The 46021-nt window shown below is 65.2% G+C and carries 30 protein-coding genes; 16 read left to right on the plus strand and 14 right to left on the minus strand.

Going from position 1 to position 46021, the window contains the following annotated elements; all coding sequences use genetic code 11:
* Nucleotides 1-359: 359 nt before the first annotated feature.
* Nucleotides 360-1868, plus strand: a complete 1509-nt coding sequence (locus VN461_04050; protein HXB53931.1) for a M20/M25/M40 family metallo-hydrolase — start codon at nucleotides 360-362, stop codon at nucleotides 1866-1868.
* Between the two features lie 103 nt (nucleotides 1869-1971).
* Here VN461_04050 and VN461_04055 read toward each other — a convergent pair whose 3' ends face one another.
* The 3 genes from VN461_04055 to VN461_04065 form a co-directional block, all read right to left on the minus strand.
* Nucleotides 1972-2154, minus strand: a complete 183-nt coding sequence (locus VN461_04055; protein HXB53932.1) for a hypothetical protein — start codon at nucleotides 2152-2154, stop codon at nucleotides 1972-1974.
* A gap of 240 nt (nucleotides 2155-2394) precedes the next feature.
* Nucleotides 2395-3060, minus strand: a complete 666-nt coding sequence (locus tag VN461_04060) for a helix-turn-helix domain-containing protein (protein HXB53933.1) — start codon at nucleotides 3058-3060, stop codon at nucleotides 2395-2397.
* A 183-nt stretch (nucleotides 3061-3243) separates the two neighbouring features.
* Nucleotides 3244-3912, minus strand: coding sequence for a hypothetical protein (locus VN461_04065; protein HXB53934.1), 669 nt, complete (start codon nucleotides 3910-3912; stop codon nucleotides 3244-3246).
* 128 nt (nucleotides 3913-4040) lie between these two features.
* Between VN461_04065 and VN461_04070 the strand changes: the two genes are divergently transcribed.
* The 3 genes from VN461_04070 to VN461_04080 all read left to right on the plus strand — a co-directional run bounded on the left by VN461_04070 (nucleotide 4041) and on the right by VN461_04080 (nucleotide 6663).
* Entirely contained in the window at nucleotides 4041-5045 is a 1005-nt protein-coding gene (locus tag VN461_04070) for a GlxA family transcriptional regulator (protein HXB53935.1), read from the plus strand.
* Nucleotides 5036-6175, plus strand: coding sequence for a DJ-1/PfpI family protein (locus tag VN461_04075; GenBank protein ID HXB53936.1), 1140 nt, complete (start codon nucleotides 5036-5038; stop codon nucleotides 6173-6175). Before VN461_04070 ends, VN461_04075 begins: the two co-directional genes overlap by 10 nt.
* A gap of 149 nt (nucleotides 6176-6324) precedes the next feature.
* Entirely contained in the window at nucleotides 6325-6663 is a 339-nt protein-coding gene (locus VN461_04080; protein ID HXB53937.1) for an antibiotic biosynthesis monooxygenase, read from the plus strand.
* Between the two features lie 81 nt (nucleotides 6664-6744).
* Here VN461_04080 and VN461_04085 read toward each other — a convergent pair whose 3' ends face one another.
* Together VN461_04085 and VN461_04090 are read right to left on the minus strand one after the other, a co-directional pair.
* Nucleotides 6745-7506, minus strand: coding sequence for a helix-turn-helix domain-containing protein (locus tag VN461_04085; protein ID HXB53938.1), 762 nt, complete (start codon nucleotides 7504-7506; stop codon nucleotides 6745-6747).
* 181 nt (nucleotides 7507-7687) lie between these two features.
* On the minus strand, nucleotides 7688-9808 hold the full coding sequence (locus VN461_04090) for a winged helix-turn-helix domain-containing protein (protein ID HXB53939.1): 2121 nt from the start codon (nucleotides 9806-9808) through the stop codon (nucleotides 7688-7690).
* Nucleotides 9809-10092: 284 nt separating this feature from the next.
* Between VN461_04090 and VN461_04095 the strand changes: the two genes are divergently transcribed.
* Nucleotides 10093-12843, plus strand: coding sequence for a cyclic nucleotide-binding domain-containing protein (locus tag VN461_04095; GenBank protein ID HXB53940.1), 2751 nt, complete (start codon nucleotides 10093-10095; stop codon nucleotides 12841-12843).
* 223 nt (nucleotides 12844-13066) lie between these two features.
* Here VN461_04095 and VN461_04100 read toward each other — a convergent pair whose 3' ends face one another.
* Nucleotides 13067-14326 carry an MgtC/SapB family protein gene (locus tag VN461_04100; GenBank protein HXB53941.1) on the minus strand — a complete coding sequence of 420 codons (1260 nt, stop codon included), beginning with the start codon at nucleotides 14324-14326 and terminating at the stop codon, nucleotides 13067-13069.
* A 379-nt stretch (nucleotides 14327-14705) separates the two neighbouring features.
* On the minus strand, nucleotides 14706-16166 hold the full coding sequence (locus VN461_04105; protein ID HXB53942.1) for a M24 family metallopeptidase: 1461 nt from the start codon (nucleotides 16164-16166) through the stop codon (nucleotides 14706-14708).
* Between the two features lie 462 nt (nucleotides 16167-16628).
* Between VN461_04105 and VN461_04110 the strand changes: the two genes are divergently transcribed.
* Entirely contained in the window at nucleotides 16629-19571 is a 2943-nt protein-coding gene (locus tag VN461_04110; GenBank protein HXB53943.1) for a TonB-dependent receptor, read from the plus strand.
* Between the two features lie 270 nt (nucleotides 19572-19841).
* Entirely contained in the window at nucleotides 19842-22052 is a 2211-nt protein-coding gene (locus VN461_04115) for a sulfatase-like hydrolase/transferase (GenBank protein ID HXB53944.1), read from the plus strand.
* Nucleotides 22053-22088: 36 nt separating this feature from the next.
* Here the strand turns inward: VN461_04115 and VN461_04120 are convergent, their stop codons facing one another.
* The 3 genes from VN461_04120 to VN461_04130 all read right to left on the minus strand — a co-directional run bounded on the left by VN461_04120 (nucleotide 22089) and on the right by VN461_04130 (nucleotide 27712).
* The gene (locus VN461_04120) at nucleotides 22089-24263 is read right to left on the minus strand and encodes a sulfatase-like hydrolase/transferase (protein HXB53945.1); all 2175 of its coding nucleotides are present in this window, start codon (nucleotides 24261-24263) and stop codon (nucleotides 22089-22091) included.
* A 163-nt stretch (nucleotides 24264-24426) separates the two neighbouring features.
* Nucleotides 24427-26457 carry an ATP-binding protein gene (locus VN461_04125; GenBank protein HXB53946.1) on the minus strand — a complete coding sequence of 677 codons (2031 nt, stop codon included), beginning with the start codon at nucleotides 26455-26457 and terminating at the stop codon, nucleotides 24427-24429.
* A 1-nt stretch (nucleotide 26458) separates the two neighbouring features.
* Nucleotides 26459-27712, minus strand: coding sequence for an ABC transporter substrate-binding protein (locus VN461_04130; protein HXB53947.1), 1254 nt, complete (start codon nucleotides 27710-27712; stop codon nucleotides 26459-26461).
* A 401-nt stretch (nucleotides 27713-28113) separates the two neighbouring features.
* On the opposite strand from VN461_04130, the gene VN461_04135 reads away from it, so the two are divergent.
* Nucleotides 28114-28770 carry a hypothetical protein gene (locus tag VN461_04135; protein ID HXB53948.1) on the plus strand — a complete coding sequence of 219 codons (657 nt, stop codon included), beginning with the start codon at nucleotides 28114-28116 and terminating at the stop codon, nucleotides 28768-28770.
* A 71-nt stretch (nucleotides 28771-28841) separates the two neighbouring features.
* Here VN461_04135 and VN461_04140 read toward each other — a convergent pair whose 3' ends face one another.
* Nucleotides 28842-29912, minus strand: a complete 1071-nt coding sequence (locus VN461_04140; protein HXB53949.1) for a hypothetical protein — start codon at nucleotides 29910-29912, stop codon at nucleotides 28842-28844.
* 342 nt (nucleotides 29913-30254) lie between these two features.
* Here VN461_04140 and VN461_04145 point away from each other — a divergent pair, with 342 nt between their 5' ends.
* From VN461_04145 to VN461_04165, 5 genes are all read left to right on the plus strand, one after another.
* Entirely contained in the window at nucleotides 30255-31430 is a 1176-nt protein-coding gene (locus tag VN461_04145; protein ID HXB53950.1) for a cellulase family glycosylhydrolase, read from the plus strand.
* A 78-nt stretch (nucleotides 31431-31508) separates the two neighbouring features.
* Nucleotides 31509-32873 (plus strand): amidohydrolase family protein, encoded by a 1365-nt coding sequence (locus VN461_04150; GenBank protein HXB53951.1) that lies wholly within the window; start codon nucleotides 31509-31511, stop codon nucleotides 32871-32873.
* 149 nt (nucleotides 32874-33022) lie between these two features.
* A complete protein-coding gene (locus tag VN461_04155) occupies nucleotides 33023-33331 on the plus strand; it encodes a hypothetical protein (protein HXB53952.1) in 309 nt (102 codons plus the stop codon).
* A 192-nt stretch (nucleotides 33332-33523) separates the two neighbouring features.
* Nucleotides 33524-34636 (plus strand): cobalamin-independent methionine synthase II family protein, encoded by a 1113-nt coding sequence (locus tag VN461_04160; protein HXB53953.1) that lies wholly within the window; start codon nucleotides 33524-33526, stop codon nucleotides 34634-34636.
* Between the two features lie 384 nt (nucleotides 34637-35020).
* The gene (locus tag VN461_04165) at nucleotides 35021-36952 is read left to right on the plus strand and encodes a prolyl oligopeptidase family serine peptidase (protein ID HXB53954.1); all 1932 of its coding nucleotides are present in this window, start codon (nucleotides 35021-35023) and stop codon (nucleotides 36950-36952) included.
* A gap of 196 nt (nucleotides 36953-37148) precedes the next feature.
* Here the strand turns inward: VN461_04165 and VN461_04170 are convergent, their stop codons facing one another.
* Nucleotides 37149-38366: a glycoside hydrolase family 99-like domain-containing protein gene (locus VN461_04170; GenBank protein ID HXB53955.1), complete on the minus strand. Its 1218-nt coding sequence runs from the start codon at nucleotides 38364-38366 to the stop codon at nucleotides 37149-37151.
* Between the two features lie 441 nt (nucleotides 38367-38807).
* Here VN461_04170 and VN461_04175 point away from each other — a divergent pair, with 441 nt between their 5' ends.
* On the plus strand, nucleotides 38808-41072 hold the full coding sequence (locus tag VN461_04175; protein ID HXB53956.1) for a S8 family serine peptidase: 2265 nt from the start codon (nucleotides 38808-38810) through the stop codon (nucleotides 41070-41072).
* A 514-nt stretch (nucleotides 41073-41586) separates the two neighbouring features.
* A complete protein-coding gene (locus VN461_04180; protein HXB53957.1) occupies nucleotides 41587-43281 on the plus strand; it encodes a CehA/McbA family metallohydrolase in 1695 nt (564 codons plus the stop codon).
* A gap of 148 nt (nucleotides 43282-43429) precedes the next feature.
* Here the strand turns inward: VN461_04180 and VN461_04185 are convergent, their stop codons facing one another.
* Nucleotides 43430-43942 carry a hypothetical protein gene (locus VN461_04185; GenBank protein HXB53958.1) on the minus strand — a complete coding sequence of 171 codons (513 nt, stop codon included), beginning with the start codon at nucleotides 43940-43942 and terminating at the stop codon, nucleotides 43430-43432.
* A 210-nt stretch (nucleotides 43943-44152) separates the two neighbouring features.
* Between VN461_04185 and VN461_04190 the strand changes: the two genes are divergently transcribed.
* Nucleotides 44153-45088, plus strand: coding sequence for a GntR family transcriptional regulator (locus VN461_04190; protein ID HXB53959.1), 936 nt, complete (start codon nucleotides 44153-44155; stop codon nucleotides 45086-45088).
* Between the two features lie 153 nt (nucleotides 45089-45241).
* Here VN461_04190 and VN461_04195 read toward each other — a convergent pair.
* Nucleotides 45242-46021, minus strand: a 780-nt coding sequence (locus VN461_04195; protein ID HXB53960.1) for a UbiA family prenyltransferase, incomplete at its 5' end; no start/stop codon positions are given.

The raw sequence follows: 46021 nt of genomic DNA on the forward strand, positions 1-46021 counted from the left end.
AGATCCACAAACTTCGCCTTGTTCTCTCTCGCCTTCTTGATGGCGTCCTTCGGTCCCATACACGCTCCTTTCGCCGCGACCCCCTTCCGGGTCCGCCGCCGCCCTCACTCTATATCAACTTCCCGGCTCCGGCTGTCGGCCGTGGTCCGCACATGCTCGACAGAGGAGTGGGCGGAGACGGCGGGGGCGGGCCCGGAGGCGCCCTCCCTCCCGACCGACGGCCCCTGGGGCCGATCGCTGACAAACCGTTTCGCGGTCAAGGAAAGGACCCGCGGAGGAAGGCGGAGTCTCGCCCTCGGCCCATGTGGGGAGCGGGCGGGAGGGTTGCGCGTGCCGGGATCTACGCTAGACTGAGCCCCATGCCTCCCCTTTCACGACGTGAGTTTCTGGGTTCGACCGCCGCATCGGTGGCTGCACTCTCCCTTCCAGGTTTCGCGCTCTCTGACGACCGTCTCGGAGGGATCGAGGCGGAGATTCAGAAGCGCCACGAGGAGGGCGTGCAGCGCCTCCAGGAATGGGTGAGGCAGCCGTCGATCGCCGCTGAGAGCAGGGGGATGGCGGAGGGCTGCGAGCTCATGATGCGGCTGGCGCGGGAGGCCGGCTTCCAGGCCGTCACCCGCATGTCTACGGATGGGCAGCCCGGGGTCTTCGCCACCCTGGACGCCGGCGCGGCGCGGACGGTCGGGCTCTACTTCATGTACGACGTCAAGCAGGTCGACCCCTCCGAGTGGTCTTCGCCGCCGTGGGCGGCTGCCCTCGTCGACAAGCCCGGATTCGGCAAGGTCCTCATGGGTCGGGGCGCCGTGAACCAGAAGGGGCCGCAGGCCGCCTTCTTGGCCGCCCTGCACGCGATCCGCGGTGCGGGCAAGAAGCTGCCCGTCAACCTCGTTCTCGTGGCGGAGGGTGAGGAGGAGATCGGCTCGCCGCATTTCTCCCAGGTTGTGAGGCGGCCGGAAGTGAGCGCCGCCCTCGCCCGGTGCGCGGGTGTCTTCATGCCCTCCGCCGCCCAGGACCCCGACGGCACGGTGACGGTCTCGCTCGGTGCCAAGGGGGTCGTCGAACTCGAGCTCGTCGCGAGCGGCGAGAAATGGGGCCGGGGCCCCAAGAAGGACGTTCACTCCAGCAACCGGGCGCGCCTCGACAGCCCCTCGTTCCACCTGGTGCAGGCGCTAGCCACCTTGGTCACTCCCGATGGCGACCCCGCAATTGATGGTTTCGCCGACGCCGCCCGACCCGCCTCGGCCGCCGAGCGCGACATGCTCGACGCGGCGGCGGCGCGCATGCAAGAGTCCACGGCCAAGCACCTGCTCTCGGCCGACCGGTGGGCCCATGATCTGCCCTGGCGCGCTTCCCTGGAGAGGTTCCTGTTCGCGCCGACCGTGAACATCGAAGGGCTGGTGGGCGGGTATACGGGGCCGGGGGGCAAGACCGTCCTCCCGCACCGCGCCGTGGCCAAGCTCGATCTTCGCCTGGTGCCGGACATGACGTACGAAGGCGCGCTGTCCGCCCTCAAGGGCCACCTCCGGAAGCGTGGCTTCGGGGACATCGAGGTGAACGCAAGCGGCGGTTACGACCCCACCGGCACGCGCGCGGACGCAATGCTAATTCGGGCGGAGCTCTCGGTCTACCGGCGGGCGGGGCTGGACCCGATCCTATGGCCGCGCAACGCGGGTTCCTTTCCCGGGTATGTCTTCACGGGGGAGCCGCTCAAGCTGCCCGCGGCCCATTTCGGTCTCGGCCACGGTAGCGGTGCCCACGCCCCCGACGAGTACTTCGTGATCGAGTCATCAAACCCGAAGGTCACGGGATGGGATGGCGCGGTGCGCTCCTTCGTCGACTACCTCCAGGAGCTGGCCGTCACCAACTGAGACGCTCCGCCGAACCCCCGGCCCCGTTTGCGACTCCCTCAGGGTTTCTGCGTACGATGCGGCCACCCGCTCGAAGCGTGCCTTAGGAGTCGGCGAGGGGACCCTAGCGATAGAGGCGGTGCAGGATGGGGGCCAGCAGGATGCCCCCGAGCGCAGAAAGCCCGGCCACCGGGCGCAGTGCCGGTATCGCGATCAGCACTACGGCGACCATGCCCAGGGCGAAGATGAGACCCCCTCCCCCCTGGGCGGGGATGCTGTCGATCCGAATGCCGGGATGGCTCTGCATGACTGATCTTCCAATTAGTTGGACGGCCACCGGGCCCTCCTGATACAAGTGAGACGCTCGCCCGGACCGAAAGGTTCACTTCTTTATCAACGGGGGGGCGTCGGATGGCGGCGGTTCGCGCTGATGGGTTTGCCGGCACTGGCCGAGAGAGCGGCCTTAGGGTGGGGGTCAACAAAGGAGGGTCGATCTCATCCCACCCCGCTGAGGGCGTGGACAGATGTCCGCTTCTTCTCGGCCGCGCTAACGGGTTGGGTTCGGCTCCGGATCCTCGGCCCGGCACGACGGCGCGCTCCCGCGCTCCTGAGCCTTGGCCGAGCGCCGGCGCACACCCCCGCGTAGTCCGAGACGCTTCATCTTTTCGCTGAGGGTGGTCGGCAGGACGCCCAACAGCCTGGCCGCCAAGAGCTGATTCATGCCGCAAGCCTTGAGGGCAGAGAAGACCAGCTCCCTTTCGTATTCCTCCAGTTTCGTTTTGAGATCCTTGGCGGGGTGCTCGTCCCCGGAGACACCGAGTTCTCGCTGGTAGGCTTCGACTCGCTGTCTCAAGTCCTCGACCAAGTCCTTGACCAGGTCCTTGACTTCATCGGCGATGACCTCCAAACGGATGATTTGCCGGTTCAGCCTATGGGGCAGGCCATTGACGCTGGCACTGGGCGGGCGGGAGCGGGAGGCACGACTGGCATCGAGGGCCGACCTCACCAGCTCACGCTCGTAGTTTCCGAGGTGAGCCTTCAAGTCCCGCGCCAACTCCTGGGCCTCGGTGGTGACGAGCTTGAGCCTTTGGAGCTTGCCGTGGACCGTCCGGGGCAGGACGGAGGAGCTGCTCGGCACGGCGCCGGGTGAGACCGGAGGGAGCGGAGCGGCCGCGGCGCTCAAGTCACCCGGGGGTGTCTCAAGCGCCGGCATTCGATCCTGCAGGGGAACCGTAGCGGCTGCGCTGACCACCCGGGCTGGGCGACGCTGAACGCGTGGGTGTCCGCCGGTATTTGTTCAATGCTCGAACCGTCACCAGCATAAGACGCCAGACCACGGGAAGAACAGGCGCCTTCGGGACAAAGTGCGGACAGTTCCGGCCGAACTTTGAGCAGGTTACGGCCTTGGGCCCCTTCTTTCGAAGCCGAGGGCAAGCATTCTCTTATCGTCCGCAACGAGTCTTTCTGCGAAGTAGCTCGGGGCAAAGCCCTGCCGCTGGAATTCAGCTTCGACCTCCGACCGCGGGATGAGCACAGGGCCGCATTCTCGAAACACGTTCATGGTCCCGACGAGCGGTCGATTGAGCGTGATGGCGGTGGCTAGGGTGGGGGGATTCTCCTGAATCACGATGAACGCACGCTCCTCCGCGAGCCGACACATGGTGGACACGGCCCGACGCCAGGCCACGTGCTCGAGCACGAGCACCCCCAGCACGACCTTGAATCCGCCCGTCAGGCGACTCTCCTCGATATCGTCCAGTAGTTCCGTGTGGCGCAGTCCCTCCACCGGCTCAAGTCGTGCGGCGAGACGCTGAAGGTACTCGCGATTGATGTCAGCGAAGGTGGTGGCAAAGGGCAGGAGAAAGGTGGGCGGAGCGAAGTCAAACATCTGCCCGGTCCCGGCGCCGACGAACAAGAGACTTGCGCCTCGCTCCGTTGGTTGGAGACGAAGGTACTCCACGACCAGGATGGCGTTGGCCTGGGCCTGCCCCGCCTCCGCCATGTGAGCTTCGTAGTCCTCGGCCTTGACCAGCGACATCCAGGCCTCCCGCAGCCGAGTGCTCATGACCTCCCCTCGAGGCCCTGAACCCTGTAGGGCCCCGCGGGCGCTTGGCCAGAAATGTCCACAGATAGTCTCAAAAAGGCCTTTTTTAAAGGGTCCCAATCGTCTAGTCTAGTGGCCGGATCTGACATATGACTCCTTCCGCCCTCTCCCCGATCGCTGAAGTCCGCCCCGTGCGCGTACTCGTGTTGCTCCTACCCAGTGTCCACATCCTCGATCTGGGGGGGCCCATTCAAGCCTTTTACGAAGCGAACGGCTTCGGGGCCCAGTATGACCTCGTCTATTGCGGAACCGAACCGAGGGTGCGAACGGCCCAGGGACTGGTCCTCGCGGACGTGGCCCCGCTGCCGGACCCGGTCCCTTCCGACCTTGTTCTCGTGCCGGGCATAGACTCCTCCACCCTGGAGCGCCTGGAGCGCGTGCCGACGGCTTGGCTCCGTAGGGCCCACGCCCAAGGGTCTCGTGTCGCGTCCGTCTGCAGCGGAGCCTTCGCCCTTGCGTTCGCCGGACTCCTCGATGGGCGCGCTTGCACGACGCACTGGAAAGTGGTCGACCGACTACAGGAGTCATACCCGGCGGCTCGGGTCGCCAAGAACCGCCTCTATGTGCGAGACAACAACGTGGTCACGAGCGCCGGCATTGCCTCCGGTATCGACATGGCGCTCGCCCTGATCGAGGAGGACTGCGGGCCGCATGTTGTGGCCAAGGTCGCGCGGGAGATGGTCGTGTACTTGCGTCGGGAGGGGGACCGCGAGCAGAACAGCGTCTATCTTGACTACCGGACGCATCTCCACGCTGGCGTGCACCGAGTGCAAGACTGGTTGATCGCGCACCCAGATCAAAAACCCACGCTGGCCGTGCTCGCGGATCTCGCGGGAATGAGCGAGCGGAACCTCAGCCGGGCCTTTCGCCGGGCGACGGGCATCACACCGAAAGTCTTCGCCAGCAGGGTCAAGGTGCAGGTCGCCCGGGAGCTGCTGCAGACTCCCGGGCTGACCGTCGAGGCCATCGCCGCGAACTGCGGCTTCGAAGACGCCCGCCAGCTGCGGCGGCTCTGGAAGCAAAGCTTCGGCGTGAACCTTTCTCAGTGGAGACGCGAGGTGGAAACGGATAACGCAGGTCTGTCATGTCGATGACAGGGGGCGACGGGAGACTCGTCTGCACGTTGCTGCTGGTGGCCACCCTCGTGGGCAGCCGCCACAACGCCTTTGCCGGGGATGCGGAGCACCCCCGCAAGGGCTACACCCGCCGAGTGGCCATTGTGCTCTACGACGGCGCCGAGGTGCTCGACTTTGCGGGCCCGACCGAGGTCTTCGAGGCGGCCGGCAACCTTGGCAGTTTCCGTGGTCAGGGCGCCTTCGCCCCCTACACGGTGGCCGCCTCCACGAGCCCCGTAACGAGCCAGCGGGTTCTCAAGATCGTGCCCGAGTATACCTTTGCCGATGCACCCCCTCCGGACATCCTGGTCATCCCCGGCGGTGACACGAGCTCCCTCCAGCGGGACCCCACATTCCTCACCTGGTTCCGGGAGGCGTCCAAGAATGCCGAGGTCACGCTCACGGTGTGCACGGGGGCCTTCGTGCCCGGAGGCCTGGGCCTGCTGGACGGTCTCGAGGTCACGACCTGGTACGGGGCCATCCCCGCCCTGAGGGCCACCGCGCCTAAAGCCATGGTCCAGGACGGCCGCCGCTTTGTGGACAATGGCTCGATTGTGACCACGGCGGGGGTGTCCGCGGGAATCGATGGGGCTCTTCACACCGTGGCCCGGCTCGTCGGGCGGGGGGTGGCGGACAGGACGGCCCGCTACATGGAGTACCACTGGACGCCGGAGTCCTATCTGGCCCAGCGGTATTCCTACCTGAACCCCAGCCTGGACGGGGACGGGCGGCTGCTGCAGCAGGCCGAGCTCGACGCGGACACGAAAGACTACGCGGAGGCCTCCCGGGCCTATCACACCCTGCTCGAGCGGGACCCCGCGGACGCCTTCGTCTGGTACCGCCTCGGTAGACTCCTCCATCTGATGGGCAAGTGGGCCGAAGCCATCGACGCGGCGAGCCACGCCCTGGCCTCTCCCGAATGGCGACCCGAGGCTCTCTACAACATGGCGTGCGCCTATGCCTTGAAAGGCGATGCGGATTCAGCCCTGCACCGTCTCCGAGAGGCCGTGGACGCGGGGTTTAAGAAGAGGTGGGCCCTGGAGGGCGATCCGGACTTGGCCAGCCTCCGCGGAAGCCAGCGCTTCCAGGAACTGTTGAAGAGGCTCTGAACGGCGCGCTGGGCAAGGCGAGAGACCCAAACGACCCATCCCGCGTCAAGGCCCCGAGCCCGCCTCGATCCGATCCGGGGGCGCAAGGGGAGTGTTTTTCCGCCATTGTCGCCCTGGGGTGGGGGACAATCGGGGCGGAGGGAATGGGCATGACCGACGCCGGGATCGCGCACACACCGAAATCACCGTACTACGCGGTCATCTTTACCTCAGTGCGAACGGCCGTGGATGAGGGCTACGCGGAGACGGCGGAGCGGATGCTCCAGCTCGCGGCCCAGCAGCCGGGCTACCTTGGGGTTGAGAGCGCGCGCGAGGGAGGCCTCGGCATTACCGTCTCCTATTGGCAGGACCTCCAGTCGATCAAGTCCTGGAAGGCGGTGGCCGAGCATACCCTGGCCCAGCGGCTGGGCCGCGAGCGCTGGTACCGTGCCTATAAGACGCGCATCTGCAGGGTTGAAGACGACTATGACTTTGCGCGTCCCGCCTGAAGCGATGAAGGAAGACCGAGGGCACTCCGAGGCTTGGGGGCCCCTAGCCGCTACCGGAAGCCGGCACTCCGACCGAGAGCTCTAGCCTCTCCACGCCCGCCCCCGCCCGCGCAGTCCCAGACGCTTCATCTTTTCGCTCAGCGTGGTCGGGAGGACGCCCAGCTCCTTAGCCGCTAAGACCTGATTCATGCCACAGGACTCGAGGGCGGAGATGACGAGCTCCCGCTCGTATTCCTCCAGCCGGGTCTTGAGATCCACGGGGCGCTCGTTCTGCGGCGCGACGGGGTCCCGTCCGTTCACTTCGAGGTGCCGCTTCAGGTTCTCGACCAAGCTTCCCACCAGGCTGTTGACGTTGTCGGCAGTGAACTGAAGACGCTTGATCCTTCGGCTCAACCGGTCCGGCAGCGTGTTGAGAGTCGCCTTCGGTGAGCGGGAACGGTGGCGCCGGGAGGCCTCGAGGGCGGAGATCAGGAGTTCTCGCTCGTATTGTCCGAGGCCCAGCCTCAACTCCTCGGCTAGCTCTTGGGCCTCGCTTGTAATGAGCTTGAGCCCCTGGTGGATCTTCCGGCCCAGGGTCTTGGGAAGCACCTCCTCGAACACGCTTGCCACCGCGTCGTCCGCGGGGGCGAGGATCGGCGGAGTTGGTCCGGCAAGCGGGTCGGGACGGACATCGGCCGGGAAGCCGTCCCGGATCTGAAGCGTCGTCCTGGTCTCGATCATCGCGGTGCCCGGTGGTTCGGAGTCGGCGGGCGCTTCGCTGACATCCGCATCCTCGCCTTCGGCTCCCCCATCGTTGCCTTCCTGACCGGCCGGGAGAAAAGCGGTCCGGGCGCCGGCCTCCATGAGTAAGGTTGGCCCCCGCGGGAGTTCAGGCAATGCGTTGGAGCTACGTTTAAGCTGAGTTGAAGCTGAGCCCCTAACCGGCTGTCGGGGATGGGCTTTCCGACAGGAATGAGCAGGCGGGTTCTTGGTTTCCCGCCCGCGCTAACGAATTGGGAACCCTCGAGAAGGGCCCGGACACTCCCTACCGGACATCCTCGGCCACATGGAGGTCGGAGAGGATCCGTGCGCTGCTGTATGCGTAGGAACGGCCATCACGGGAAACGGTGATGCTGCCAACACCGACAAACCCCGTCCGATCCTTGGGGCCGAGCTCCTTCCAGGTCGTGCTCTTCCCCGTGTTCAGGTCGAGTCGAAGAATTGTCGCCACGCCCTTCTCCTTTGAGCCCTTTCTTACGTAGAGGCGCCCACGGCTGTCCACCCCGACGGGCGACGACCCCCTCTCGGTGTTGGGCAGGGGCTGAGGCTCTCCTCCCTCGAGCGGGTAGAGGCACAGCCCTGCCTTGCAGCCGCCCACGAGGGATCTCCCATCGGACGTGAGGGCGTACTTCCAGAGGGCGACCCCCGGGGGAGTCACGGGTCGGGGCTTCGCCTCCTCCAGACCCCGTAAGTAGGTGCGTCGCTGGCCGCTTCCCTTCTCCCGGCCGGTGAAGAAGAACGACCGCCCATCCGGGTGCCACCCGGCCATCTCGTATTCCGCGATGCCCTCGTCCTTGATGGTGCGTGCTTCCCCGGGTCCCGTGGGCAGGAGGTCGATGTGGCTCGGGTCTTTCAAGGGGATGGTGAGCACCCATTTCGCGTCGGCGCTCAGGCCCATCGGCCGCCCCGGACCGATCCGGACGGGGGGAGAGCCATCCGTCCTCCGAACAAAGACCGTGTAGTCCGGCCCGCCGCCCTCGCCGCTCTCCCCGAACAGAAGCAGCCGGCCGTCGGGGGAGAGATCGCTCACGCTGGTGTAGTCCAGCCAGGAGAGATCCCGTTCGTCCGTGTCATCTTCCGAGCGGAAGCGGCTTTCCATGCGCACGGTCGCCCGCTCGATCAAAGCGCGGCCGTCCCGTGATACGTCGTGCAGGATGAGACGACCCATGGCGGGCGCGAGGGGGCGCTCGTGGCCACCCAGGTCGACGGCGTAGAGGGCGGAGTCGCTCCCTGCCCGCGTCGCGGTGAACCAGACCTCGTTCCCGCGGGGAGACCAGGCCAAGCCTTCGATGCTCCCCCAAGGGCCGGAAAGCCGCGTCGCCTTTCCCGCCCGGTCCACCACCGTCACGTACCCACGGTCGTCCCAGAATATCGGGTGCTCGAGAAAGGCCACGCGCTCGCCGTTCGGGGCTATCCGGATGTGGCTGGGGGAGAGCGCCTCGCAGAGGACGGTCCCTATCGGGAATTCGATGCGGCCGGGGCCGAGGCTATAGCGAACAACCGCGAAGTCCGAACCGTCCGGCAGCCAATCGGCCTGCACGACATTGTCCAAGACTTCCTTGGCCGGGCCCCCGGCGAGCGGGGCCCGGACCAGGGTGCCCTCCTTTATGAAGGCCGCCTCGCCGCTCCGCGATATACCCACGAGTCGACCGCCCGGACCGTCCAGGCGGCGAGAGTTGCGGCTCTCGACCTCGGCCGTGAAAAGAGCCGGGGGCTGGCCCTCCCAGGACGCGCCGTAGACGACGTTCCCATCGGAAGTGAAACGGGCGGACTCGACGAACCCGCGACTGAAGGTCAGACGCCGGAAACGCGGGACCGGACTCGGCCCACGTTGAAGGGTCAAGTACGCGATCACACCAAGACCGGTCACGGCCAGGGCCGTGGCCGTGGCCACGAGCCAACGCCGGTGGCGGTAGGTCGCCGTTTCGGGAGTGGTCACCCGGGACGCAAACAGGCCCGTCCGCTCGCCCGCCCCCCCCACGGTCCCAATCGGAACCAGGGGCGCGGCGCGCTGCCCCCCGGCCATCGACTCCGACGGGCCGATCCAACGATAGCCGCGTCGGGGAAGGGTCTCCAGGTAGCGGGGCGAGAGCGCGGAGTCTCCGAGTGCGCTGCGGATTTGGCGAACGCAGAAATTGAGCGACTGTTCGAAGTCCACGAACGTGCCCGCCGGCCAAAGCTCTTTCTGGATCTCTTCGCGGGTCACCAGTTCTCCCGCCCGCAGAGCCAGAAGCTCGAGCACCTTTGAAGGCTGTGGCTGCAGATGAACGAGTACGCCGGAACGCCGAAGTTCGCCGCTCCGAAGGTCGAGTTCGAAGGGCCCGAAGCGCAGGGCCTGCACCGCCCTCTCGCCATTCAGCGGCCCTAGGCTCTCTTCGGTTCTCATCCTTAATGTTCTGAGTGTACCGGAGCGATCGTCCACGCGCGATCCAACGGATTGGATGCTAGGTGGCGCGCTGAGCGTCACCGAGGAGCTCGCGCGTCACTATGGCCCCGAAGACAACATCGGCATGACCGACCCAGGTAGGGGGGATTTTGGGAGGTCGAGGCCGTCCTGTCCGGCTTCCGCCCGCTTGACCCCATCGCGATGTGCGCCTTACGCTTCCGTCAAGGCCTAAGCCGGACGGGGCCGCGCCCGCCCAACCAGGCTTCCCTCATCGGGGAGAAGCGATGGCAATCGACTGGCGTGGGGGATCGCACGAGGAGTCGATCAACGACCTGATCGTCCGGAAGAAGTATGCGCGGGCCATCGAGCTGCTGAGGCTTCACCTCCAGAGGCGGGGGCGGAGCCCGGTGGTGAGGCTGCAGCTTGCCGACGCCTTGGTGATGGCGGGTAGAGGTGGGGAAGCGGTGCCGATCTTCCTCGGGCTCGCGGATGAGTTCGCCGCCGACGGCTTCATGGCGAAGGCCGTGGCGGCCCTCAAGCGAGTCGAGAAGATCGAGCCCGGTCGGCCCGATGTGGAGGCCCGATTGAAGGGTCTCACCCGTCGACCGACGGCCCCCACCGAGCGAACGAGTCCGGGCTCGCAGACCGTGACCACATCGCGGGATGCAGAGATTGGGATGGAGGAGGTGGGGTCCGCGACTTTGGCCCGGCTCCAGGCGAAAGGCCGGCCGGCCATCGAGAAGGTCCCCGACCCCCCTTCGGGAGTAGAAGCCGGTCCGAAAGCGGTTTCCGAGACCCCCGCCCCGAGGTCGACTCCCGAGGGCGAGGTCCCGGTCTTGGCTTTGGAGGCCCCCCGGGGGGGAACGGAGGACGCACCACCCTTGGGGCCGATCGGCGGGGGAGAAGGCGTTCCTGACCAAACGCCGCTCGTCCAGGCCAGCGGAGGCAAGGCTACGTCGGCGCTCACGACTCGCATTCGGGGCGCCTTCCGCCGCTTCCTTACCTTGCTTCCGGTTCCGGCCGGCGCTGCCACCGGGGTGGAGCCGGAGGCGCCGCCCCTTCCGGAGGGGGCGGCCCCGGTTCCAGACACCCGCACGATCCCGGCTCCGCAGGGGCCCTCCGAACCCCCCAAGATCGAGACGCGAACAGCCGCCGAGGCCTCCGGCGAGCCTGCCTCCGCGGAAGAGGCGAGCGGACCGGAGCCCGCTCCCGGAACGAACCTCGAGCCGCCGCAGGGAGTGACGCCGCTGGGAAAGAGGGAGGTGGAGGCGCCCGAGCTTTTCCTTGAGTTGCCGCCCGCGGAGGCGACCCCGGACGGCGCTTCCGCCGAAGAGGAGCTGCCGGCTCTCGAAATCGAGGTGCCGGAGCCGGAGAGCGGCCTCGTTGGCTTGCCCGGCGATGCCGAGGACGAAGGCCTTCCCCCGTTGGAGATCGATGAGGACGTCGAGGAGGCCCCTCCCCTTCCTGCCCTGGCCGTCGTCGAGGATCCGCCCCCGCTCGCGCCCGTGGAAGCATCTCCAATAGTGGACGTCGTGGCCACCCCCTCCGGACTGAGCGTCGGGGAGAAGGTGGGCGGAACCGCTCAAGACGACTTCTTCACCATGCCGGAGGAGGTCTTCCAGGACCGGGTCACCGATCTGATAGGGGAGCTTCTCAATCCCGCGGAAGCGGGGACCCCGATGGGGGAGGGCGCGGACGAGAGTCGCCGCCCCGCCTCGCCTCTCTCGCTCCTGACCGGACCCTTCCTGGAGGACCTTACGGAAGAGGAGCGACTGTCTGTCCTCCAGGGGTTGAGTCTCCGCGGCGTCGAGGCGGGCGACATCCTCCTCACGGAGGGCGAGGCCGGCCAGAGCCTATTCCTGTTGACCACGGGCGAGGTCAAGGTCTTCGCAAGGGATCCTACCGGGCACAACGTCCGTATCGGCGCCCTCAAAGAGGGCGATGTCTTCGGGGAGATATCGGTGCTCCAAGGCCGTCCGCGCACGGCCACCATCACCGCCGCTGCGCGGGGGGAGCTCCTCGAGCTGGACCAAGAGTCCCTGGCGCGACTGACTCGGGATCATCCTCGGGTCATGGCGAAGATCGACGCCTTCTCGCGGGAGAGGAGTGATGACCGAGAAGCGGCCGCGGTCCGGGCGGGAGCGCGGCCCCTCGATCGCGCGCAGGCTCACCTGGGTCCCGATCTGGACGTCCATTTCGGGGGCAAACGACTCGAGCCACGCTTGCGGCTGCGGCTCGCGGACGCCTTCCTCAAGGGGGGGGAGGACCGGCAGGCGGTCCAGATCCTGATCGCCCTTGCCGATGACTTGGTGCAGAACGACTTCATCGAGAAAGCGGTGGCCCTTCTGAAGAAGGTGGAGGAGATCCAGCGCCGCCGAGCGGCGGCGCCCCCAGGGGAGGGGGCGCACCCCGCCCTCCCCTCCGGCCGCAGGCCGCCCGCCTCGCCTGAGCTCCCCCCCGGGGTTGGCGACTCCGCGGTCAGCGACCGCTTCCAGGATTGGCTGCTCGATCTCGTTCGGGCTACGGTCCAGCGCCGGCCGGGCGGGCCGGCGCCGCCGGTGGCGGCTCGGCTCCTGGACACGGCTGCTCTCCGAGCCTACGGCCGCGGCCTGCTGGCGAGTCGCCTGTTCAAGGGTCTTTCCGAGGAGGAGCTCCTCGCCGTCATCCAGGGACTGCGGCTGCTCACCTTCGAGCCGGGGGACATTGTCCTTACCGAAGGCGAAGCGGGGGGGAGCGTCTACATCCTGGCTACGGGACAGGTGAAGGTCTTCGTCCGGAACCGCTCGGGACAGGACGTGGCCATAGACGAGCTCGGTGAGGGAGCGTTCTTCGGGGAAATGGCGGCCATCTCGAGCCGGTCACGGGCCGCCACCGTCACTGCCGCTTCCGCGTGCACCTTACTTGAGTTGGACGGGCCCGGCCTCCGCTCCATCCTCCAGTCATACCCGGCCGTGCGGGACGTTCTCGAGCGCGTCTTCATAGAGCGGGCGACCGACCCTCACGCCGCCTCCGTGCGAAGCCTGGAAGGGCGCTGAGCAGCCGGGAAAGCGATTCGCCCCCGGAACCTCCGCCGCGGAAACCGTAGGGGTGCGACCCGCGGACGGCTCAGTGATCCGTGACCCTCTGACCAGAGCCACCCAGGCTCCGGAGGCTCACCGACGCGCGCACGACTTCAACCCTCTGTCGCCAACCGTCTGGCTGTCAACGGAGAGCGCTCGCGCTTTGGAGGGCAGGAGGGTCGGGGCGACGACGACGCTGTCACCAGAAGAGAGGTGCGAGGCCAAGCGCGGCAAGGCCGAGCAGCAAGCCCAGACTCTGAATACCGGCCTGTCGGCTGGAGAAAGCGTAGGCGTAGACCCCCTTGACCACGTTGTTGCTGGCGGCCGCTATCAGGATTCCTGTTGACGCCAGCGGGAGGGGAGTGAGCGTGCCCGCGGCTTGGGTCAGGCCCATAATGAATGGGTCTACGTCCGTGACGCCCATGACGGCAGCCAGCGTGTAGACGCCCGTGCTTCCCAAGTACAAGACGGCCAAATGGGTACCGGCCAGCATAACCACGAAGAGCAGGGCAAAGAGAAGGGCGGTGCCCAGGGCCAAGGGGTTCTTGGGCTCGAACTCCCGCTTGGCGACCCCTGGATCCCCGCCACTTCGGGACCACAACCAGCCCCCGCAGATGGCCAGCGCGCTGAGGCTTAGGAAAGACGGTGCCAGCAAAAGCATCAGCGGTCGATTAAAGATGCCAATGAGCACGACTAGCCTCAAGTACATCATTCCCGAGGCGGTGAGTATCGCTCCCGGGACCAAGCGGCCATGGTCTTCGCGAGCCGCCCTCTTGGCCAGGACCACGGTCGTCACCGTGGAGGAATAGGCCCCACCCAGTACCGCGGCGAAGAGCAGGCCGCCCCGCTCCTTGGTGAGCCGTTGAAGGACGTAGCTGCCATAGGAGACGGTGCTCACCGCTACGACGACCAGCCAGGTCTTCGAGGGATTGATCTGGAAAGGACCGATTTCGCGATTGGGCAGTACGGGGAGTGCGACCGCGGTCAGGAGTAGGAACTTAGTGAAGGTGAGGATCTCTTCCTGAGGGAGGCGGCGGGCAAGTCCCTCCAAAGCGACCTTCAGCTCCAGCAGCAGCGCGCTGGCCACGCTCAGCGTCGTCGCTATCCAGAAGTGTTCGTAGGACACGAGCGCCCCCACCAAATAAGTGGTAAGGGCCGACATTTCGGTGGTGATGCCGGCGAGCCCGGAACTGGCGAGTTTGTTCCGATAGGACAGGAGAAGAAACCCAGCCACCACGACCAGTCCTAGGGTGACGGGGAGTACCTGCGGGCCCGAGAGAAGAGCAACCGCGTAGCCCATGAGGCCAATGAGAGGAAACGTGCGGACGCCTCCGAACGCATAGTGCTCGAGCCCTACCTTGTGCTCCTCCCGCTCTAGCCCGATGAGGAAGGAGAGGAAGAGCACCACCACGATCTTGATTCCTTCCGGGGGTAGCCACTGACCGAGCGATTCCACCATGGGTTTCGGGCCTCGTTCCCCCGCGGGTGCCGATGGTCATCGGCCTTCGGGGGGCGGAATCTATTGACTAAGGGCTCCACACCATACCAGAAACGACAGCCGGGCAGACCGTCCGCCGATCGGAGAGCCCCGGCGCCAGGCCCAAGCCAAGGATGCGGGACGGTAGGGGGAGGCCCATCCACGCTCGGGTCGAGAGATGCCGCCGGCCGGCTCTAAGTCCGGCGAAGGGGCTGGACCGGGCTCGCGCGTGATTCCGGCGTCCTACGATTCGCGCCGCGGGCGAACTCTCCCGAGCCGCCCGCCGCGAATCTGGATCTTCCGAGCCTTGGGGGCCGTTCGATCAAAAGCAGGGGGGACGTCGGCGCCGGTGGCGGCTGGTTCAGAGCTTCAGCCAGCACCATTCCTTGGTGTAGGGGACGCGGCTCATTCGGTAGCCGGACTTCAGGCCGACCACGACGGTGTCGCTCCAGTTGAAGCCGCAACCGTGCTCCGTGTCATAGAGCCCGGGTTCCTCGGAGAAGCACATGCTTCGACGAAGCATGGTGTAGTCCCCGAGGGACAGATACGGGGGTTGGTGGCCCTCCACTCCTTCGCCGTGCCCGGGGCGGTGGTAGATGTACTTCTGGACTCCTTGCTCGAGCTGGAATCTCAGAATCTCGTGGGCCACGTGGGAGCAGGTGGAACCTTCCACGGACAGCTCGACCTGCATGTCGCAGCTTCGCTGGCTCACCTCCCACAGCTTGCGCATGTGGGCGTCGAATCCGCCCGCGGGGTCGGCCAGGATGAAGGCCCGGTAGTTCTCCCCCCCGTAGCCCCCGATGGAGGCACCCCCCGAGATCTGAAGGGCCATGTTGCGGCCGATCCGGTTGAAGTAGGGCTGGTTCGGGTGTGGGTAGGCGGTCACCGGCCCCACCCGCACCTCGATCCCGATGGTGGCTCCCACGCCATGGTGGGGTGTCCCCCCCGCCAGATCGAGGTCGGAGTAGAGCTGGTCGTTGATCCAGAGCTCCGTGGCCTTGGCCACCTCCCAATCCGTGACGTCCGTCCCATGGCTGAGGATGTAGTCGCGCGCAAAGCAGTGAGCCCGGTCGAAGTAGACGTAGGCCCGGCGCCAGAGGGCCAGTTCCTCCGCCGTCTTCACCTCGCGCATCTTCATAAGGATGTCTGAGATGTTGACGAAGTCGATGCCGCCCAGGACCTTCTTGGCCTTTTCGAGCTCCGAGGGGTAGAGTTCGCCATCGATTCCGATCTTGCTCCCCTGGATGCCGTGCTCCTTGATGCCCCGGAGCAGGAACTCGAAGAGGTCGACGGTATCTCCCTGGTCGATCGTCCCTTTGTAGGGGTACGCGCCTTCGGCGTGGAGGAAGTCGAAGTACGTCCACCCCCCCCCGAACCACCAGCCTGTGACGAGGTCCCGGTCCAGGCCCGGATAGAGATACCAGGGAGCGGCGTCGTCCTTATTCATGAAGGCCGCCTGGGGCCGCTCCGTCTCGATGTGCCAGTACCCGGTGAGGTAGATGATGTTCAGGTGGTCACGGATGAGGAAGGCCTGGATGTCCCGGTCGGCCAGCTTGGCCTTGAGGCGGGTGACGGTGGCTTTGTTCCAGTCCAGGCCTAGCCGGTCGGCTTTCGCGGGAGCAGGGGGGCCTTCTTCGCCGGGCGCCGGCTTCAGGAGGAGCGCTTCGCTCTTCCCGGCCTTAGCCCGATCCCCGAGCATCCGGGTAAGGGACGACGCCCCCCCCGTCTGCATCGCGGCCACGTGGTCCACGCGGGAGAGAAAGCCCGAGCCCAGGAGCGCCAGACCACCACCTTTGATCCAGCGACGCCGATCCCTATCCATATGACATCCTCCTGCCTTAGGAGCGGGTGAAGCGCGGCCCTCGGCTTCGGCTCTCGCCGCCGCCGGAGCGACGTAGGCGCAAGGATACAGCGAAGCGGGTTGGCCGAGGAACCGGCACCTCTGCCCCTGGCAAGGCCAGGCCGGAACACCCAGTTCGATCCTGGTTTTTCGAGAACGCGCGGCGCGCTCGAGGCCGAGGACCATATCCAACGGAGGTGGCGTGTGGCTCGCGGCACTTGCTCCGACCCTCCTCCGCGATACGAAATCTCGGATCGATTCAACGTGGTGGACTTTCTGGTGACGCAGTCTCTGGGAGCGTGTAGCTGTAACCAATTGAGGGCTTTAGACCTGCAGAGCTCACCTGAGGTCTTTGCTCCTTGGCTCGATCCTTGCTGATTGAAGGGTCAATCGCTGCTTCATGAAAGTTGAGACCGCACTCTCTGTACATAAGGAGGGTCGTAAATGAGAAAAGGCTTTGGCTGGTTCCTGGTTCTCGTCCTGGGCCTTGTGCCTGCAGTTTGGGCACAGACCACGGGTGGCAACGTCTACGGAACGGTCGTCGACCAGTCGGGTGCCGCGCTGCCCGGCTCCACGGTCACGATCGCGTCCCCCGAGCTCGGGGGTACCCGTTCCACGGTGACGGGGAGCTCAGGTGATTTTCGCTTCCTGAACCTGGATCACGGCTCCTACAAGCTGACCGTCGCGGTTCAGGGCTTTGCCACCGTGACCCGGGACGTCATCGTCAATACGGGGGTCAACGTCGAACTGAACTTCAACATGAAGGTCGCCGGGCTCCAGGAGACGGTGGCCGTGACGGCCGAGACCCCGGTGGTGGATTCCAAGAAGGTAGGAACCTCCACCACGCTCACCAAGGATGAGCTGTCCGAGGTTCCGCAAGGACGCGACCCCTGGGCCATCCTGAAGAACGTGCCCGGCGTGGTGGTAGATCGGGTGAGCATCGCCGGAAGCGAGGCCGGACAACAGTCCCTTTTCGTGGGCAAGGGCGCTTCGGGAAACGACACGATGTGGAACTTGGACGGCGTCGCGATCACCGACCCGACGTCGTTCGGGGCCAGCTCGGCCTACTTCGACTTCGATGCGTTCGACGAGATCAACGTCAGCACCGGCGGCGGCGATTTGAAGGTCCAGTCGGGAGGAATCGGGCTCAACTTCGTCACCAAGCGCGGGACCAACGCCTTCCACGGTAACGTGCACCTGTTCGGCACGAACCACAAGTTCGGCGAAGGCACCAACGTGCCGAGCAGCATTCCGAGCTCTAGCCTGCGAGACGGTCGGGCGGACCAGATCCGTCAGATCGGAGACTACGGCGGCGATCTGGGCGGCCCGATCATCAAGGACAAGCTTTGGTTCTGGGGATCCTACGGAAAGCAGGACATCCGCCTGTACCGCTTGCTGGGCAACACCGATGACAGAACCCTCATCAAGAGCATCAACGGCAAGCTCAACTGGCAGGCGGACTCGAACACCATGGTCTCCCTCTTCTATTTCAACGGCGGGGAGAAGAGCAAGTTCAACCGGGACCCCGGTCAGGCCGGCCACGAGGCGGCCTCCTTCCTCTGGAACCAGGGGACATTCTTCGCGACCCAGGACTGCGGGGTTCCCTGCGGCGTCCACGGGCTTTGGAAGGCGGAGGTCAACCACACCTTCGGCCCCAACCTCTTCATAAACGCCAAGTACGCCTTCTACAACTGGGGCTATGGCTTCGATCCCGTCGGTGGCACGGGTCAGGACGCCAGCGTGGACAAGGTCGCCGACACGGCCGCGGGCTCCTGGGTCAAGACGCGATTCTTGAAGCCCTGGCACACCGCGAACCTGGACGGAAGCTATTTCTTCAACGGCCTCAACGGACGGCACGAAATGAAGTTCGGCTTCGGCTTCAAACACTGGCCGAACTCCTCCTCCATCTCCTTCAGCGGGAACGGGATCGTGGCCTACCACAACAACGACGACCCCAATGATCCAACGTCCCGCGTGGCCTGGGTCACCCGCCCCTTCGTGGCCACGTTCAAGGGGGACAACCTGAGCGCGTACCTGGGAGACACCTATTCGAGTGGCCGACTCACGGTGAACGGCGGCGTGCGCTGGGACCTCCAGAAGGCTAGCAACGGACCGAGCGTGGCCCCCGGCAACCCGCTTTTCCCCGACCTCCTGCCGACCCTCACCTTCGACGGCAACGTCCCTGGGATTAAGTGGAATGACTTCTCGCCCCGGGTCGGGGTCACCCTAGCGCTCGACGACGCACGCAAGACGGTGGCCCGTGCCTCTTACGCCCACTACGCCGGCTCCCTGGCTTCGCCCGACGCCACCTTCAACAGCCCCATCCCCTACGGCTACACGTACCTGGCCTACAAGTGGGTGGATCGCAACGGGGACGGCTTTGCACAGAAGGACGAGATCCTCACCAACCAGGGAGTGCTCTACGCCGGCAACGTGAATCCGAACAACACCACGTCGCTCGTGGCTCTGAACAAGCTTGATCCCAACTACCACGCGAACCATGACGACGAGATTGTCGTTGGCCTCGAGCGCGAGGTGATCCCCAACTTCTCCGTGGGCGTCGCCTACACCTGGCGCAAGGGACAAGGCTATCCCGATTGGTTCCCGCGAGTCGATGCGAACGGAAACCTCCTCACCCCGGCCGACTACACCGTGAACGCGCCGGTATCGGCGAACGGCTACACCGTCCTCACCTACTCGCCGAATCCGGGCAGCATCGGCAACAACGCCCGCATGCTGACCAACCGAAACGACTTCAACCAGACCTACAACGGAATCGAGCTCACGGCCCTGAAGCGTCTTTCCAACAAGTGGATGCTCCGTGCCGCCGTCTCCTACAACGATTGGAAGGAGCACCTCACCGGGCCCGGGGCCTTCCAGAGCCCGACCCCCACCGACGTGGAGAATTTCGGGGGCACTCAGAACCTCATAGGGAACGGGGCTTTGATTGAAGGCGGCATCGTGGCGCCCAAGTCCTACGGGGCAAAGACCAACTCGTTCATCAACTCGACGTGGCAGGTTACTGCGAGCGGGCTCTACCAGCTCCCCGCGGGATTCGAGGTGGGAGCGTCTCTCTTGGGCCGGCAGGGGAACCCGAAGGTCCTAGAAATTCCCGCCAGTGCCGGTGCCGACGGCACGCCCCGAGTCCCGGTCGGCCCCTTGGATCTCCAGCGCTACGCCACCGTTTGGGACTTGGACTTGCGTGTGGCCAACAACATCAAATTGGGGGGAAGCGCCACGTTGGGCATCACCGTTGACCTGTTCAACGCCCTCAACACCGGCCCGATCCTCCAGGAGGTCCGCAACGTGGGATCCACGGCGTTCCAACAGCCGCTTGAGGTACTCAACCCCCGCGTCTTGCGTTTCGGCTTCCGTCTGGGCTTCTGAAAACCCGTCGTTCGTAAGCGGCCCCGGGGCTCGGCTCCGGGGCCGTTTTATTTTGGCCCCGCCCTCGGCGATGGCAACGGCGGCCATAACCCTGAGAGCGGACCGCAACTCGAGAAAAGTCGTCGATCATCGGGACGGCCAGGCCAGAGGCCTCCCAACCAACAGCGGCTCGAGAGCCGCACCCACACCAGGGGACCGGGGCAGTGGTTGACCGCCCGACCCCGGCCCTGCCTGAAGCGGGCCGTCGGTGTCGCCCTTACAATGCCGATTGTGGGAAAGAGACAAGGGAGTCGGCGGGAGCGGAACCCTCCTCCGACTCCAAAGGCCAGGCGGGCGGTTCCGGCCCGCTCCCTCGGCCTGCTCGCGGTGGTCTTAGCGGCCGCCGCCGGGGCTTGGTTTCTGCGGCCGCTCGCGTCTCCCCATCCCAACCTCCTTCTGGTTACGATCGACACGCTCCGCGCCGATCACGTGGGAGCGTACGGCTATGGTCTCGCCTCCACCCCCGTTCTGGACGGCCTAGCCCGGCGGGGAGCGCGCTTCGAGCATGCGGAGAGCGCGGTGCCTCTGACCGGCCCTTCCCACTCCACGATTCTCACCGGTCTCTACCCGCCCGCTCATGGTGTGCGCGACAACGTCAACTTCGTGCTCGAGCCCCGGCACCCTACCCTCGCCACCCGTCTCAAGGGGCTGGGCTACGGGACGGCTGCATTCGTGGGCGCCTACCCCGTCGCGGCCTCCCTCGGGTTCGCACAGGGCTTCGACGAATTCGAGGAGGGCTTTCACGTGAGCCCGGTCCCCGGCCAGGGGGCGGAGCGCCCCGGCAACGAGGTGGCAGACTCGGTCATAGCATGGCTGGCTAAGAGCGACCGGGCGCGGCCCTTCTTTGTGTGGATGCACCTTTACGACCCCCATGCCCCTTACAAGCCTCCTTCCCCCTACAGCGAAAGATTCCGAGAGCGGCCCTACGATGGCGAGATCGCCTTCGCCGATGCCCAGATCGGCCGGGTCCTTCAAGCCCTCCTCCCGGGGGGCCGAGACAAGAACACGCTCGTCATCGCCGTGGCCGACCATGGCGAGTCCCTCGGGGAACACGGCGAAGCCACGCACGCCGTCCTCATCTACGAGGCCACGCTGCGCATCCCGCTGATCATGGCGGGGCCGGGGGTCCCCGGGGACCGGGTGGTCCACGAACGGGTGGCCACCGTGGACATCGTCCCCACCGCCATGAGCCTTCTGGGCTTCCCGCCTCCTCCCGGTCTTGCCGGGCGGGATCTCCGACCCGCCCTGGCCGGGGAACGCCTACACGTGGAGGCCCTCTATGGCGAGAGCCTGTTCGGACGCTTGAACTGCCGGTGGTCGAGCCTGCGGAGCTGGACCGAGGGCGACTGGAAGCTCATCAACGGAGCCAATCCGGAGCTCTATGACATCGGGCGCGATCCGGACGAGACGCAGGATCGCGCGGCCGAGGAGCGGGTGCGGGTGGACAGAATGCGACAGGCGCTGGGCGCGGCCCTGGCACGGATGGCACCGGCTGGGGACAACGCCCATGCGGTGGCGCTGTCCCCGGAGCAGCAGGAACGTCTGCGTAGTCTGGGCTACGCGGGGGGAGGGTCCGGCGGTTCGGGATCCATCGACGAGCCGGGGCTGCCCGACCCCCGGACCCGCGTTCATCTCTACGAGCGCCTCCAGGGCCTGCTCGCGTCTCCCCCTTCTGCCGCCCCCCAGGCCGCCGACGAGGTGGCGGCTCTGGCCGGCCAGGATCCCGGCAATCCCTTCGCCCAGTTCGCCCTCGCCGCCCTTGCCTACCACGCCGGTCAGCTTGCCCGCGCTGATCACGCTTTCGCGCGCACCCTCGAGCTGGACCCCGACCGGCCGAGCATCCGCCAATACTACGGCCGGCTCTTGCGGGACCGCGAACGGCTGGAGGAGTCGGAGAAGCAGCATCGGATCGCCCTTGAACAGACGACCGAGGACGACCTCAAGACCCGCATCAGCCTGGCGGAGACGCTGATCGCGTTGAAGAAGACGGACGAGGCGGGCCGGCTGCTGGAGGATGTCCTCAAGCGGGCTCCCCGACACCTGGACGCGCTAGGGGCCAAGGGGAGGCTCTTCCTTGCTCTCGGCCGAAGGGAGGAGGCGATCTCCTATTTGAGGCAGGCCTGCTCGGAGGGAGACGAAGAGTCCTGGCTCGAGCTGGCGAGCGCGTACCTTCTCCTCGGTCAGCCCGACAAGGCCCGGGAGGCGGCGGCCCAGACGCTTCGTCAGACCCCGGGACACCCCTGGGCCCAGGTCGTGATCGGTCACTGCCTGATTCTGGAGGGGAGGCGAGCCGAGGGGCTGGCGGTCCTGAAGCGCGCGCTCATGGCAGGCCCACGCCGACCCCGCGTCTGGCACGACCTCGCTCGGGCCTTCGCCGCCGCCGGGGACGCAGGTAAGGCTGCGGAATGCGACCGGCGGGCGGCCGCCCTCATCCAGGGCTAGTCGGCCGGGGGCAGCAGGGGAGGGCGGGTCGCTCCCTCAGAAGCGAAAACGCGGATCAGAGGGAAAACGCGCCTGGGCTCGACCCGCAAAAAGCCGCGCTCCCTCCACGTCGCCCAGGACGCTCAGGGCGTGCACCACCGTCCAGTAGGTTTCAGCGCTCGGCGGCGACTCCGCGGTGACGAGGCTAGCCAGGACGGCCCGGGCTTCGTCGTCACGTCTCTGCGAGCGGTAGAGTGTGGCGAGGCCCACCCGCCCTTCGCGGGTGGCGGGGAGGATCTTGATCTCGGTCCGAAACTCCTGCTCCGCCTCGGCTTCCTTGCCGAGACGAGCCAGGCAGTCTCCGATATTCGCGTGCAGGCTGCGCACGACCGTCCCTTTTTGCCGCTTCTGGATCTCCTCCGCTTTTCGAAAGGAGCCCAGGGCCTCGTCATAATGTCCTGCCTTCTGGGCCAGCACCCCCAGGATGAAGTGACTCATCAGCCGTTGGGGGTCCGCGGCCAGGCTCTGGCGCGCGAGGGCCCCGGCCCCGGCCGGGTCGCCGCGGTCCATCATGAGCTGGGCGGCCACCTCGTAGCCTTCCCCCGGGTCCCGTTGTGCGGCCAGCTCCGCGTGCTTCGACGCCAGAGCCAGGTTGCGCTCGAGGCCGTAGATCTTGGCCAGCATGAGATGGATCTGCGGGTTCAGGGAATCGATGGCCAGGCCTTCGCGCAAGGCGGCCAGCCCTTCCTGCGTGCGGCCCGCCCGTACCAGGGTGAATCCCAGCATCTCCCAGGCGTCGAGCATCCGTGGGTTCCCCTCCAGGACGCGACGGAATAGCGCGATCGCCTCCTGGTCCTTGCCGGCCTGCCGCAAAGAAAGGGCGCGCTTGAGGTCTTCGTGAGCCGCGATCCGGTCCTTGGGGTCGGGTAGTCTAGCCGCGGGTGTGGCGACCGCGCTTCCGCCCAGGTAGCCCAGGGCCTGCAGCTTCTCCCGGACCTCGGCCGTGGCCTCCTCCGGAGCCGTGACGTCACCGATCCGGTGCTCCAGCCATTGGGCCAGGGTGCTTCCCCTCGACGCCTGCGAATCGACGAGGTTGTGCTTCTCGCCGGGGTCGGTCTCGAGATCGAACAGCTCGGGGTGGGGGGCCCGGATGTACCGATGCCGGCCCTCGGTCACCGCGTAGAGGTCGCTCCACCCAAGGTGGTAGCGGGGGTAAAGCGTCTCCGAGTAAACCGGTCGCCCCTCCGCCGCCCCCCGCCGGAGGGCCGGACGCAGGGACACCCCGTCCAGGCCGTCGGTGGGCAGGCCGGCGAGGTCGAGGAGGGTAGCCGCCAGGTCCACCCCCCCCACGGTGCCCGCGATCCGCGTCCCGCCCTGGGTGGCCCCCGGCAGCCGCAGAATCATGGGGACGTGGAGGGCTTCACGATAGAGAAGCAAGCCATGCTCGTCCTCACCGTGGTCCTTGAGTCCTTCGCCGTGATCGGAGACCACGGCTAGAACGGCCTGCTGCAGCCGTCCCTGCCCTTGCAGGCGATCCAGGAACCGACCGACCAGCTCGTCGGCGTAGGCCACGGCTCCGTCGTAGGGTTGGGCCAGGCCGCGGTAGCGGTCGGGTGGAGCGCAGGGTGCGTGGGGCTCGTACAAGTGGAGGAAGGCAAAGAAACGGCGGCTGCCCTGGCTCTCGATCCAGCGCGCCAACGCCTCCACCGCGATCGCCCCGTCACGCCGCAGGTCGGCCAAGGATTCGGGAGCCCCCTCGACCTCCAAGGCGTCCTCGTAAAAGTCAAAGCCTTGGGCGATGCCCGTCGGCGAGCGGAGAACAAAGGCCGAGACCGCCGCCCCCGTGCTCCACCCCGCGGCCTTGAAACGGGCGGCCAGGGTCCGGTGCGTTGGGCGTAACGTGAAGCCAAGGTTGTCGCGGACGCCGTGGTGAGGGGGGAGCAGGCCGGTAAATAGGGAGGCGTGAGAGGGAAGGGTGAGGGGACAGTGGCTGTAGGCGGCGTCAAATACCACTGACTCCCGCCCCAGACCCTCCAGGCGGGGCGTGCTCCCCTGTCGGTAGCCGTAGAGCGAAAGGTGGTCGGCCCGGAGGGTGTCGATGGAAACGAGGACAACGGGAGCGTTCGGGTAAGGGCCGACGGCAGACGAGGTGCAGCCCGCGACAGCACTCGTCAGGAGGGCGAGGGCGGGAACGAAACGGCGGGAGGCGGGGGCTCCCCGAACTCGGGACACGCACGAATCCTACTCAACGGCCGCGGAGAGCTGCAAGGCGGTCACCTTCATGAAAACGCCCAGAAGGCTACCGGCTACGGCAAGGAATGCGAACGGCCGGCGGCAAGGGGAAGGGCACGACCCGACGGGGGCGCCTTCGTATTGCGGAGGGGCCTTTTCCGTCTCAGCGGCCAGGCCCGCTCCCAGCGTCAGGCGCGACGGGCAGCAAGATCTCGACGGTTGTGCCCGCGTTGAGCTGGCTCCGGACCCGGATCTCTCCGCCGTGGTCTTCGACAATCTGACGGGCAATGGCAAGACCCAGACCCGTCCCCTTGGCTTTGGTCGTGTAGTACGGCTCGAAGATCCGCTCGACGTCCTCCATCCCCAGCCCCTCGTCTGCCACCGAGAGCGTGATGAAGGCGGAGCCATCGGGATGTGCGGTGGCGAGGGTCAGGGCTCCGCCCCGACCCTCCATAGCCTCGATGGCGTTGTTGACTACGTTGAGCAGGACCCTCTTGAGTTGCTCGCGATCCGCCTCCACCGCGGGAAGGCGCGGCGCCAAGTGCCGGTGGATGACGACGCCCGCGATCGTCGCTTGCTCGAAGGGCCGGAGCACGTCCTCGACGAGCAGGTTGAGGTCCTCCCTTCGCTGCTCCCTCCTGGGAAGCCTGCTGAATCGGCTGAACTCCGAGATCAGGCCCTTGAGGTCCTGAACCGCGGTCAAGATCATCTCGATGGCGGAGGGGAAAAGCTCGTCGAACTTTTTCCGGTCGGCGGCATAAGCGGAGCGCAGGGTCTGGGCCGCGAGGCCGACGGGGGTCAGCGGATTTTTTATCTCGTGGATCACCCGCTCTACGGCCTCTTTCCAGGCTTCAAGTCTCTGACTGGCAAGGAGTTGTGTGAGATCATCGAAGACCACGACCGTCCCCGCACTGGTCCCGCCAACCTCCGGCAACGCTGAGGCCACGACGGACAGCGTCCGCCGGCCCGGCGCCAACCGCAGGTGCACTTGGCCTTTCTTGACCGCGGCCTCGCCCCGGCGGACCGCGTCCACGAGGGCCAAGAGCCCTTCGTCGCGAGGGGAGAGGACCTCCGCCAGGGCGTGGCCCTCGGCGGCGGCTCGGGGAATGGACAAGATTTCGCAAGCCCGGTCATTGAATGTGGTGATTCTGCCCCCGCCGTCGAGTGACACCACGCCCGTTGCCACATGCGAGATAACCGTCTCCAGGTGATTCTTCAAATCCCGGAGCTTCTGCTCCGAAGCTAGGAGGGCTTGCGTGCGCTCCTGGACCATTCCCTCGAGGTTTCGGCTGTAGCCCTCGATGTTCTGCTTCGAGATCGAGAGGTCGGTCACCATCGTGTTGAAGGCTTCCGCCATGCTTCCGATCTCGTCGCGGGAACCGGCGACAAGCCGCATTTCAAGCTGACCCTTGCTGGCCTGGCTCATAGCGAGCTGTACTCGGTGAAGGGGGGCGATCACTATCCGGGAGAGCAGGAAATTGAGTAGAAGGAGCAGAACGAGAAGCGTGGTCCCGACCAGGCCCCAGAAGAGAGTGCTGGTGCGAGATTCGCTTTGCCGGTCGGCGGCGAGTGAAAACAGGACGTCGAGACGTCCGAAGGAATCACCCCCCGCCTGGAGCTCAGCTTGGTGCCTCAGCACGATCTCCCCTTTCCAGGGCATCTCCTGAAAAGCCTCCCTCGGTCGCAATGGGGTGTCGAGGGGCGGGAGCTTGGAGCTCACAACGGCCAGATCGGCCATAAGCGGGCGACCGCCGGCCCCCACCACCGTCCCGCGTCCGTTCTTCCCTACCAACAAGATGGTGTCGTTCGGAACCTGCCCCTTGCCGTTTGGGTCCTGACCCAGCAGGTCCTGTTGAACACGCCAATCGCCCGTGGCGGCCAGGCCGATGGCTCCGCTCTGGATCTGTACCCAGAGGATCTCGGGCTGGCGCGCGAAATCCGCCATGTCCGCGGCCAGGGAGTGCTGGTTCTCACTGAGAACGTCGTAGATCAAATCCCGCGTGTACTTCTCCCGCAGGACGGACAGAAGCTTTTGGTCACGACTCATTAGGCGGGCGCGTTGCTGGCGCTGGAAGGGCACGAATACCAACAGAAAGACAATCATGATGCCGCTGACGGCGGCCGTGAGCGTCAAGGCGACCTTCCAGTTCAGGCTGAGGTCTCGCAGGCCCGTCGCTGGCCGATCCGTGCTCACCTTAGTGGGCCCCCAGCCACTCGTAGGGCCGAACTTCGTACTCGTGGACTCCCGGGACGACTTCCGAGATCGCAACGCCTCGGGAGACGTCCCCGTGTTCATCGAATCGTATCGATCCCGTCTTCCCGATGAAGGCCACCCTGGACAGGGCGTCACGGAGACGCACCCTCGTCACGGCAAGGCCCGAGCGAAGCTGATCATCGGTGAGAGGACCAAGCGCCGAGAGCGCGGCGGCGATGGCCTGAACCGCGTCGTAGGCCAACGGAGCTCGGCAGCCATCAGCCTCCTCGCCATAGCGGGCACGGTAGGCTTCCAGAAAGGCGGGGAGTGGAAAACAGTGATTGACGTAGTACGCGGGGGTCGCCGGCCCACCCCTCTTGAAGAGGAGCTGGCTTGACCAGGCGTCGCCTCCCAACAGGGTCGCCCGTATCCCTGACCGCCGGGCCTGCATGGCCACCAGGGTCGCATCCGTGAAGGACCCCGGTACGAACAAGGCGTCGGCTCCGAAGGCCTCTACCTCTCGCAGCTGACTTCCAAAATCGATCTCCAGGGGCAAGTACGAGAACTCCGCCGTCACCCTGGAGGTCTTGGAGTCTTGGAAGTGCTCAATGAAGCTCTTGGCGAGCTTGGCGCTGTAGGTTCGGCCCACCTCGTACATCACCGCAACCCGAGTCGCGCGCAGACGCTCCTTCACAAACTCGGCCAGCAAGCGACCGAGAACAACATCTGAATTGCAGACCCTGAACACGAAGCGATGGCTCGCCCCCGTGACGGGGTCCCAGGTGAGGTCTTGAGCCGTCGAAACATTGGAGACCTGAACCAGGCGGTCGGCCTCCGCCACCTCCGCCATGGCCTTCGACAGCGAGCTGGCATTGGAGCCGACCATCGCCAAGGCCCCCGAACGCGACACCGCGTCTTCCGCCGCGAAGCGGGCATCCAGGAAATAGCTGCCCGTTCGGTACTCGAGGAGCTTGAGGCGCCTACCGCGCATCCCGCCCCGGCGGTTAAGGTCGTCCACGGCCATCCTGGCGCCCCTCTGAGACTGGATTCCCGACAGCGCAAACCGCCCGAAAGTCGGAAAAATCGACGCGATGGGAAGAGTTCCATCGAAGCGGACATCGGATGGTGCCTCGACCAGAGGTTGGACGGTGTCTCTGGAATCGAGAGCTTTCGACGGGGGGAGGACGTCCCGAGAACACGAGCTTGCGATCGGAAGGGCCAGGATGAAGGCGATCCTTGGAAGATCTCGGGTCATGGTGCGTCGAGTCCCTGCGTGGAGCGGCTCCGAGCCGCTAGCCTCGCTTCGGCTGATCTCGCCTCGGACAGCCGCCCCAGCCGAACACGCGTGCCCCGGGTAGCGCCCTTCTACAATCCTAATCCAAAGCGAGGGGCCTTCTTCCCCAGGTGCCGTTGGAGCATGGCCTAAGCTTCGGGCCGTGACCTATCTCTCTGATCCAGAGGGGATTAGGCAGGATCGCCCGGAGCGGCCGCGAGCTTCCCGGCCTCGGCTTGCGACGCTTTTCCTCCTTGCCTGACAGGTCGCGGGGAGTTAGCGTGTGCTTGGCCCTGAGGGAGCGAGCCATGTAGTCAGCCGGCCATTCTCTTTCTCGTCGCTCGCGTTCGGGTACTTTGGCTTTGTAGCAATAAGGAGGTCCCGTGGCCAACGAAGTCCAGATCAAGAAGCTGATCCTTGTCCCCTCCGTGATCACGCTCGCCGTTACCTTGCTCCGCCTGGCCGGAGAACTGATGCACTGGTCACCGACCCTGTTCAACACGCAGGCGGGGGGCGGGGGAGCCATTGTCGGCATCGCCTGGCTGGTGCTGGTCTTTGGGGCTTACTTCGGGTGGAAACTGGCGAACGCGGGTCAGGGCCCGGCTGCGGTGGGGCCGGCCATCCTCTATTCCATCGTCGGCTTCGCCCTCGTGCCAGCCCTGGGTTTCGGGGCGGTCAAGCTCGGCCTGCCCGCGCAGGGGTTCGCGGCTTTCGGAACCTTCCTCGTTCTTTCCCTTATAGGTGCGGTCGTGGCCTACCGCGCTTGGCCGGCTCTGGGGCAGACCCTACTGGCCTACGGCCTGGCGGCCCGCATTCCCGTGACGATCGTCATGCTCTTCGCCATCCTTGGAAACTGGGGAACCCACTACGACGTGTCCCCGCCGGATCTCCGCGACATGAACCCCATCGCCAAGTGGTTCCTCATCGGAGTCCTGCCCCAGCTCACGATCTGGATCTGGTTCACGATCGCAGGGGGGGCTGTCTTGGGGACGCTCGCGGTGGCCGTGACCGGCCGCGGGCGCCGTCCGGCCACGGCCTAGACCCTGTACCGCCGCGGTGACCCAGATGCGGCAGGGTCCCAAGGCGCGCCGAGAGGAGGAGTTCTTCTCAGCTAGCTTCCGTTGCCGGCCCTCGCGAAGTCTCCTTCCATTCCGGTCTTCAGACGCTGGAGGTCGGCTGCCATCTGGTCGCGGAGCTTCGCGATCACCTTGCCGCGGATGTTGAGGAGGCCCCCGCTAGGCAGGTCGTCGAAGAGGCAGCGACGCAGCAGAAGCAGGTAGGTTTTCGCCGGGTGGACTCCCTTGTCGGCCACCAATATCAGGACCTCGAGCCCTCCTTCGAAATAGTGGTCCGCGTATATCTGCTTCGCGCCGACGACGGTCAGCTCGGGGGTCTCCGGCGGCGTGTACACCACGAGGTGCGTGATGCTCACGATCGGCTTCAGCCCTTGCATCTGATCGGTCGACCAGAACAGGATCTCGGTGATGCCGGGTGGTTTGGCACTCGGACACTGCTTTAGGTACTCGTGGAAGGCGGGGACGTAGTCGTACAAGTAAGGGGATTCCGCGAGCAGGCTGGCAAACGCCTCGCTCGCGGAGACCTCTCCAGTGTCGTTATAAACGACCATCGCCGCGTTGCCCAGGGTCCGATAGGAGGTGACGTAGTCGAGCATGCCCTGGCGCGCCATCCTCGAGAGCTGATCTTCTGCGCCCGGCCGGGACAGATCGATCTCGCGCCGCACACGCGTGATCAGGGATGCCGGAAGTTTCACCTGGCAGTCGCGAAGCTTGCAGTGCTTGAGTTCCTGGGCGTCGTCATGACTTACCGCGAACTCCGCCACGTCGGAGGCGGCGGGCGGGTCACTGAAAATCCCGAGCCGCGTGCGTCCGGGAGCGCGCAGCGACGTCGGAAAATCCACCAGCCGCTTCACGCAAAAGGTCTTGGGCGCGTCTACGCGCGCCAGCCCGAAAAGGGCAACCTCGCGCTTGTTCGGCGCGTCGAGCACCTTCACCACACCGTGTCCGCCTTCCACCGCCGCGAGCTGAGCAGGCTGAAAGGCGATTCGGTTCTGAAGAAAGTGTGTCAGCTCGGAACGCATCCCCTGCGCGCTTGCTCCCCAGCCGCCGAAAAGGACGAGGCCGGCGAATGGGACCAGAAGACCTCGGGACACACCGTAACGCATCGAATGGCCTCCTCCGGGAGGGCGGTTGCGCTCTCCGCGGTGCCGCTAGGGCCCCATGATAGAGCCGTCAGCCATGGTACGGGAAACGCCTATCGCTCTGAGTCCACCTCGCCCGCCCTCGGGGGTGAGGGCGGGGCACAGGGTACGGCGGGCCTCGCTTACGAGGTCAAGTTCCGGCTGTGGGGGCGACTGCGCGCCGGTCCGTACCCCTGCCGCCGTTGGCGAGAGTGCTGCCTCGGGTACAATCGCAACTAGGGCTCGGCCCGCTTCCAGTGTGGTAGCCCAAGCATGGCCGCGTGCTTTGGCGACGCGAGGCACGGGGTCCGTCGAAGGGAGAGGCCGGTGAGCGAGGGGCTGCTGGCGGTGGAGGCCCAAGGGGGCCCGAGACAGGGAGCACGCCTGGAATGGCTCCTCGATCGCGGTCGAGAGCTGAATGCCCTCCTTGTCCTGGCTGCGTTGATGACCCTCTCTGTTCCCGGCAGCCTGCCCGCGGCAGAGAGCCACCCCACGGCGTTTTCCGTCCGGCGAGGCACCAACATCTCCCACTGGCTTTCCCAGAGCAAGCGCCGGGGCGAGGAGCGGCGGCAGTGGTTCGGTAGCGACGACGTGAAGCGACTCGCCGCGCTTGGCTTCGATCACCTGCGGATACCGGTGGACGAGGAGCAACTCTGGGACGAGCAGGGCCGGCCGGATGCCGAGAGCTTCGCTCTGCTGGACGGCGCCTTGGACGCGTGTCGCCAAAACGGCCTCCGCGCGATCGTGGACCTCCACATCGTCCGCTCACACCATTTCAACGAGAAGGTGAGGCCGCTGTGGACGGAACCAGCGGCCCAAGAGCGGTTTCTCGCCTGCTGGCGGGACCTCTCCTCGCGTCTTCGTACGCGGTCTGTCAGCGACGTGGCCTACGAGCCGATGAACGAGCCCGTGGCGGACGACCCCGAGCTCTGGAACCGTCTGGTCGGGCGAGTCATCAAGCAGGTTCGCGAGGCTGAGCCGACGCGCGTCATCGTCGTCGGCTCGAACCGCTGGCAATCCGTGGACACGTTCGCGGACCTGCGCGTCCCGAGCGGCGACCCCAACATCCTTCCCAGCTTCCATTTCTACACTCCGATGGCCCTCACGCACCGCGGGGCGAGCTGGACGAAGGTCGGCGAGTACAAAGGACCCGTTCGCTACCCCGGCCGCACCGTGGACGAAGAGAACCTCGCCGGCCTCGCCCCCGACCTCGCGCGTGCTCTCCGCGGCGACACGCGGCCCTTCGACAAGGACGAAATGGAGCGTCGACTGGCTGGACCTCTGGCCTTGGCTAAGAAGAGCGGCCTCCGGCTCTACTGCGGGGAGTGGGGCTGCCTGCCCTCCGTCCCGCGGTCGGACCGGCTCCGATGGTACGCCGACCTCCGAGCGGTTCTGGAAGGCCACGACATCGGCTGGGCGACCTGGGACTACAAGGGTGGCTTCGGGATCGTGGACAAGGACGGGCTCGAGGACAGAGGTCTGATCGACACCCTCCTCAAGTGAGGCTTGAGGTGGTGCTCAGCAGATGGTCCCGACCGCAGCGGTCGAGAGTGAACGCCGCGGTGAACAAGAAGATGGTGTGTGTTAGCCTCCGTGGCCATGGCTGTGAATCTCAGAGCGGCTTTCCTCATTGCCCTGGCGATCTTCACACTCGCCCTCAAGCCCGGTGAAAGCGCCGACCGCAAGCCCACCCTGGCTCTAGTCGGCGGGCAGGTCATCGACGGCTACGAGGGCCCACCCATCCACAAAGGCACGGTACTGATCGCGGGCGACCACATTCTCGCCGTGGGGCCGCAGAGCGAGGTGCCGGTCCCAGCCGGCACGCCCGTGATCGATACCGACGGGATGAGTGTGCTACCCGGCCTGATGGATATGCACGTCCACCTGATGATCGTGGGCCACGCCGACTACGAGCACTGGGACAAGACCTACATGTCAAGGTTCCGTGACCTGATCATGCCCATCGCGGCCAAACAACTTCTTATGAGTGGTGTGACCACCGCCCGGGAGTTGGGAGCACCGCTCGAAGATATCCTGGACGTGAAAGCCCGGATCGAGAAGGGCGATATCCCCGGCCCACGCCTCTACGTGGCCGGTCCATTCATCCAGCGGGCGCCGTATGCCGAGTACGAGAAAACCTTCCGCTGGGGAGTGAACGGTGCCGACGATGCCCGGGCCAAGGTTCAGAAGCTCGTGGACGCCGGGGTGGACGTCATCAAGCTCATTGACCAGGACCAGCTCACGGACGACGAGGTGGCGGCCGTCGTGGAGACGGCGCACAAGGGAGGCAAGCCGGTCGTGGCTCACGCCCACCGCGAAGAGGAGATCCGCATGGGGCTCCGCCACGGCGTCGACTGCTTCGAGCACACCGGTCTGGCCACGGAGCCTGGATACCCCGAGGACATCCTCGCCGCAATCCGGAAGCGCAACAACACCCTCTACTGGTGCCCGACGATCGAGGGCCTGTTCCTCGCCGACTACACGGCGCGGACCTTCCCCGAGCGGCTCGACGACCCGGCGTGGCAGAGGGATCTACCGAAAGAGATCGCGGCGGACATTCGCCGCTCACTGCAAAATCCGACCTCCCTCGACTACTTCACCCTGACCTTTCGCCGCCTGCCCACCCTCGCCAACAAGTTCCGCCAACTCCGGGAGGCCGGGGTCACCCTCCTCGTGGGGACCGACAGCGGCATACCCGCGAACTTCCACACCGACTCTACCTGGCGTGAGCTGTATACCTGGGTCCAGCTGGGGATGACGCCCATGCAGGCCATCGCGGGCGCGACGCGCTGGCCGGCGCGGTTCCTGAAGAAGGAGAAGGAACTGGGCACACTGGCCGCTGGCCGGTTTGCCGACGTGATTGCGGTACGAGGAGACGTGCTCACGCACGTCGACCTTCTGCAGAGAGTGGATGTCGTGGTCAAGAATGGAGTGAGGGTTAAGTGAATTCCGCGGCCTCCGCGCCGCGGGGCAGTGCTCATGAAGGGGCTGTTGGCCTCTTGGTGGGCAGCTTAGGCGCCGGAGACGCTGAGCCTCGGCGGTACCCTCGAAGGGGGCCCCCGGTATCGTTGTCTCGGTGACGGACGGCAGTCCGGTTGAACTCCATGACGAGAGAGTTGGCGGCAGCGATCGTCACCTGGCTGGGGGGCTTCCTCATCCTTTCCCTGATCGTTGCTCTCAAGCGCCGGGCCCGTCGCCATGGTGGGGCGGCAAGAGCCGGGGTTGTGGGAGCTATCTATGAGTGGCAGAACCAGGACAAACAGAGAGCCCTTGACGTCATCGTTGAAGGCAGGGCTGCGGAAACGCGACCCGAGTATGCGGAGGGCAACCTGCCGGAGTTGGAATCGCCGAAAGGCAAGAAATCTAACGCCTCGCCCACCCCCAAGGAACCGTCTGAACCGTGAGGGAGGAGAATCAACGGTGGGATGGGGAAACACCAACAAGGGGCCGTTCAGGGCAACGATGGCCTGCCGGGCAAGCCAGTGCCGCGTTCGGATAGCATCAGGGGTCGAAGGCGCGAGCTGGATCAGCGTCCACGAACCGCCTTCCCTCGTGTCGGTTGAAGCAATGGCGCGGAGCCCTCTCCCACGCCCGCCATGCTAAGCGCACACACCGATGTCGTCGGTAGCCTGCTTCGTCCGCCGGAGTTGCTTGCCGCTCAGGAGCAATTGGCGGGCGGGGCGCTCACCCCGGGCGCTTTCAAAGCGATCGAGGACCGGGCGGTGGACGAGGCGGTCGCCCTCCAGGAGCAGGCCGGCCTTGGAATCGTCACCGACGGCGAGATGCGCCGACAGTCCTTTCAGAGCCAGATGACAGCGGCCGTAGAAGGGTTCGGGGAGCATACCCTCGATGCATTTCTCTGGGGAAGCTGGCGTGGAGGACGGGAAGCGGGGGATCGGAGTCAGCCCCGGCCCTTGAACCTGGGGGTGGTGTCGAAACTCCAGCGCAAGAGGCATCTTGCCGCGGAGGAGTTCACGTACCTGCGGGCCCGGACCCGGCTCACCGCGAAAGTCACGCTCCCAAGCCCGAGCCTGTGGGTGAACTTCTGGTCAGCCAAGAGCTCTCCCCAGGCGTATCCAACGCTCGAATCCTTCCTCGCGGACGTGGTCCGGATCCTTTGCGAGGAAGTGGAGGAGCTGACCCGCCTGGGGGCGAAATACATCCAGATCGATGCCCCGCACTACGGTCTGCTCATCGATCCCCGGACTCGGGCCTTCTACGAGAAACAGGCGGGAGGGATGGCGTTGTGGCTGGAGAAGGCAATCGAGGCGGACAACGCGGTGATCGCCGCCGCCCCATCGGACACCACCTTCGGCCTTCACGTCTGCCGCGGCAACCAGGGGAGCCGCTGGCTCGCCGAAGGCGGTTATGAGCCGGTGGCGGCCACGCTATTTCCCAAGACCCGTGCCCACAGGCTGCTTCTCGAGTACGACGATGCCCGCTCCGGCTCCTTTGAGCCCCTCCGCCACGTGCCCGAAGACAAGGTGGTGGTCCTCGGGCTCGTCACCACGAAGACGCCGCGCCTGGAAAGCCGTGAGGCGCTTAAGGGCCGGATCCAGGAGGCAAGCCGATATGTTTCCCTCGAGCGTTTGGCTTTGAGCCCGCAGTGTGGGTTTGCCTCCTCGATCGTCGGCAACCGCCTCTCCGTCGACGACGAGAGGCGCAAGCTTCGACTACTCACAGATCTGGGCCGTGAGATTTGGAGGTGACCGATCATCGAGGCGGAGGCGCGTTGTTCCCCGCCGCTACATAAGTGGAGGTCGCTAGGGAGCCAGCTTCTAGCCATCCCGCTGACTCAGAGGAGCTTGCGACCTGCAAGCTCCGTGATCGCGTCCACGGTTCTGCGGCAGAGCACCTCGGCCGCCCGCTCTCGAGCGTCCTTAAGGCCGCGCAGATGGACAAGCAGGGATTTCCAGCCGTATGTCCGTCAACTAGTTGTCGAGGGTGCCATTCATCGATATGGATTAGGCATCGTGGTAAGGCGTCGACTTTAGAAAGCGCTTTGCTATGATTTCCATCGTTCACCCAACCCCGGCGGAAGGGGTGGGGTTGCCCTTATCAACTCTTCTGTTCGCACGCCCTAGGAGGCCGCGATGAGCGCCACTCTGTTCCGTCCCCGCCTCCCCCAGGCGGCCCTTTTCCTTGCCGCGGCCGTTGCCGGCGGTACTGCCGCCGCTGCGCCCAGGCCGTCAAAGCTCTACACAATCGAGCAGTTCATGGCCACGACCGCGGTGAGCGGGGCGTCGTTCTCTCCTGATGAGACGAAGCTCCTTTTCTCTTCAAATGGGACTGGCATCTTTAACGCTTTCGTCGTTCCGTTGAAGGGTGGAGAAGCAAAACCGGTCACCACCTCGACGACCGACACAACCCTGGCCGTCTCCTACTTTCCTAAAGACGAGCGGATCCTTTTCACGCGCGACCAGGGTGGCAACGAATTGAATCATCTCTACGTGCTGGAGGTGAACGGCAAGGAGAGGGACCTGACGCCCGGGGGAAAGCTAAAGGCGCAGTTCGCGGGATGGACCCGTGAAGGCGACGCTTTCTACGTAGCCACGAACGAGCGGGATCCCCGATTCTTCGACATCTACCGCTACGATGCAGCATCCTACGCCCGCGAGCTTCTCTACCAGAATGAGGCGGGGTTCTTTCCTGGACCCGTCTCCAACGATGGCAAGTGGCTCGCTCTCACCAAGGTCATAACCACCGCGGACAGTGACATCTACCTGTGGAACGCGAAGAGCAAGGAGATCCTGCACATTACCCCCCACCAAGGCGAAGCGAGTTACACGCCGGAGGCTTTCGATCCAGCGTCTCAAGCTCTCTACTACTCGACGAACGACGGGGGTGAGTTTGCGCGTATCCGTCGCTACGCTTTGGTCACGGCCCAGCACGAAGAAGTCGAGCGGGCAGATTGGGACATCGTGAGCACGTCCTTCTCGCACGACGGAAAGTACCGCGTCACGGCGATCAACGAGGATGGCCGCACGGTGATCAAGGTCCGGGAAACCAAGACCGGCTCTGAAGTAGCGATGCCGAAGCTTCCCGCCGCTGACCTGACGTCAATCGTGATTTCGCGTAGCGAGGCAAGGATGGCCTTCTACGTGAACGGCGACCGCTCGCCGAGCAACCTCTACGTGTATGCCTTCGGCGAGGCGAGCCCGCATCGGCTCACGGACTCCCTCACCAAGGAGATCGATCCGGAGGACCTCGTAGAGTCGGACGTCGTCCGCTTCAAGTCGTTCGACGGTATGCAAATTCCGAACGTACTCTGGAAGCCCCAACAAGCGACGCCGGAGGCAAAGGCCCCCGCCCTCATCTGGGTCCACGGGGGGCCGGGGGGCCAGACCCGGAAGGGCTATAGCGCTCTCATCCAGTATCTGGTGAACCATGGCTACGTCGTACTGGGCATCAACAACCGGGGCAGCTCCGGCTATGGGCAAAGCTTCTTCACCGCGGACGACCAGAAGCACGGGCACGAGCCCCTCTGGGACTGCGTCGAAGCCAAGAAATATCTGGCCGCCCAGCCCTATGTGGACAAGGGCCGGATCGGCATCATCGGGGGCAGCTACGGTGGCTATATGGTTCTGGCTGGGCTGTCCCTTCAGCCCGATGTCTTCGATGTGGGTGTGGATCTCTTCGGGATCTCGAACTGGGTGAGGACGCTCGAGAGCATCCCGTCCTGGTGGGAGGCGCAGCGTGTCGCGCTTTACAAAGAGATTGGCGATCCCGTCAAACAGAGGGACATGCTGCTCGAGATTTCACCCCTCTTCCACGCCGATAAGATCAAGAAGCCCCTGATCGTTCTGCAAGGCGCGAATGACCCCCGCGTGATCAAGCCGGAATCGGACGACATCGTGGCCGCGGTCAAGAAGAACGGCGTGCCCGTCGAATATGTGGTCTTCCCTGACGAAGGGCACGGTTTCACGAAGAAGAAGAACCAGATCGAGGGCTATCGTGCCATCCTCACGTTCCTGGATCGGCACCTCAAGAGTGCAGGCGGGAAGGCGGCTGCCGCCGAGAAATAAGGATGGGATTTCCAGAAAGCCTGGTTTCGGCGCGCGCAGCGCGACTCGTGCACATGGGCTCCTGAGCTTGATGCCTCCTCGATAGCCGGACCCGTTTCGCGCCCCGGGTCGGGGGTCAGACGTGCGCTGGAGCATTGTCCCTGGCATCCGCCAGCCTCGCCTGCGATCCCCGGGAAAGCGGCCATCCCACCACGCCCTAGCGGCCGGTCTTCTCGCGCAGGATATCCAAGTAACGGCTCCCATACCCTTCGTAGCGATATCCCTGCGTGTAGATGGCTCCCGAGCGACTCTGATCCACGGCGGTGGCGGGCGCCAAGGCCACGGGCTCGATCGCGGTGTCCTCGCTCCATTCATTCCACGACGTGACCAGCATCATGGGGAGGCGGGGATCGATGAGGGGGAGCGCAAACCGATCGAGCCATTCGGCGAAGAATGTTCCTTCGCCGGCACCGGGGGCCCATTCGCGCGGGACTGCATAATGGTCGGCCTCGAGGCGCAGGCCGCGGTCGTTGTAGCCGGGAAGCGCAAGGGGGATGATCGGCTTCTCCGGAACCGCTTGGCGGTAGCGCCCGTAGAGCGCGAGGGCGTCGATGAGAAGCCGGCTCGAGGCCCCGTAGCCGGCATCCGCGGTCCGCGACGAGTCGTAGAGGTTATAGGTGGTGATGGCGTCCAGGGCCGCGATGCGAGGGCGCTGGGGCTCGTCGGTGGCCCCGGTGCCGTCGACCCTCGCCACGCTCCAGAATATCTCGTCGCCGATAACGAAGGGGTCAATCCCGAGTTGGGCCATGCGCGCTCGGAAGCGTGACATAGCCTCCAGAAACCGTCCGGTCGCGGTTCGGGTCACGTAGAGGATGATCACCGGCCGGCCTGCGACGCGCAGGTACCTCGGATGGGCGAAGTACCGGGAGGCAATCTCGTCCATGTCGGCGAGGAAGCGCTCGACGGTGCCGCCGTCAAAGACGGTCAGGCCGGACGACGGGTTGTAGCCGAGATCCCAGAGCTCGTAGAAGATGCAGAAATGGAGGTCGCCGATGTTGCGCGCGGAGAGGACGGCCTCGTCGATGAGGGCATTGCGCTCGGGGGCGCTTGGCCACCAGTCGAGGGTGAAGAAGTCGACGCCGGATGCCGCGGCCCACGCGATGTGCTGCTCGACGACCGTGGAAGACGACGAGGAGTACTCGCCCAACTGCGGCTTCTGGCCGGGGCGGAGCCGCGCCCGGAGGTAGTTCCCGCCGTCGAAGCGCGCGGGAAACCAGAGGTAGTAGTGAGCGCCCACGAGGACCTCGGAGCGGGGCGTCGTGGCCTGTGGGCGGAGGCTCTCCTGGCACGCGCAGAGCTGAAGGAGGGAGCAGAGCGCGACGGTACTTGCGACTGACGGGCGTCCCCAGCGGACCGACGAGCGGTGTTCGTCCATGGGTTCCCTGGGGGGCAAGAGCCGGGCCAGGGCCGATGGGTTGGGGCATGTGCACGGGAGCAGGGTCCGGAGGACCATCTAGAGTCAAAGAGAGCAAGGGCTTGCCGAGCGGACCGACCCGCGCACGAGCGGTGGCCGAACGGCGTCCACGGGGCTTCGCGTTCGGGCGAGCGCGTTCGATGCTGGTAACAGCCCTTCGATTTCCAGACAGTATTCGAGTGGCTAAGGGGGCCTGGCCAGAGGCCGAGGCTGCTGACTGTTCGAGGCAGCGGATCAAGGCCTTGCTCGGAGGGTCGCCGTGCTACTTCCACGCGGGCCCTTACAATCTGTTGGATCTGATTCTATGTTGACAGCTGCCGGCACGGGGAGTAGCGTCGCTTGAAATCAGCACCATCCCTAAAGGAGCCACACATGGCGAGACTCGCTCGTAGGCCAGCTTCCTTGCTGGCCGGCCTCCTGCTCTTTGCCCCTGGTCTGGCCTCGGCCGCACCTGCTGTGCTCGGTAGCGGACTCCAGCAACTCGTCTCGGCCTGGGAGAACTTTGACCCGCGCTTGAGCATTGTCCTCGAGCACCACCTGAAGTCCCCGGCCGGCGACCCGCTGGTCAAGTTGCACCTCGCGGAGGGCGTCAAGCTCGATCATGTCCTGCCGAAGCTATCGAGTTTCGGCTTCCGCCTCGTCGCGCAGAGCGTGATCAACCCTCGACTGATCGAGGGTTACCTACCACTCGCGTCGGCGCGCGCGGCGGCCGGCGTGGAGGGGATCCTCTCCGCCCACGCGGTGCAGCGTCCCCACCGAAACGTCGGGCTGGTAACGAGTCAGGCCGTGGCGGTCGAGAAGGCCGACAAGGCTCAGGCGCGCGGCTTCGATGGGACCGGTATCCGCCTCGGGGCGCTATCCGACAGCTTCGACGCGTGTGCGGATTGCACAACGCACGCGGCGGACGACGAGGCGAGTGGCGATCTGCCCCCGACCGTCACCGTGCTCCAGGAGATAGATCCAGCGAACGGCCCCGGAGCCGACGAAGGACGCGCCATGCTCCAACTCGTGCATGACATCGCGCCCGGAGCCCAACTCGGATTCGCCTCCGCATTCAACGGCGAAGTGTCATTCGCCAACAACATCATCGCGCTGCGAAAGCAGTTCCACGCCGACGTCATCGTGGATGATGTCTTCTACCTCGACGAGCCAATGTATTCCGATGGAATTATCGCGCAGGCAGTAGATACGGTCAGTGCGGACGGCGCTGCCTACTACTCCTCGGGCGGCAACAACGGACTCGAGGCCTTCGAAGCGGTGTACAGGCCGCTTTCCTTCGCGCGAGCGAAAGCCGTGGTTGCAGCGGGCACGGAGAACGTGAAGCTCGACCAGATACCAGCCAACATCCGTCCACAGACCATCCACAACTTCGCGCGTGGCGGCGATGACGGCGATGAAAGGCCCGCCCGCATCACTCAGCGGATCAGCACGGACGGGGTCAACCAGCTCAGCTTCCAGTGGGATGAGCCGTTTTTTCTAGGGAAGGTGAAGACCGACTTCAACATCTACGTCTTTGACATGAACGGGAACTGGATGGACCCCGCAAGTCCTGCGTTTCCCGGGTTCTACACCACCGACGACAACACGAAGACCGACGCGCCCTTTGAGTTCATCGTTCTCGCGCCTTTCCCAGGCGAGATCCATGGTGGCGCCGCCGTGAGCGACTACCAGCTCGTCATCGGCAACGTGAACGGGGGCCCGGCCACGCACGTCAAATACATCGTGGCGAACGGCCTGGCGGTGAGCCAACGGCAGTCCGCTCCCTCCAACTTCGGCCATGCGACCGCGAACGGTGGGCAGGCGGTGGCGGCCATGTATTACGCCATTCCGCAGTTCCCCGAGGACTTTAGTTCTCCCGGGCCGACGACGATCTATCTCGATGCGCAGGGCAACCGCCTCGAGGAGCCAGAGATTCGCCGTACGCCACAGATCACCGCCGCGGATGGCGTCGACACGACGTTCTTCGGATTCGACTCCGACGGCAACGGGTTCCCCAACTTCTTCGGTACCAGCGCCGCCGCGCCCGATGCGGCCGCGGTAGCCGCACTGGTGCTCCAGGCCGGAGGTGGCCCGGGCAGCCTGAGTCCGCACCGTGTCTACGAGACGCTACAGCGCACCGCGACGCCGCTTCCGACGCCCAACGATCGCTCGCGGAGCGTGGCGCACGCCGGCCCGGTGGTCTTCACGGCGACGCATGACTGGACTCGCTGGAGCCGGTATTTCGGGCTAGCCGTGGGGTCGGACACCTCGCATACCGTGCAGTCGGTGTCGTTCGACACCTCGGGCATCGGGCTCAGTTGGAGCGCCAACCCGAATCGGTTCAATATCGGCGAGGCGAACGGAATATCGCCGGGCGACGTTTCGTTCTCCCGGACCGCGACGACCTTCACGCTCAACTTCGCCCCGGGCAAGTTTGGAGCGGGTGCATCCATCCGGTACGGCATGTCGGTCTTCGCTCCCATCGAAGGGTCCACCGAGGAGGATCCAGACCGCTTCCGCGGCATGACAGTGACGGTGACGTTGGATGACGGCTCGAAGCACACCTCGACCGTCTCGGCCGGGGAAAAGGAGCGGCTCAACCGCTTCACGGGCCACGGGCTGGTCAACGCCGATGCCGCGACGCAGGCCGTGCGGAGCGGTCACGACGAAGGAGAGCACGACCACTGAGTCGGGCGACGCAAGCAGGGCGCCAGGTCTGAGGGGGTCCGGCCGTGCCTCTTGGGCTAGGTTCTCGGTTCGTGGAATGCCGGCAGCCGTCTACTAACTGTGCTGCGCTCGCCGCGTTAGGTCGTGCCGCTAACGCTGCGGGATATGGGCCACCGTCTGACGCGGAAGCCGGAACAGAGTTGGGGCGTTTCCGGCTGTGATCATCGCGCTAAGTTACTGAGTGCGTGACGGCTCGGGACAGAATGGAACCGCCAACACTCGAGTCTTCGTCCTATTCGGCGACCAGAATGAGGAGACGAGAAGCGATGCTAGGGCATCATCTTCGCGAGTTGCGGAGATTCCTCAAACATCCCTGTTGACCGATGTTTTGCCTGTTGCTTGACAGCTGGTATCCTCTGCTCCTCTGTCGTTGCTAAGAAGCGACCTCCCCCCGGGAAGAGGACCGACCGTTAGTATTCAAGACTCAGGCAGCGCTCCTCACGCTGGGCGCGTTCCTCACTGGCGGCGATGGATCGTGGCTGCGATCGTTGCCACGGGTGCTCTGTTGTTCTTCCAGGCCTTCCTCTGGCGCCCCCTCTCTCTTTCTGGAGAGTTTCCCGCGGGCCATCTGCTGACGATCGCCGGCGCTGTCCATGTCCACACGACCCTTTCCGACGGCGGAGGCACCCCTCAAGAGGTCATTGAGGCTGCCCGCGCGGCCCGGCTCTCATTCGTGGTCCTCACGGATCACGATAACCTGGACGCAAAGCCCCTCGAGGGGTACCGCGACGGCCTGCTCGTTATCGTAGGCACGGAGGTTTCCACGACCGCCGGGCACCTGCTCGGTCTGGGAATTCCAGACCCCGCGTTCCGATTCTCCGGGGACGCGCTTGACAGCCTCGAGGACATTCGTGACCTAGGTGGAGTCTCGTTTGCCGCTCATCCCTTGAGCCCCAGGAGGTCTTTCCAATGGACGGGATGGGACCTGCCCGGCCCTTGGGGCCTTGAACTCTTGAATGGCGACAGCCAATGGCGTGAAGCGAGCCCGTGGACTCTCTTCCAGACGGCCGCTCTCTACGGTCTGAACTCCCGCTACGCGCTTCTCGCGGGCCTCGCGGCGCCAGACGCGACGCTGCGCCGTTGGGACTCACTGCTGGAGCAGCGTGATGTTCCGGGAATCGCTGGAGCGGACGCTCACAGCCGTATCGTGATGGGAAGAGGCAACGTTCTCCGCTTCCCATCGTACGAGTCCAGCCTCAGCGTGGCTAAGAACCATGTATTGCTTGATTCCTCCTTGACGGGTGATCAGCGGCGGGATGCCCGCACCATCATTCGAGCCCTCGCGCAAGGGCGGTCTTACATCGGGCTTGATGCCTTGGCTCCTGCTGACAATTTCTACTTCGTGGGCGTGAGTGGAGGAGAGCGCTGGGAAATGGGCGATACCGCCCCGGCCGGTGCTCGCCCAGCGCTGGAGGCGGGGGGGGCGCTACCAAAGGGGACGCGCGTACGCCTTCTGAGGGACGGCACGACCGCTATCGAGGCCGAGGGGCACGTCTTCCTCCCGTCTGCTCTTCCCGGTGTCTACCGCGTGGAGTGTCGAGTGCCGGGCTGGCCCATTCCCTGGATCTTGTCCAACCCAATCTACGTGTTTGACGAGGTCCAGAAAGCATCGCGACAACGCCGGGCGGCCTGGCCACCTAGCCCCGGCCCCCCGCCGAAGGTGACCGTCCTCGACTCCTTCGAGGGCCAAACCGTCTTTGAAGGCGCCTCTGATTCTTTGTCGCGCTTGAGTCTGCCGATTCTGGATTCACATGGGGGGGTGGGTGGCGGCGGCGCTGCGCGCATGGAATTTCATCTGGGGGTACCACAGCCGGGGCACCCACACACTTTCTGCGCGATCGTAAACAGGGGGAGGCGAGACCTATCGGGGAAGAGCGGCATAACGTTCTGGATCCGCGCCGATGGCGTCTACCGTCTATGGGTCCAGGTTCGCGACGAAAACCCAGCGTCGACGGATGATGGGACGGAATGGTGGTTCGCATCGGTACGGACATCGCCTGAGTGGCGTCACGTGGCCGTCCCATTTGGGCGTTTCCGCTCGATCGACAAGCATAGCGACGGACGACTCGACCTCGACAAAGTTCGCGCAATCGTCTTTGTCTTGGACAAGGGAGCTGTGAAGGTGGGCACCACGGGCACGATCTGGCTCGACGACGTTGGCTTTTTCTGAGACCCGGGGCTAGGGGTGAGTTGGAGACTCCAGTCAGATCTGACGGACCAGTTCCCCTCGCTTGTCTGCAGAGATCCGAGCTGGGGCTCGAAGGCCGCGTCCATTCTAACCGTCGCCTGTGAGCCTCGTTGCGATAGGGCCTACGCCCTCACCGACCGTTCGAGTCTTTACCGTCTTGCCGAGCGCACGACAGGAGGTCAGTAACTACCTCCGGATCCTGGAGTTGAACCGCTAGGCGCTGCCTCACGCTGGGCGGGTCGTCGACGACGTCCTCAAATCGCTCCGCAGCGACCAGCCGCAACTCGAGGTGGCTGGCGTCCGATAGCGCGTATTCGAGGTATGACCAGTCGTCTTCCAGATTCAACTTGAGTTCACGGGCACTCAAGAAGCCGACATTGTCGATTCGCGTCGCAATAGCGCGATAATGGCTGGGCGCACTGCTTCCTCCTGAAAACCGGATGTAGTACTGCCTGCCATCGAAGTCCATGAGTGTGATCAGGCTTGACGTCGGATCATCTACTGAGGTGCACGCCCAGGTACCTAGAAGGTTCGACTCGATGAACCCGTCCTCGGCCTCCCCAAGTGGGTGTGTGAAGCCCGTGATACAAGCGCTCAAAGCAAGAGACACGCCCATGAACAACAATCGAGCCCGCCAGTACATACACTCCTCCTCTACGGAGCACCTAATCGGTCTGCCGATCATCGATGCTTACTCGCCCACTAATACGCCATAACCCGAGCCGCAGTTCGCCCATGTGTGACACTCCTTGGAGCGTCCCAATGACCGGCGAACATCTCGGTCGGCGCGGTGTTTTGGGCTCGTGGGGCGCCCGGCGCTATAGCGGCTGGAAATTACGGCATAATCCCGTCGATGGACATCGTTCTGCGGAAAAACGTTGGCGTCCCCTTGAGCGAGCAAATAACGGCGCAGATCGAGCTTAAGATCCTTGCTGGAGATCTCAAGGCGGGTGAGCGCCTTCCCAGCGTTCGTGCCCATGCGCGGCGACTGAAAGTCCACTCGAACACGGTCTCTGCTGCATACCGGCTGCTTGAAGACCGGGGCCTATTGGAAATGCGCCGCGGGTCCGGCGTTTTTGTCCACCTCCCGGGCCCCCGGAAAGTCCAGGACGCTCGAAGCCTCGACGAGATGATTCGTCTAGGACTATACATTGCACTCCAACGTCATTCGGGAGCCGAAGTGCGCGCCGCCGTCTTGCGATGGCTGGCTGGTACACCGCCGTCTCGCGTCGTCGTCGTTGATCCAGCGCCCGAAATGGGAGAGTTGCTTGCCCGTGAACTCTCAGGTGCCCTCAGGATTCGGGCGAGTGCGTGCTCTGTTGCTGAGCTGGAAGAACATCCGGAACTGCTCGGGGGCGCCCTGGGCGTCGCGCTGCCGTATCACCTTGAAAGGGTCCGGAAATTGGTACCTGGCGCACCCGTCGAGAGCGTTTCCTTGGAGGTCTCCGCTAAGGACCGCCAGGCGATTCTCGAGCTGCCTGCAGGAGCCATCATCTTGCTCGTATCGCATTCGCCCGACGTCTTGCACTTGGCCCCTGGCTTTGTCGCGAGTCTAAGGGGTGACGAACTCTTGTTGGAGACACGGCTCGTGAGGGCGAGCCGCGAGTGGAAGCGACTGCTGGCGGCGGCGGACTTCGTGTTCGCCGACGTGATCGCCTTCTCCAAAGTAGAGCGAGTGCGCTCGCGGCGGCTGCGGGAAGTTCGCTTCTTGGCTGAATCGTCCGTGGACCACCTACGGTCATCCCTCAGCGTCGTGGTGCCGAGCCCACGCGGCAGTTCACGACGCTAGTCCCAGCCCTAGCCTCGGATATCGCGATGGGATGGCGATTAAGCCTTTGAGGCGTCGAAGGCGCAGTGAAGTGTGTGACTGCGCGGGACTTCGAGTGGAACCCCGCCTGGGGAGCGTTCGCAACTGACGTCTCCGTGCTGTCCTCGAGGATGATCACTCGGAGAATCCCGGTGCGGGTGGTTTCACCTGCCGGCGAGAGGTCAGGTTCGATCCGGCCGACGAGCCGGGCGCCATCAAAACGGCCACCAGCATGGCCACTCCGATAGTCGCATAGATCGCGCGATAGCGCGCTTGCAGCCGGCGCATGCCCTCGAAGCTGAGGCCGTCGGAAACGGCTTTCAGCGACCAATAGAGGTGCAGGGGACAGAGAAGGGCGAGGCTCGCGAGCCAGCCCGGGATGATGGCACTGGCGGCGAGCAAGGCCAGTTGAGCGTAGGAAAGGATGAAGAGGAGGAGGCCGGCAATGAAAGTCGGCGTCTTCCCGAAGCGTACGGCGTTGGTCTTGATCCCATTGCGAACGTCGCCGTCGAAATCTCGCACTTCCTGATTGAGGTGCCCGGCTGCGAACACCAAGCCGAAGAAGAGAGCGAGACGCACGCTAGGCCCGTTGATGACCCCGAAGACCGAGAAGCCGAGCAGGAAATGGAGAATGCCCCCACCGAGGTGGAGGATCGAGCCGAGGATAGGGACGCCCTTACCCGGCGACCGCGGTCGAGAGTAAACAAAGCTGAGGACGGCGATGGAGGTGGCGAGCACCAGCGGTGGCTCCCCGAGCAAGCTGAACAGTGCGAGGCTGAGAGCGAGCAAGGCGATCCACAACCACCGAATTGCACTGCGACTGATGCCTTTAGTCGCAAAGACACCTGCGACTCTGCTGGGATCGTTGAGGTCGGTGTCGGCCCCCGCCCAGTCGTTGAGCACAAAGATGTGCGC

It is taken from the genome of Vicinamibacteria bacterium (genome assembly GCA_035570235.1).
In the GTDB taxonomy this organism is placed as follows: Bacteria; Acidobacteriota; Vicinamibacteria; order Fen-336; family Fen-336; genus DATMML01.

What these genes read in the sequence shown, in the direction of transcription:
- VN461_04050 (HXB53931.1), top strand. Translation starts at nt 360, where the DNA reads ATGCCTCCCCTTTCACGACGTGAGTTTCTGGGTTCGACCGCCGCATCG.
- VN461_04055 (HXB53932.1), bottom strand. Translation starts at nt 2,154, where the DNA reads ATGCAGAGCCATCCCGGCATTCGGATCGACAGCATCCCCGCCCAGGGG.
- VN461_04060 (HXB53933.1), bottom strand. Translation starts at nt 3,060, where the DNA reads ATGCCGGCGCTTGAGACACCCCCGGGTGACTTGAGCGCCGCGGCCGCT.
- VN461_04065 (HXB53934.1), bottom strand. Translation starts at nt 3,912, where the DNA reads ATGAGCACTCGGCTGCGGGAGGCCTGGATGTCGCTGGTCAAGGCCGAG.
- VN461_04070 (HXB53935.1), top strand. Translation starts at nt 4,041, where the DNA reads ATGACTCCTTCCGCCCTCTCCCCGATCGCTGAAGTCCGCCCCGTGCGC.
- VN461_04075 (HXB53936.1), top strand. Translation starts at nt 5,036, where the DNA reads ATGTCGATGACAGGGGGCGACGGGAGACTCGTCTGCACGTTGCTGCTG.
- VN461_04080 (HXB53937.1), top strand. Translation starts at nt 6,325, where the DNA reads ATGACCGACGCCGGGATCGCGCACACACCGAAATCACCGTACTACGCG.
- VN461_04085 (HXB53938.1), bottom strand. Translation starts at nt 7,506, where the DNA reads ATGGAGGCCGGCGCCCGGACCGCTTTTCTCCCGGCCGGTCAGGAAGGC.
- VN461_04090 (HXB53939.1), bottom strand. Translation starts at nt 9,808, where the DNA reads ATGAGAACCGAAGAGAGCCTAGGGCCGCTGAATGGCGAGAGGGCGGTG.
- VN461_04095 (HXB53940.1), top strand. Translation starts at nt 10,093, where the DNA reads ATGGCAATCGACTGGCGTGGGGGATCGCACGAGGAGTCGATCAACGAC.
- VN461_04100 (HXB53941.1), bottom strand. Translation starts at nt 14,326, where the DNA reads ATGGTGGAATCGCTCGGTCAGTGGCTACCCCCGGAAGGAATCAAGATC.
- VN461_04105 (HXB53942.1), bottom strand. Translation starts at nt 16,166, where the DNA reads ATGGATAGGGATCGGCGTCGCTGGATCAAAGGTGGTGGTCTGGCGCTC.
- VN461_04110 (HXB53943.1), top strand. Translation starts at nt 16,629, where the DNA reads ATGAGAAAAGGCTTTGGCTGGTTCCTGGTTCTCGTCCTGGGCCTTGTG.
- VN461_04130 (HXB53947.1), bottom strand. Translation starts at nt 27,712, where the DNA reads ATGACCCGAGATCTTCCAAGGATCGCCTTCATCCTGGCCCTTCCGATC.
- VN461_04140 (HXB53949.1), bottom strand. Translation starts at nt 29,912, where the DNA reads ATGCGTTACGGTGTGTCCCGAGGTCTTCTGGTCCCATTCGCCGGCCTC.
- VN461_04160 (HXB53953.1), top strand. Translation starts at nt 33,524, where the DNA reads ATGCTAAGCGCACACACCGATGTCGTCGGTAGCCTGCTTCGTCCGCCG.
- VN461_04165 (HXB53954.1), top strand. Translation starts at nt 35,021, where the DNA reads ATGAGCGCCACTCTGTTCCGTCCCCGCCTCCCCCAGGCGGCCCTTTTC.
- VN461_04170 (HXB53955.1), bottom strand. Translation starts at nt 38,366, where the DNA reads ATGGACGAACACCGCTCGTCGGTCCGCTGGGGACGCCCGTCAGTCGCA.
- VN461_04185 (HXB53958.1), bottom strand. Translation starts at nt 43,942, where the DNA reads ATGTACTGGCGGGCTCGATTGTTGTTCATGGGCGTGTCTCTTGCTTTG.
- VN461_04190 (HXB53959.1), top strand. Translation starts at nt 44,153, where the DNA reads ATGGACATCGTTCTGCGGAAAAACGTTGGCGTCCCCTTGAGCGAGCAA.